The sequence below is a fragment of the Bifidobacterium sp. LH_450 genome, from assembly GCF_056356715.1.
Genome location: NZ_JBKEUU010000005.1, coordinates 115,343 through 173,013 on the forward strand (window position 1 = coordinate 115,343; position 57,671 = coordinate 173,013).

Consider the following 57,671-nt stretch of genomic DNA (forward strand, 5'->3'; position numbering starts at 1 on the left):
TTACGAAACGGCTGCAGCCCAGGGCGCCCGTCGATTGGAGCCGCTATGTCAGCAACCTTGTTCACGAACGCAACGATCGCCGCTTCCAGCGCCCCAGCCGGCCTGCGCACCGATCCGCAGGGCCGCTGCGAACTGCTGGTGGAAAACGGAAGATTCGCCGCCATCGGCACCGGCCTGCGCGAAACGATGCGGCTTGCGGACCGCACGGAACCGGTTGAGGAAGTCGACTTGGGCGGCCGCCTCGTCAGCGCCCCGTTCTGCGATACGCACCTGCACCTCGACTACGTATTCACCGCTCGCAAGCCGGGAGCCGTCAACGAAACGGGCACGCTGTTCGAAGGCATCCAGCGCTGGAGCGAAACGAAATCCGACCTGACGGTGGCGGAAGTCAAGCAGCGCGCCCGCAAGGCCGTGGCGAAGGAGCTGCGCCACGGCGTGCAGTTCATCCGCACCCACGCCGACGTGACCGACCCCAATCTCACGTCGCTCAGGGCGCTGCTGGAACTCAAGGAAGAGCTGCGCGATACGGTGACGCTGCAAATCGTTGCGTTCCCGCAGGAGGGGATGTATTCGTACGAAGGCGGCGCCGAACTCGTTGAAGAGGGGCTCAAGATGGGCGCCGATTGCGTTGGCGCGATTCCCCACTACGAGCGGTGCCGCGAATTCGGCGAGCGCTCCATGCACGAAACGGTGCGGCTCGCCACGCACTACGGGCGGCTGATCGACGTGCACTGCGACGAAACCGACGACCCGTCGTCGCGGCATCTGGAGCTGCTGGCGGCATTGGCGCATGCCGAAGGCATCGGTGCGATGACGACGGCGAGCCACACCTGTTCGCTCGGTTCGGCCGACAACAGCTATTTCTTCCACCTGCTCAAGCTGCTCAAGGCGGCGCAGGTCAACTTCGCCTGCGCGCCGACCGAGAACCTGTACCTGCAGGGGCGGCAGGATACCTACCCGAAGCGCCGCGGCATCACGCGCGTCAAGGAGCTCGACGAAGCCGGCGTCAACGTGTCGCTCGGGCAGGATTCGATGCAGGACCCGTGGTATCCGCTGGGCAACGGCAACATGATGATCATCCTCGACTATGCGCTGCACGTCGCGCAGATGATGAGCCTGCCGGAACTCGACACGGCGCTGCGGTTCCTGACTTCCAACGGCGCGCGGACGCTCAGCCTGCCGGAAGACGGCTACGGCATTGCCGTAGGGCGCCCGGCGAACTTCATCGTGCTGGACGCGGCGAGCGAATTCGAAGCCGTCTACGAACGCACCGACGTCGTACGGTCCGTGCGCAACGGCGCCACGCTCTTCGCCGCCCAAACCACCGTACAGTCCGACGTCCTGGCCCCGCTCTCCTCAGGCCTCACTCCCGCCGTCTAATCAGCGCCCTTGCAAGTGTACTTGCAATCCGAGCCTAAAAGAGCGAAAAATGAAAGTATACTTGCAGCTTTCGGTAAAAAGGGCGCGAAATGTAAGTTCACTTGCAATCCGTGGCCGAAACAGCGAGAATTGCAAGTATACTTGCAATCTCGTTCAGGCCGTCATCAGAGGAGGAAGCTGTGATCATTGAACGACCCGAAATGCTGTCCACGCTGATACGCCATCGCGATACCCCTGAAATCAAAGTGCTCGCCGGAGTGCGGCGATGCGGCAAAAGCACGCTGCTCAAAATCTACTCTGACCAACTGGAACAGTCAGGAGTGCCATCTTCCAATATCTTCCGCAAACGGCTTGATGATTTCGCTGTGCCATACGGCTATACTGCCGAAGACCTCTACAACGAACTGGCAGCGGCAATAAACAAGGCAGACGATTCATACAATTTCTATGTGCTTCTCGACGAAGTACAGGAAGTAGACGGGTGGGAGAGGGTCGTCCGCAAACTGCACACACGCGAACACACGGATGTCTATATCACGGGCTCCAATGCGAGCTTGCTCTCTAGCGAACTTTCCACGCTGTTAGCTGGACGCTATGTGGAGATTCCAGTGTTTCCGCTGTCATTCGCAGAAGTAGCGGCCTATCGGAGAAACATAGGCGATGTGAACAGTATCGATGATATGTTTCGCGACTACATGGAATTTGGAGGCATGCCCGCGCTTTACGCGGCCGGCAACCCCACTACAGAACGGATGGAGGAGATACTCTCCAGCGTTTATGACAGCGTGGTGGTGCGCGACATTGCTACACGTGGCGCTCTTCGCGACCCCGCCGCCTTAGAAAAGTTGTGCAAATACATGCTTGCGACGTCCGGCAATCTTGTCAATCCAACTAAAATCGCCGGCGCACTCAACCATGCCGGCAACACAGCCTCTCGTCCAACCATTGAAGCGTGGTTGAATGCCATGAAAAAGGCATTCATACTTTACGACGCCGATCAGGAACGGCTCCGCGGCAAAGCGCTCTTCAATCCGCTACGCAAATGGTATCCCGTCGATAACGGATTCCGGAATCTCGCGACAGGCAAGGCTACCTCCGATCTTGGCGCGCAGCTTGAAGGCATCGTTTTCATGGAGCTCAAGCGACGCGGCTATTCAGTAACTATAGGTGAGCTAGAAGGCTCCGAGATTGATTTCGTCGCCAGGAAGGGCGAAGAGAAGCAATACATCCAGGTGAGTCTCCACATGACCGACGACCGTGTATGCCAACGTGAACTTGCGCCCCTACGGCGTCTTACGGACGCTTTCCCGCGCCTTGTCATTACGCTGGACTGGTTTGGCACCGGAGCCATCGACAGCGGAATCAAAATCACCCACGCCACGGACTGGTTGCTGGAGCGCTAACGCCCACAGAGGATATCGGGGCGCACGGCGCTTGCGCGGCGGTAACCTGACGGTGATTGGCAACATACGAGCCGCACAAACGTTACGGGACGGAGGGTCTCATGGACGAAGATCTCAAGGAAACGAAGGCCGTGCGCCACGAGCTGCACGAACTCAAGGACATCAATCTGGTTGGCGCCGCAATCATCGACGACGGCAAGGTGCTGGTCGACCTGCGCGCCGACGGCGAGTCGATGGCCGGCTACTGGGAATTCCCCGGCGGCAAGGTGACCGAACACGAAAGCCTGCAGGACGCCCTGCACAAGAAGGTCGCCGAGAAGCTGGACTGCGGCGTCGAAATCGAAAGCGAGCTGTGCTCGAGCGAATACCAGCACGATTTCGGCATGGTGCACCTGACGACGTTCGTGTGCCACGTCACCTCCGGCACCCCGACAAAGACGGACCAGGCGGAAATCCGCTGGGTCCCGCTCGCCGAGCTGCCCGACCTCAACATGACGCCGGTAAGCGCCGACGCCGTCGACATCCTCTCGAAGATGACGACCGACTGACAGCGTACAACGTTCACTCAGGCGGGAGGGACTGGTTCCCTCCCGCTTTTGTTTGCGCGGCTGCGTCCCCGCTTCGGCGGCAAGCGCTAGCCTTGGAGGCATGACCGACACCGTGAGCAAGCAGAAACGCAGCGAAATCATGTCGGCAATCCGCGGCTCGAACACGAAGCCGGAGGTGTTCGTACGGCACCTGCTGTGGAGCGAAGGCTTCCGGTACCGCTTGAAATCGAAGGAATTCGGCCATCCCGACGTATTCCTGCACAAATACAACACGGCGGTGTTCGTACACGGCTGCTTCTGGCATCGCCACCCCGGCTGCAAGGTAGCGACGACGCCCAAAAGCAACGTGGAGTATTGGACCGGCAAATTCGCGCGCAACCAACAGCGCGATGCCGAGGTAAAGGAAACGCTGGCCGCACGCGGCGTCAAGGTACTGGTGGTGTGGGAATGCACGGTCCGCAAGGCGATGAGGAAAAGCGGCGACCCGCAGGCTTTGGCGGACGCGATGGCGGCGTTCATTCGCAGCGACGAACCGTTTCTCGAACTCTAGATTCCAGATTCCGAACGACAGCATCGTCGCTCGGGCATAAAAAATGCTTTCCACCTATCCCAAGTGGAAAGCAATTTCATTATGCATGCGTTGGCGCCGCTTTTCCCGCGGTTTTTACCGTCGGCGGATTTTTCCGGGTCTCACTAACGTTCATCGCCGATGAGGTGCCGGTAGAGTTCCGGATCCACCGGCCGCGCCAGCCGCAGCGTGGCAAGCACGACCTTTTCCCTGCCATCGCCCTTGTCGGACGGCTTGCTGGTTTCGTGGGCGTTGGCGATGGAGGCTACGCGTCCGATGTAGTAATACGTCTTGTCCTTTTCATTCGCCTCCGCTTCGCGCATGACGAAGATGGGGATGAAATGCTCCTGGCTCCATTCGGGGCCGTCGCACGGCAGCATCCATTGGAACTCGTTCGACGACAGCGACCGCCCGTTTTTGCTGTAATACAGCATTTCCTGCGGGTTGAGGAACCGGTCTTCATACTGGCTCGTGCCGTACTTCACGAAAATCGGCATCGTGCCGGTGGGGACGTCAAGCTTGTAGCCGCCGACATTGAGCGGCGGGATCTCCTTGGGCCATCCGCACAGGCGCTCGACTTCCAGCAGCGAATACTTGCGGTCATAGAGGAACGGGCCGTCAAGGCTGCGCGGGCCGTCCGTGGCTTCCTTAAGCAGCGCGTGGCTGTACATCATGCCTGTGTGCAGCGCATCGAAGAAGAACCCACGCAATGTGCCGTTGCTGCGAAGCATGCCGGCGAAGGCGTCGGCGAGGCGGTAGCGTTCCGTGTCTTCCGGCCCGTCGACGCGTTCTATCAGCGGCGTGCCGCCGAATCTCTTGAAATCGTTGGCGAAGAAGAAGCTGAAGTCGAGCACGCCCAACGCTGAATCAAACTGCGTGCTGGAAGTGTCGGCGCCCGGGAAATCGCGCAGGAGCGCAGCTTCCAGCTCAGCGCGAGACCGGCCTGCACAAACGGTTCCCTCCGCCCTGTCCGCGCTGATTCCTGCAGCCGTGCACAGCTCGCGCAGAATCTCCAGTTCCTGCGGCCGCAAGCCAGGCAACAGTATTTCCGTGGCGAACCGCAGGATGCCTTCTTCGGTATCGTTGACTGGTTCCAACCCCTCAAGGAACGTTTGCTGGCCGTCTTTCTTTGCATAGCGCTGCTCGCAGGAGCGGACGAAGTTCAGGTAGCAGCCGTCCTTTTTGGCGAGCGTAACCGGCAGCGACGGATCGTGGGCGTACATGTCGGCGAGCATCGGGACGCGGCCGAGCTCGTAGCGGACCTGTTCGTATTGCTCGCGCAGCCTCTTCATCTCCGACCAGTTGGCGGCGTCGAGTGATGCGAGGACGCGTTCCTTGGCGATGCGGTCGAAACTGATGGAGGAAAGCCCGATGGTTTTCCGCTGCAGATTCTTGCGCGCAATATCCCGGTCGCCGGTATTGCCGTATAGCGCCACCGGAATGAGGAAATTGTTCTGGTAGTTGCCGATGAAATCCAGTACCGTACAGCTGTCCTTGTCGGCGAATTTTCGCAGGCCTCGGCCCAATTGCTGTGTGAAAACGATGCTGGATTCGGTATTGCGCAGCATAATAATCTGGTTGATCGGCGGGATATCGATGCCTTCGTTGAACATGTCGACGGTGAACAGGTAATCGAGTTCGCCGCAGGTGAGCTGGCGAATCAGTTCGTTGCGCGTGGCTTCGCTGTCGCTGCCGGTGATGGCGGCGGTGCGGTATGGACGTTCGGCTTGCTGATTGAACTGACGGTTGAACAGCCGCGACAGCTCGCGCGCTTCGTCGACGCGGCTGCAGAATACCAGTCCGGTGACCGGCACATTGAATTCGCCGTACTCCTCGATTTTCTTGACGATATAGGCGACGCGCTCCTCGGACGCGAGATGCTGCATTTCGTAGCGCAGCTGGCGCCCAGAGGCGCAATTCGTGCCATCGGCCATGTCGAGGCGTTCGGGCGAGCCGTCGGCATCGTTTTCGGAGCCGAGGTATTCGCTGATGCCGTAGTAGTGGAACGGGCACAGCATGTCCTCGTCGAGCGCTTTCTGCAGCCGGATTTCATAGGCGACGTTGTAGTCGAACAGCTCGAAGATGTTGATGCCGTCGGTGCGCTCCGGCGTGGCCGTCATCCCCAGCATGAACCTGGCACCGCTGAAACGGTCGATGACCTTGCGGTACTGGCTGGCGCCGGCATGATGGACTTCGTCAAGCAGCACGTAGTCGAATTCGTCGGGCGCGAATCGGCTCAGCACGTCCGGCTGCGCGAGCGTCTGGACGGTGGCGAATACGTACTTGCGGTCGCCTTCCTTGCGGTTTCCGGTCAGCAGCCCCAGGTCGCTGTCAGGGCAGCCCAGCACCTTGCCGTACGATTCCTTTGCGCGCTGCAGGATCTGCTGCTGGTGCACGACGTACAGCATGCGGCGCGGATGGCATTGTTTCACGTCAAACGCCGACAGGTAGGTCTTGCCGGTTCCGGTCGCCGAAATGATGATGGCACGCCGCTTGCCTTCGGCGCGCAGGCCGCGCAGCGCGGCGAGCGCTTCGCGCTGCATGGCGTTTGGTTCGATGGGACGCTGCTGTTCGGCGGCGAGCAGCTCCTTGCGCGCTGGGGCGTACTTGCGGAAGTCCTCTTCGTATTGGCGGATCCATTCCTCGGTCAGCGGCGTGGAGTCGGCCAGCTGGGCGTCGAGTTCATGGCGCACTTCATCGACCAGGGCGCCGCTGTCCAGCGACGAGACGCGCAGATTCCATTCCCGCTGCTTCGTCAATGCCAGCGACGTCAGGTTCGAGCTGCCGACATACAGGTTGACATAGCGCTGGTCGCCGGCGGTACGGTGGCTGAATACGTACCCCTTCGGGTGGAACGGCTGGCCTCCGGCAGCGCTTGCCGTCGGCGCGGGGTCCTGCCATATACGTACATCGACGCCGGTCGTGCGTTGCAGATGCAGCAGCTGCCAGAAGGCGCGGGGGTCATTGAAATGGTTTTTCGTTGACGTGATGATATGGCTTGGCGCAGCGCCGGAATGGCTGGAATGGTCGCGGAAATCCTGCAGCAGCGACTGGACGGCGCCGGCTGAAACGAACGCAACGGACATATCGAAGGAATCGCTGCCCGCTATCTCCTCGGCAAGCGCATCGCCCATCGTCTGGCCACCGGGCTGGTTGGCGATTAACCGTGGCGAAAAGCGACCGGCTGCGTTTGCATTGTTTTCGACGAGCGACGAGAGGACGTCGGCGAGCAGCGAATCGCGTTCCGCGTCGTATGCATCGTTGCGGCCTGCGCTGAAGCTGCCGTCGTCGCCGTTGGCAGCGGCGCCATCGCCTTCTGCATTGACATCGCTGAAGTCCCCGCCGTCTTCGTATGCCATCTGCGCCCCCTTGCTGCGCGTTCCTCGCCTTGGTTGCGTCCAGGATAGCGCGGGCGTGCTGGCTGATCAAATGGCACGTGAAACATGCGAAAGACTACATGGCGCTGAGCCGTTCCACAGCTTCGCGATCAACGGGCGCCCAGCCAAGCTTCGGCAGTTCCTTCGGCGAAAGCCAGCGGAATTCCTCATGCTCCGTGCGCCGTGGCGTACCGCTGCACAGATGGCAGGCGAACGTCGTCAGCCCCACCGTGCCGAAGTCGTAATCGTAGACGCTGCTGGCAATCTGCTCGCCGACTTCCACCTCGCAGCGCAGTTCCTCTTCGATTTCGCGACGCAGCGCTTCTTCCGGTGTTTCCCCGGCCTCGATCTTGCCGCCTGGGAATTCCCAGCAGCCGGCCAGTGATTTGCCGGCGCCACGCTTGGCACACAGTATTTGCGGCGTTCCGTCGGCCGGATTGTGGCGGATGATTGCCGCTCCAACGACATCGATCACGAAACGCTCCTTCCTGCTTTGTGAGGCTCGTTGTCAGGGCTTCCGCGCGAACCTCGATTCCGTTCCTGCAGCCAGGGTAGTCCGCGCGCTTCCTTTTCGGCTGCGTTTTCCGGAGGCTGGGGTTGCTGAAGTGCCGACAAATTTGCCTACAGGAAAAAGATTTTGCGGGGCTTTGAAGGCGAGCCATAATGAAATTGCTTTCCACTTGGGATAGGTGGAAAGCATTTTTTATGCCTGTGCACGGAACGGCTGCCTGTCCACCGAGTTATCCACAGCTACGTTGCCATGACGGCGAGTAATCCACTTTTCCACAGATTTGCAGATTCCCGTTGAGAGACCAGGCAGCCGCCCCGTAGCTTGGATGCCATGAACGCAGTACCACATCCCACTACGCAGCATCGCCTCGCCAACCGCGTACAGCATCGCCGCAGCCAACGCCGGAACCCTGCCGTCGCGGCCGACATCGCGCAGGCGGCGATAGCGGCCTCCAACGCCATCCGGAGCAAAATCCGCGAAACCGCCGGCCGGTATCCTTTCGAACCCGTCTTTTGCCACGCTACAGCCGCCCGCTACTGGGGCTGCCCCGAACTGCCCACCGCGCCGGACAATCGCCTGCATGTCTGTTTCGCGGACAAAGAGTACAAGTACCGCAAGCAAGGCGCCTACAGCCACTATTGGGAGCATGAACAGCATGCCGTGCCAGTCGATTTCAGCGAAGCACGCATAAACGGTGCCACGCCGCAAGCGCCAGCGAACGCCGCCGTTGCCCGATCTGACGTCAACGGCACCGGCGATGCCGAGGATGCCGAGACCTGTGCAGATAGCGGCAATTCACATGATGACTACCGTCCGCAAATCGTCGCGCCGCAAGTCGCCTGGGCCCAGTGCAGCGCGCGCTGCACGGAGGAGGAGCTCCTGATGACGGCTCTCTGGCTCACTTCCCCGATGAATCCGCTGACGTCGCTCACCGTGCAGGAGCTCGCCGACTATATCGAGCAGATGCCGAAGTTCCTTGGCCGGAACAAGTGCCTCACGGTTCTCGACAATCTGCGACGCATTGCGGAGCCGGACGGCGAGCTTCCGCACACGCCGCTGGCAACCCGGCTGCTACGCCATGGCTTCGAGCTCCCCTGCTCGCCATACCTCATGGATATCGAACAGTACCGATACCGCATGGAGGCAGCCTACCCGGATTTGAAAATCGGCATCATCATGCCGATGCCTGACTCATGCACAGGGCGGGAATTCCCGTCGATGACCAGCCTGCGGCCGGAGGATCAGGGTCATGCCGCCTCGATACATGAAGCCCGCGAAATCAACCGCATGCTGCTGCTTGAGGGATGGCAGCTCATTGAGGACCGTGGCGGCACGGCACAGCTCGACTACGACCATGGACGGCTTGCGAAGTGCGTAGCGATGGCCATGGCCTTCGAGCAGGTCCGGAATGTCTCGTCCGACTGGGAGTACGTTCCAGGCGCCTATGCCGCCGGCAAGCGTCCCGACCTTCCCGCGGCGGAAAAGACGCTATGGGGCTGGTACACGCCAGCCGGGCCATCACGCCTATGCGCCCCTCCCCCGGCCGGCTGTAGCGATGACCCGTCGTTCGTCACCGCAGACGACTGGGAATGCAGCGGCCATTCGGAATACGACGGTTCCATCCAGGGCTTCCCGGACCAACCCGACGAGGACATGCCTGCGTTCTAGCGCCGCGCAGCCGTCCTACTGTTTCGTTCCAACGAGGAGCTCGGCCTCAACGGTGATCTCGCCGATGCTCTCCAACGCCAGCCCGTCCACTGCAACATTGAAAAAGAGCGGGGTCATGCGGGCAAAGGCGCCCACGTCTTCGGGCGGCATGGCACAGGTGCGGGAGACGGTGGCATGGCGAGCCTGCGCAAAGCGGCGCTCGAACGCCTCCACCACTTCCTCGTTGGAATATTCTTCATGGCGCAGCTGGCCTGCCTTGGCGGCCAGCTCGCGCAATTGCCTCACGTGCCCGTTGCCCGGCACCGCCTTGACAACGATGCCGCCGGGCTTAAGCACGCGTTCGAACTCCGCATAGTTGGCCGGGGAGAAGATATCGAGGATGCAGTCGACCGATTCGTCGCGCAACGGCAGCGCGCCCAGATTGCCGACGAACCATTTCACCCGCTTGCCCCGGTCCTCGCGGGCGGCGAGCTGCACCGAATCTTTGGAAATGTCGAACGCAAGCACCGTCGGAACGTCGCCTTCCGCAGCCGGCTGCGCCGCCAGCGCCGTGGCGAGCTCGCGCGAGTAGTAGCCTTCGCCGCAACCGACATCCAGATACGTCGCATCGGCAGGGCGCCCATCCATCGCCGCCTGCAGCACGGCGTCGCGAATATGGCCGTAATAGCCGGCGGAAAGGATCCGCTGGCGCGCTTCGAACGAATCTCGGTCATAGAAGGGAGATTTCTTCGCCGCGATGTCGAGATTCACGTACCCTTGCCGCGCGATGTCGAAGCAGTGGCGCCGCTCGCCGCCACACACCAGGCTACGGCCGTCCAGTTCCAGCGGCGCCCCGCAGTTCGGGCACGCGAACCAGCGCTGCGCGCCGGCAAACGATTCCCAAGCTCCCATGCGATACCTTCCTTAATGTACGAGAAAGACCATCACTATGATCAGCACGAAGCCGATGAGGTCGGCCGGAGTGAATACCGCGCCGGTCCACGCGACGGCGGTGATCGTCGCGACGACCGGCTCGATCGTCGCCAGCAGCGTCGCGCGCATCGAGCCGACGCGGGCGACGCCGGCCATGAACAGCCAGAACGCGAGGAACGCACCGACGACGATCGACACCGCCGTCAGCGCCCAGCCGCGCGCATCCATCGCCGGAACCTGCTCCCACGGGCGCACGAACGGCATGAGCAGCAGCCCGGAAATGAGGAACAGCACGCCGTTGACGACCAGCTCGCCATACTGCGCAATGAGCTTGACCGGCATGATTGCCAGGCAGGCGCAGGCGAACGCGTTCAGCAGGCCCCACACCAGCGCCTGCACCGGCATCGACAGCGTCGAGAAGTTGCCGCCGGTGGCCAACAGGAACACGCCGGCGAACGCCATCACGACGCCGACCAGCTCCACCCAGCTCGGGCGCCGCCGTCCGCGCACGCACACGTAGCCGAGCACCATCACCAGATTCACCGTCTGCAGCACCGTCGCCGTGCCGGCATTCGTCCAATGCACGCAGAACAGATAGCCGACCTGCTCGAGCGTGACGCAGCACAGCGCGCACACGATGTACCACGGGTACGACCGGACGTTGCCGACGGCCTCCTTCAGCGAGCGCGGGGCGATGACCGCCGCGCACAGCAGGAACAGCATGCCGGCAATCGTCTGCCGCACGCAGGCGAACCACAGCGGGCTGACGCCGTAGCCGTCCATGACAAGTTTGGACACGGACCCGTTGACGCCCCACAACACGCCGCCGGCCAGCGTCAGCGCGACGCCGAACAGCATGCGCCGCGGCGTCTGCTCGAACGACGGCTCGCGGTCGCGGCGCCGCTTGCCGAACGGCTTCTTCATCCGCTTGCCGGCCCGCTTGCCATCCCGCTTTCCAGCCTGCTCGCCGATCCGCGTTCCTTGCGGCGTCTCGCCCTGTCTCTTCTGCGGTTCGATGCGTTCGCCGGCCAATGCGCCGGCGGCGGTACGCACAGTGTCAGTGTCGCTCACGACAGCCCTTTCTCTCCAGTCTGCCGCGATTGTAGCGCGCGCAAGCTACGGGAGCACCGTCACCTTTTCGCTCGACTGCAGGTACCGCAGGATGCGCTTGAGGTACGGGGCGAACGTCGCGTTCGGCATCGAGAAGATTTCATGCACCGAATTGGGCACGCGGTCCATCTGGATGGTCTGCCCGTTCTCCTCCATGCGTTCCTGCAGCTTGTCCTGCGCGACGTTGAGCACCCACATGTCGCGCCCCGCCTGGAACATCAGCACCGGCGTCTGGATGCGCTGCACCATGTTCGGCTGCAGAATGGCATGCGACAGCCGCACCGCCTGGCGCACCCATTCGTTCGCGGCCGCCGTGTTCTGGTAATGCGGGTCGGCGATGCGCATGTCGAGGTACCACTGGCAGCGCGCCATCGACGCCCCGGCGTCCTTCTTGCCGATTTCCGGCTCGAAGTCGTGCATTCCCGGCGCCTTCTTCCCGGCGCGGCCGAGGTCGCATTCCAGCCCGCACAGCGTTGCCGCCAGCCAGTTCGGCACGCCGGTATCGGGGGCGATCATCGGGCTGGAGAGCACCGCCTTGTCGACCAGCTTCGGGTAGCGTTCCAGCAATGCCGCGCCGATGCCGCCGCCCATCGAGTGGGCGAACAGCGCCAGCTGCTTGCCGCGCGCCCACGGCCGCCCGATGCGCTGGATGAACGTCGCGTAGTCGGCGACGTAGCGGTGCCAGTCGTCGATATACACGATGTTCTTGTCGTCGACGTCGCGCGGCGAATAGCCGTGCCCGCGGTGTTCGAGAATGCACACGTTGAATCCAGCGAGCAGGAAATACCACGCGATTTCGGAATATTTCGCCGCGAATTCGGAAAAACCGTGGGAGATTACCACTGCTCCATGGAACCGCTGCGAGGCGCCGGGAACGCCGAGCTTGCGGAATTCCTCCACGTCGTAGCATACGTAGTGCAGCCGGCCAAGATCTTCCAGCGGCGGCAGCGCACGTCCGGAATAGATTTCGCGGGACGGCTCCATATACCCTTCGGTACGGCAGCTCTCCAGCGCCGGGAGCACCGTATCGTCGATTTCCTCCCGGAATTTCGCTTCATCAAGCATCGCGATTTCCATACGGCACCATAGTAATCAGCAGCGCCGCTTCCCGCGGGTTTTTTCCTTCGCATAAGATTCGCATGAGATTGGTATCCTCCGGCAACGGTAAGATTCTATAAGACCGAAAAGTGCGCGCCGAGTCCTTTCAGGAAGAGGGGCAAAGATGGCGTTTGTGCAAAAGGCGCCCGCTGGGATTGGCGCTCGTTGCCCCAAAGCGTAGGATGGGAAAGGATAGAAAGGTACCATTATGAGCGTTCTTGACCGTTTCGAGAAAAGCGTCGAAGGCGCGGTGAACGGTGTTTTTGCGAAGTTCGGTTCCAAAGACCTCCAGCCGGTCGACCTGTCGAGCGCGCTCGAGCGCGAAATCGACGCCGAGGCGATGCCGGTTGGCCGCGACCGCACCGTCGCACCGAATGAATACCGTTTCAAGCTCAGCACGCCCGATTTCGACCGCATCGACCAGTGGGGTTCGGAAGCGCTGGCCAACGAGCTCGCCGACAACCTCACCCAGTACGCGAAGAGCCAGCATTACGCGTTCGTCGGCCCCGTCGTCGTCATCTTCGAGGAAGACCTTGACCTGACGAAGGGCAACTTCAAGCTCACGTCCGAATCGGTGCAGGGCAACGCGGTCCCCGTCACCACCGACGCGCAGACGCAGGATTGCCCGATGCTCGAGGTGAACAACAGCCAGTACCTGCTCACGAAGGACAAGACGATCATCGGCCGCGGCTCCGGCTGCGACATCGTCATCGACGATCCGGGCATTTCCCGCAAGCACCTGGAAATCGACATCACCGACAACGGCGTCGTGGCCCGCGACCTGGGCTCGACGAACGGCACCTATGTCGAAGGCCACCAGGTTCCCGCCGCCACGCTGCTTGATGGCAACACCATCACGATCGGCCGCACGCGGATCCTGTACTGGGCCTCGTCGCAAGACCAGGAGTAATCCGCGAGGAGTTCTTTCCCCCTATGATTACCGAACTGACATTCGCCGCGCTCAAATACGCATTCCTGCTGCTGCTGTGGGTATTCGTATGGCTGGTGGTGCGCTCCCTGTACCGGGACGTCGAGGCATACAGCCCCCACAAGTCGCGCGCGCGGCGCAAGAAGGACCGCCAGGCACGCAAGACGGCGCAATCCCCCGCGCCCTCGGCGCGCCCGATGCGCTCGACGCAGCTTCCCCCGACCGGCTCGATGCCGGTGCAGGCGCGTACCGACGCGCCTTCGGGCCCTTCGCTGCTTGTCGTCATCGACGGCCCGCTTGCCGGCACGTCGGTTCCCCTCGACGCTTCCGCGACGATCACGCTCGGCCGCGCAGCGTCCAACTCGGTGGTGCTCGACGACGAATTCGTCTCGTCCCACCATGCACGCGTCTATCGTGACCCAACCACCGGCAACTGGGCCATCGAAGACCTTTCCAGCACCAACGGCACTATCGTGAACCAGCAACGCATCAACGCCCCGACGATGCTCGCGTCGCGCGTTCCCGTTCGCATCGGCGCCACCACCTTCGAACTGAGGTGACCATGGCCAGCAACGATAGCGAACCACTCTTCATGTACTCGACCACCGTGTCCGACGTCGGCACCGTGCGGTCGAACAACCAGGACTCCTCCTTCGCCGGCGAGCATCTCGTCGCCGTGTGCGACGGCATGGGCGGCCATGCGGGCGGCGACACCGCCTCGACGATCGCCGTGCGGTCGCTGGCCCACATCGAAACGGCCGGTTCCGACGGCAATGTCGAGCATGCCGCGCAGATCATGGAAACGTCGGTCATGGCCGCGCACGACGCCATCGTCGGCAAGGCCAAGCGCGAACGCAAGCTTGCCGGCATGGGCACGACGATCACGGCCATGTCGCTCGTATCCGGCTACTGGGTCATCGCCCACATCGGCGACTCGCGCGCCTACCTGCTGCGCGACGGCAAGCTGCAGCGGCTGACCACCGACCACAGCTACGTGCAGCACCTGATCGACACGAAGCGTATCAGCGAAGCCGAGGCGCGCAACCATCCGCAGCGCAATGTCGTCATGCGCGTGCTGGGCGATTTCGATATCGACGCCCATCCCGACATCGCCATCCGCAAGGCGAAGGCCGGCGACCGCCTGCTGCTGTGCTCCGACGGCCTGTGCGGCGTGCTCGGCATGGAGATGATCGAGGAGGCGATGCAGCGCTTCTCCAACCCGGAGGAATGCGCGCAGAAGCTCGTCGGCATGGCGCTCAAGGCCGGCAGCACCGATAACGTCACCGCCGTCATCGCCGACGCCACGCTCGCGCTCAACGCCAACGGCTTCGACCTGCCGCACCAGACTCCGCTGATCGGCGGCGCGGCCAGCTCGAACATGGCCGCCATTGCGGACATCGTCAACGAACCGGTCGCCAGCGCCCCGGCGCTGGTCGCCGCGAAGACGTCGCCGGCCGCCCGCGCGGCGGCGCTGGCGCAGAGCAAGCCCGCTCCCCCGCTGCCCCCGGACGGCGCCAACACCCAGCAGGTCGTGCAGCCTTCCGAAGTGCGCGAAAAGAACGGGGAACGCCCCGACCTCGATACCGGCGAGATTCCCGTCGTCAAGAAGAACGACGGGCGGCTGTCCGCGGATCCCAACGATCCGGAGGTGGCGAATGCCATCCACCACGAACAGCTCGAGGAAAGGAAGGCTGTCCGTACCCGTAAATTTCGAAACAGGGTCATCGGAACTGTGGTTGCCCTGGTTCTCGTCGCAGCCGCGTGCGTAGGCGCATGGGCCGCCTATGCGTGGAGCCAGACGCAGTACTACCTCGGCAATAGCGACGGCGTCGTGGCGATCTACCAGGGCGTGCCCACGAACATCTTCGGCGTCAAGCTCTCGCATACGGTGAAGGAAACGGACATCAAGACGGCCGAGCTGCCCGAACAGTGGCAGGACCGCCTGTCCACCGGCATTACGTTCGACACCTATCAGGAGGCTGAAAACCACGTCGACCTGATCCGTCTGCAATGGCAGGAGCTGCAGGACAGCAAGAAGCAGGACGACAAGGACAAGGACAAGGACAAGAAGGACGCCAGCGCATCATCGTCAGCAAGCGCGTCGCCGAGCGCCTCGGCGACGGCGTCATCGTCGTCGAGCACAAGCAGGTCGAGCTGATGGCCAGGCAGATCCGCTACCTCATGCTGCTGCTGCTGGCCATCGGCACCGCAGCCCTCGGCTTCTTCCAGATGTTCGCCCGCACGTCGGTCGGCCCGAGCTCGACGATGCTCGCGCTGCTGCTCGCCTGCGCGGCGCTGTTCATCGTGACCTGGGCCATCGTGGCCAAATGCCAGCCCTATGCGAACCAGGCGATCATCGTATGCATGTTCATGCTCACGGCCATCGGCATCCTGATGATCGCGCGCATCGACCGGGAGAACGACACGAACGTGGCCACGCGCCAGCTCATGTGGCTCGTGCTGGCCCTGGTGTGCTTCAACCTGTTCATCGTGTTCATGCACGACTACCGGGTGCTCAAACGCTTCTCGTATGTCAGCATGGTCATCGGCCTGGCGCTGCTGCTCTCGCCGATGGTGCCGGGCCTGGGCCGCGAAATCGGCGGCGCGCGCATCTGGATCGGCATCGGCTCCTACCAGCTGCAGCCGGGCGAATTCGCCAAGCTGTTCCTGGCGTTCTTCTTCGCGGCCTACCTGTTCAACCACCGCGACCAGCTGGCCGTCGGCGGCAAGAAGGTGCTCGGGCTGCGGCTGCCGCGCATCAAGGACCTCGGCCCGATTATCGTCGTCTGGCTCGCCTCCATGGGCGTGCTCGTCGTGCAGCACGACCTGGGCACCTCGCTGATGTTCTTCGCGATGTTCGTGGCGATGCTGTACGTGGCGACCGACCGACCCAGCTGGCTGATCATCGGCGCCCTGGCCTTCGCCGTCGGCTGCGTCGTGGCCGCGCACCTCTTCGCCCACGTCGGCTACCGCATCGAGGCGTGGCTCCATCCGTTCGACTCCGCCGTCTACAACCGCTATCCAGGCGGCTCGAGCCAGCTGGTCACCGGCCTGTTCGGCCTGGCGTCCGGCGGCCTGATCGGCACCGGCCTGGGCAACGGCTACCCGGCCATCACGCCGCTGGCCAACTCCGACTTCATCTTCGCCTCGACCGGCGAGGAGCTGGGCCTGGCCGGCGTCTTCGCCGTGCTGATGCTCTACCTGCTGATCATCGCCATCGGCCTGCTCGTGGCCATGAAGATCAAGGACGGCTTCGGCAAGCTGCTCGCCTCCGGCCTGGCGTTCACGATGGCGTTCCAGGTGTTCACCGTCGTCGGCGGCATCACGCTCGTCATTCCGCTCACCGGCCTGACGATGCCGTTCATGGCGGCCGGCGGCTCCTCGCTCATCGCCAACTACGCGCTCGTCGCGCTGCTCGTCGTCATCTCGAACTGCGCGAACAAGCCGGAAGCCGACATCACCAGCGAAACGTTCCAGATGCAGGCCATTTCGGCGCTGCAGAACAAGGCAGCCCATAAGCGCCAGCCGCGTTCCGTCGCCAGCGTGAAGGGAGGCGACCAGTGAACCGCAATCTGCGGCAGCTCTTCACCGCCGTGATCGTGCTGTTCGTGCTGCTCGGAATCTCGTCGTCGATCATCATGACGGTCCAGGCGAACCGGCTCGGCAACGATCCGCGCAACGTACGCTCACTGTACGAGCAGTACGATGCGCCGCGCGGCTCGATCCTGGCGTCCGACGGCACCGTCATCGCGAAATCCGAGCCTTCCGACGATGCGTTCGCCTACCAGCGTTCCTACTCCGACGGCGCCATGTACGCGCCGGTCACCGGCTATTTCTCGGTGACGCAGTCAGCTGACCGCGGCATCGAGGCGTCGCGCAACGAACTGCTCACCGGCGAATCCGACTCGATGTTCTGGCAGCGGCTCAAGGCGCTGTTCACCGGCACCGAGAACCAGGGGGCGACGATCGAGACGTCGATCGACCCGGCCATCCAGCAGGCCGCCTACGACCAGCTCAAGGACAAGGACGGCGCCGCCGTCGCCATCGAGCCGTCGACCGGCCGCATCCTGGCGATGGTGTCGACGCCGAGCTACGATCCGAACCAGCTGGCCAGCCACGATACCGGCAACGCGAGCGCCGCTTACAGCGAGCTCGCCAACGAGGACGCGAACCCGATGCTCAACCGCACGACCAGCGAGCTGTACCCGCCGGGAAGCACGTTCAAAACGGTCGTGCTCGCCACCGCGCTGGAGAAGGGCGACTATTCGCTCGACTCGCAGATTCCCGCCGGCGCTTCCTACACGCTGCCCGGCACCAATACGCAGCTGACGAACGCCGAAGCGGCCGGCAACGGCACCGACGGCAAGATTTCGCTGGAAGATGCCCTCGCCTATTCGTCGAACACCGCGTTCGCGCAGCTTGGCGTGGCGCTGGGCGACACCGCCATTTCCGACATGGCGCAGAAGCTGGGCTTCGACAAGTCGATTACCGTCGACGGCACCGATTCAACCGGCTCGCCGATGACGGCCGTCGCCTCGAAGTTCCCCACCGAAGTCAGCCAGGACAGGCTCGCGCTGGCGTCCATCGGGCAGGGGGACACGCTCGTCACGCCGCTGCAGAACGCCATGGTCGCGGCCGCGATCGCCAACGACGGCGTGCTGATGCAGCCTACGCTGGTGGACCGCGTGCGCTATTCGGACCTGTCGGTCATGCCGGATACGACGCCAAGCGTGATGAGCAAGGCGTTCAGCGCCGATACGGCCAACAGCATCACCACGGCGATGGAATCGGTAGTGACCAAGGAGAACGCGAATCTCGCCATCGACGGCGTCAAGGTGGCGGCGAAGACCGGCACCGCGCAGATTGGCTCGAACAATGAATCGATCGACGGCTGGGTCATCGGCTTCGCCCCCGCCGACGATCCGAAGATCGCCGTCGCGGTGGTGGTGCACGACGTCGATCTGTATGGCTCGTTCGCAGCGGGCCCGATTATGAAGGCAATGATGGAGGAGGCCCTGAAGGAATGAAGCTCATCGAAGGCCAGCTGATCCACCGGCGCTACCGGCTCGATTCCAGGCTTGCGCAGGGCGGCATGGGCGAAGTGTGGAAAGGCTACGACATCCAGCTGGGTCGTCCGGTGGCGATCAAGGCACTGCGCACCGATACGACGAACCAGGAATCCAAGCTGCGGCGGCTGCGGGCGGAGGCGCGCAATTCCGCCAACCTCGCGCACCCGAACATCGCCGCGCTCTTCGAGTACTACGAGCACGACGGCATCGGCTTCCTCATCATGGAGTACGTGCCCAGCAAGTCGCTTGCCGACCTGTTCCACGAGCTTGACGGACCGATGGACCCGATCGAGCTGCTGCCGATCCTGACGCAGACGGCGCGCGGCCTGTTCGTCGCGCATTCGCACGGCATCATCCACCGCGACGTCAAGCCGGCCAACATCATGGTGTCCGACAACGGCGAGGTGAAGATCACCGACTTCGGCGTCTCCTACTCCACGAACCAGGAGCAGATCACGCAGGACGGCATGGTCGTCGGCACGGCCCAGTACATCTCCCCGGAGCAGGCGCAGGGCCAGCAGGCCACGCCGCAATCCGACATCTACTCGCTCGGTGTCGTGGCCTACGAAGGCCTGTGCGGGCACCGCCCGTTCACCGGCGCCACGCCCGTCGACATCGCCGCCGCGCACGTCAACAACCCGGTCCCGCCGCTTCCGGCGTCGGTGGACGTGCAGCTGGCGCAGTTCGTCATGGCGATGCTGTCGAAGGACCCGCTTGACCGCCCCAGCGACGCGCTGACCGTCGCGAGGATCTTCACGCGCATCGAGCGGCGGCTGCTCGACCAGCAGGCCGAACAGGCCGAAACGGCCGTCATGACGTTCGGCAACCGCGTGCCGCGCCGCGTTTCCAGCGCGCCCCACCACGATCCGGCGACCCATGCCGCCGGCTACCGCTTTATCAACGAGACGATCATTGACCACGATCAGGATGACAGTCCCGCTCCATCCCGCCGCCTGACCGGCATGGCATTTGGAGGAAACGGAGGAACCCATCATGAGTAGCCCGATGCCCGCCAATCTGGACGGTGGACGCTATCAGCTCGGCCAGCTCATCGGCCGCGGCGGTATGGCTCAGGTCCATATCGCGCTGGACACGCGCCTGGGCCGCACCGTCGCCATCAAGATCATGCGTTCCGACTTCGCGAACGACGAGATCTTCCTCACCCGTTTCCAGCGCGAAGCGCATTCGGTTGCGCAGATGAACAACCCGAACATCGTCAACATCTACGACTCGGGCGAGGAGGTCGTGCGCCTCGAGAACGGCCAGACCGAGCGCCTGCCGTACCTGGTGATGGAGTACGTCAAGGGCCAGACGCTGCGCGACATCATCAAGGCGAACGGCCCGCTGAGCCAGCGCGACGCCGAGCACGTCATGGTCGGCCTGCTCAGTGCGCTGGAGTATTCGCACCGCATGGGGATCATCCACCGCGACATCAAGCCAGGCAACATCATGATCTCCGAGCAGGGCGTCGTCAAGGTCATGGACTTCGGCATCGCCCGCGCGCTCGACGATTCGGCGACGACGATGACGCAGTCGCAGGGCGTCGTCGGCACGGCCCAGTACCTCTCCCCCGAGCAGGCGCGCGGCGAGAGCGTCGACCTGCGTTCCGACATCTATTCGGCCGGCTGCGTGCTCTACGAAATGCTGACGGGGCGTCCGCCGTTCACCGGCGACTCCGCCGTCGCCATCGCCTTCCAGCACGTTTCCGAAGTGGCGACGCCTCCGAGCGCCGTCGTGCCCGGGCTGCCGAGCATCTGGGATTCGATCTGCGCGAAGGCGATGGCCAAGGACCGCCAGAACCGCTATGCCACGGCCACCGAATTCAAGAACGACATCCTGACGTTCATGAACGGCGGCGTGCCGGTGGCGGCGGCGTTCAACCCGCTGACGGACCTGACGAACATGAAGGCACGCAAGGAGGAGGAAGCCGGCACCACCACCGTTGCGTACGGCCAGACCGCCGCCGGCGGCTCAACGCAGACCTTCAACCCGGTGACCGGGCAGATCGAGACGGTGCCCAGCGGCGACAACCCCGCGATGTCGCGCACCGCGCGCGCCCAGGCGACGAAGAAAAAGAAGCGGCGCAACCACATCATCACGGCCTGCATCATCATCGGCGTGCTGCTCATCGCCGGCGTCATCGGCGTAACGCTTTGGCAGCAGGACAACGCCACGAAGATGGTCGTCGTGCCGACCTTCAACTCCACGACGACCGAAGACCGCGCACGCCAGCAGCTGGAAGCCGTGGGCCTGAAAATCTCGGTGAAGGAGGATACCGACTCCACCGAACCGGAAGGCACGTTCACCAAGCAGACCCCGGCCGGCGGCACGTCGGTGGAGGAAGGCAGCACCGTGTCGGTGTGGTTCTCCACCGGTCCGGCGACCGTGACGGTGCCGAACGTCGAGGGCTATTCGCAGGACGAGGCCCGCAGCACGCTGGAAGCCGCCGGTTTCCAGGTCTCGACGTCGGTGCAGACCGAGGATTCGGCGACGGTACCGAAGGACGACGTTACCCGCACCGATCCGGCTGCGAACTCCACGGCGTCCAAGGGCTCCACAATCCAGCTGTACGTGTCCAGCGGCATGACGAAGGTGCCGACCGGACTGGCCGGCCTGACGCAGGACGAGGCCAGAACGAAGCTTCAGGAAGCGGGCCTGCAGCCCACTGTCCAGACCGAGGCGTCCGACACGGTCGCGGAAGGCAACGTCATCCGCGTGTCGCCGTCCGAAGGCTCGACGGTGGCGCAGGGCTCCGACGCGACGATCTGGGTGTCCACCGGCCCCGAGCAGGTCACGGTGCCGAACATCACCGCCGGCAGCGACTACAAGACGGTCAAGAGCATCCTCGAAGCCTCCGGCTTCACCGTCACGACGGACGGGCCGACCGACGATGACGCCATCGTCACGTCGATTTCGCCCGAAGGCGGCAGCTCGGTGGACAAGGGCGCGACGATTACCGTCACGACGCAGAACGCATCGTCGAGCTCGAGCTCGCCCAGCTCCGGCTCGTCGAGCAACGAGCATTCGTCATCCTCGTCGTCCGGCAACGACAAGGACAGGGGCTGAACCCCCTGGGCAAAAGGAAGCGCCCCTCCTTCACGGCGAAGGAGGGGCGCTTCCTTTCATTGAGCGGCGGCATGCCGGCTCAGGACTGCTCGATGCGCGGCTGCAGCCCCTTGCTGCGCTCGACGGCGTTCTCCTGTCCGCACACGGCAAGCCAGTTGGCGAGCACGCGGTAGCCGTCCTGCGTCATGACCGATTCGGGGTGGAACTGCACGGCGAACATCGGCAGCTCGCGGTGGCGGATCGCCTGCACGATATGGTCGCCCTGCGTCCACGCCGTCACCTCGAGCTCGTCAGGCACCGAATCGGGCTCGACGGCCAGCGAATGGTAGCGGGTCGCCGTCATCGGGTTGGCGACGCCGGCGAAGATCTCGTCGTCGACGTGCTCGACCGGGCTCGTCTTGCCGTGCATGATCGTCGGGGCATGGCTGACGGTGGCGCCGAACACTTCGGCGAGTGCCTGCATGCCCAGGCAGATGCCGAACATCGGCTTGCGTTCGGCGGCGCAGCGGCGGATGACATCCTCGCTGACGCCGGACTCGGCCGGAGTGCCAGGCCCGGGCGAAATCAGCACGCCGTCGTAGCCGTCGAGCAGCCCGGGCGCGGCCGGGTCGATGGCGTCGTTGCGCACGACGTCGACGGTGGCGCCGAGCGTCTTGAGGTAGCCGACGACGGTATAGACGAACGAATCGTAGTTATCGATGACGAGAATGCGTGCGCTGAGCATCGGTCCGGTTCCTTCCACAGAAAGTCTTGCTCGGTCTACTGCGAGTCTACAGCGAGGCCGCTGCCTTTTGCGGCGCGCTGGCCGCGCCGCAGACGGCCCGCTTCCGGCGCCGCGGGGCAGCCGGGCGCCGGAAGCCGCAAGCCGCCGAATCTGGAATCTGAATCTAGTAGACGGTGTAGTTGCTCATTTCCCGCAGGAACGGCACGGTGCCGGCAAGCCACGGGAAGACCCACTGGAACATCGCCGCGCAGGCGAGCACGGCCAGCAGCGCCGTCAGCACCCAGCGGATGATGCCCGGGCCCGGCTGGTGGCGGACGAGCCAGCCGTAGAAGCCGGAGCCGAAGCCGGCGCCGTCCGCGCTCTCGCGGCGCCGGCGCAGCAGCGGCCATCCCCACGCGATGGCGGCGGCGATGAAGATGATGGCGTAGGCGACCGCCGTCCACAGCAGCAGCGGCTTCATCGAGCCCATCTGAACGAATACGGAGGTCTTCGTGTCGTTGCCGGCGAACGTCACCGTGCCGTCGGTGCCTTCCTGCGCGAGTTCCGCAGGGATGCCGTCGGACGCCTTCGCCCAGTATTCCAGCTCGCCGTAGCTGATCCAGCGGTGCGTCGGCGTCGAATACTTCGGTTCGCAGGTCGTCAGCGTGATCATCCGCTTCGTCGGCTCGGCGCCGGGGTCTTCCGGATTGGCGACGATGGCGGTGGAATCGTTGGCGAGGACGATTTTGTACGACGTGAACTTGTAGACGTACCAGTAGTCTTCGGTGCGCACGACGATGGCGTCGCCGGGCTCGAGCAGGTCGATGTCGCCCAGCGGCTGCCCGTAGCCGTTGCGATGGCCGGCGATGGCGAAGTTGCCGACGGCGCCGGGCATCTGCGTATCCGTATAGTGGCCGAGGCCCGCGAGATTGAGTTCCTTCAGCGACGTTCCCTGAACGAGATTGCGCTCCCAGCCGTCGCCGAACCGCGGAATGTAGACGAGGCCGATCAGTTCGCCGTCGGATGCCGTTTCCGGCTGCACCGGGGCGTCGCCTTCCTGCGGCTGCGCGATCTTGTCGCCGGTTTCGCCGGTGCCGACGCTGTCCGCCCACGACACGGACGTACGGGTATTGAGCTGCGCATGTTCCGACTCGACGCCGGTCCACCACTCCATCCAGGCGATGTACAGGCCGCAGACGGCGGCGAACGTCAGCAGCAGCTCGGCGAGCACGGTGACGACGGCGACGGCCGCGCTGCCACGGCGGCGGGCGTGTGATGCCATGTTCCCTTCCCTCTCTGGTCCGGCAAGGCGGCTGGAAGCGCCTTGCGCAACGGTTCTACGCTACTTCTTCGAGGAATCCTCCTCAAGTACCGTGGCGTATTTCAGCGGCTGCAGCAGCGCAGGCGTCTTCTCGAACGTCAGGTACTTCTCCTGGACGTCATAGCCGAGCCCGTACGCGTCGACGTACTGCTTGTAGATGGTGACGGCGTCGGAATTGTTCAGCGCGTTGATCATGCGGTCGACCGGGCCAATCGCCGAAATCGTGAACGGCGGCGAGTATTTCTTGCCCTGCAGCATCAGCACGGTCCCCGAGCAGATGACGGCCGAATTGGCCAGGACGCGCTGGTCCATGATCTCCATCGATTCGGCGCCGCCGGTCCACAGCGCGTTGACGACGGCCTCGACGTCCTGCTGGTGCACGACGTAGTTGTCGATGTCGGCGGAGGAACCGGAGGACCCGACGTTGTTCTTCCACAGCGACGAATCGTTGAGCGTCACGACGACGCCCTCCCCCTCGACGGCCGGAAGCATCGTGCTGGAACCGGATTCCTCGCTCTGCGTATCGTTCTGCTGTTCCTGCGTCATCTGCTGGCTGAGCTCGTCCACCTGGGCGCTCAGGTCGTTGACTTCCTCCTGCAGCTCGTTCACCTTCGCCACGCGCTGCTCGATGAGCTCCGCCGTATCCGAGGACACCGTCGCCGACTTGTTGACGCGGATGTTGGTGCTGACGAGGAAGCCAACGAGCGCGACGACAAGCAGCACCGAAACGCTGCCTACCAGCGATTTTTTCTGCCCGTGCCGGGGGGTGTGCTTGGCCATGTCGCCGCTCCAATTACGTATGTTTTGCAAACGTTACGCTGTATTTCGGAATTTTTGCCGCTTTTTCGTGCGAGAAGCACCCCGCTTTCGCACCTAGCCACTATGATACCTAGTAGCCTATTTAAGGAGAACTATACAAATGGCTGACGAAGAGCTGCACGAAACCGCCGCGGATGGCCAGAAGGACATGCAGTCCGAAGGCGCCGCCACCACTGCAACCGTTGTCACTGACGACGCGGTCGTAGAGGAAACCGTAACCGAGACCCCCGAGGACACCGGCGCGGCTGCCGATGACGGCGCAACCGGCGCCAAGGCCGACGCTGCTGCCGCCGACGAAGACGAGTCTTCCCAGGCCGCCGTCGACGAGAACGAGGCCGACGCCGCCAAGGGCGCCGAGAAGGCCTACGAAGCGGACGAAGAGGAATCCTCGGACGTGGACGACGACGAAGATGACGCGCTCGACATCCCGATGGATAAGGTCGAGGCGCTGCTCAACGCCGACGTCGACGAAGAGAACCTGACGCCGCAGATGCGCCGCATGATGCGCCGCCAGGACGAGAACACCCACCGCGTCGAGGAATCGATCAAGGGCACGAAGGCGAACCCGCGCTGGTTCGTCCCGCTGTTCTGCGCGCTGATGATCATCGGCCTGATCTGGGCGGTCGTGTTCTACCTCACCTACGACTTCCCGATTCCGGGCATCCACCAGTGGAACCTGCTCATTGCGTTCGCGTTCATCATGGTGGGCTTCATCATGACGATGTGGTGGCGCTGAGCCGCAACCGGCTGCCGCGCACCGCGCTATGACGCATGGAGGGCCTCACGGGCCCTCCTTTTGTTTTACCGTCCCGCGCTCGCCCCCGGGCCACGGCCCAGCCCCGCTTCACGTTGCTGGGCCGGGGACTGCCCCCCCTAGCTGCGTGCCGGGGGTGCCGGATGCGCCTTGTGCGCGCCGATGACGACATGGTTGCCGGCGGCATCGGTCGTGCCGAATACATACAGGTCGCCGCCGTCCTTCACGTTCAGGCGGCTGCGCAGCTGCGGCGCGGACAGCGGGAAGTTGCGCACGGCGACGTTGGCGCGCCCGACGCCGGAGAACTGGCGCCGCAGCGACTTCTTGTTGAGCGTGCCGACGGAATCTATGGTGAATGCGCGGCCCGGGAAGTCCAGCGGGCCATCGGCTACGAACAGATGGCTGTTGGGCGCAATCTGGCGCGCTCCGGTACGCTGTTCCAGCAGATCGAAGCAGCCGGCCTTCATCAGCGCGGCGTTCGGTTCGAACAGCGCCATCCCCGCCTCCAGCGCGGGCGACGACAGGCCGGCGCCGCGCGGGCTCGATGCGTCCGCCGTAAACGCGAACCGCTCGCCGTCGGCAATGGCGACGACCTGCGGTGACGTGGTAGCGTTGCGCGTCAGCAGCAGCACCAGTTCCTTGCATTCGCCGCCGGCGGCGATGATGCCGACGCACGCCGTCGCATCGCCGAAATCGGCCGCCGCCTTGCGCCAGTCAAGCATCGGCGACAGCTTGATCATCACCACCTGCGCCTTGGCGAGCAGTTCGTCACGCAATGCGAGCACGTTCGGCGTGCAGTCCTCGATTGCGTAGGTCCGTGCGCCGCTCGTTTCGCTGCGCCGCGCCGGATCGACATAGATCAGATCCACCGGTTCCATGGCGCGCAGCGTTTCCACGGCGTCGGCGTTGACGACTTGCGCACGCTCCAGCCCCAGCGCCGCGAAATTATGCCGCGCAATCTCGCACAGCCCCTCCTGCCGCTCGACGTACGTAGCCTGGCCGGCGCAACCCCGCGCCAGGAAAGAGAAATCGACGCCGAAGCCGCCGGTCAGGTCGACCATCGAACGCGGGCCCGAACCGGCGCCGATACGCTGGAACAATTCGACGGCAAGCTGCGTTTTGGCGGTGGCCGTGGCTTCGCTGGAGCACTGTTCCATCGCCAGATGGGGCGGGTAGACGATGCCGTCGGCGGCCGCCCACGACGGCAGCTTGCGCCGCGCAGCTTGCCGGCCGGCAATCTGGTCCAGCGCAAACGCAAGGTCGAGGCCGTCGTCGCGCCGTGCGTTCAGCGCCAGCTGCCGCACGTCGCCGTCGGCGTGCTCGTCAATGAACCGTTGCGTCTGAGGGGAAATCTCCATACCGCCATCCTATCCGCCCCTCTCTTCCTTACCGGCACCCCCGAGCGCTGCATCGCCTGTCTTCCCCCTCTCCACGTTTTCTCTTGCCCTTCCCCTCATGTCCGGATTACCTCATGCTTCCTTCCGTGCGGGCTGCCGGCGCTTGAGGCGGAAAACCTGACTTGTCTTATGCCGAAACAAGATTATGTCAGAAAAGAGCGCAGAGAGGATTCAGAAGGACGCATATTTAGGGGAAGAGAAAGGGTCGCTCGCCTATATCTCGTGGTGGATAACTCCTGCTCTTGTGGATGTGGATAACTAGTTATCCACATTGTCCACAGTTGAAAATCCAGTGATTTCGGGCCTTTGTGGAAAACCATGTGGATAACTTTGCCCTTCATCCCCCGCTTTTCCCCAAGTTATCCACAAAGTTTTCCACAGATTGTGGAAAACTACACCTGTGTAACTTCCCAGCCGCTATTTTTCAACGTTCCAGGCTGTATTCCGACGGCGCAGCCTCGCTGGCCGCAGGATGCCCGCTGGCAGCGCCATGTCGTCCGCTTCACAATCAAAAAAGGACGCCTGACATATCAGACGCCCTTTTTCCACGTAGAACCCGCAGCCGCATCCCTTTGCTTGCGACAGCGCGCTTTACTGATGTCGAGGAGGATCACCACGGCCAGCCGACGCCCTGCACGAGCGGATCGTAGGACAGGCACACCAGCGCGATGACGACGAGCACGGCGAATACCGCGCCGCCATAGATGCCGGTCCGCTCCAGCACCGGCAGCTTCCACAGCCGCTTGGGCCCGTCAATGACCAGCAGCGTCAGCAGGCCGCCGACGATGAAGCCGGCGACGTGCGCCTGCCATGCGATATTCGGCATGACCACCGGCATCAGGAAGTTGATGCCCATCCAGATCAGCATCGAGCGCAGGTCTTCGCCGACCTTGCGATACACCACCAGGACCGCCGCAAACAGCCCGAACAGCGCTCCAGACGCCCCGTAGGCGCCGCTGTACCAGCCGTCCGAGCCGCCGAGCGCAGCCCATGCCAGCATGCCGACGTTGCCGCCAATGGCCGACACGACGTAGAGGATCAGGTACGCCCAGTGTCCCATCATGCGCTCGAGGAACGGGCCGATGCACCACAGCGTGAGCATGTTGAACAGAATGTGCCACAGCGTGTTCGGCTGGTGCAGGAACGCCGCCGTCAGGAACGTCCACGGCCGCCACGGCGCCGTCATCGGCTGGAAGGCGCCGTTGTTGAGCAGCCACGAGTAGCCGGCCGGCCATACGTAGCGGAACACCACCTCCAGCAGCCATATGGCGACGCAGGCGACGATGATGATTTCGGTAATGACCGGGTCGCCCCCGCGCCAGCGCGCCTTGAACGCACGGCGCGAGAAGACCTGCCGCATTTTCGGCGAATCCGGAAACAGCGAAAAATGACTTGCCATGGCTTCCAGACTAACAAGCGGAACGTTCGCAATGGGGGAGCGTCCCGGAACCGCCACGCAACCGCCGCACCTCGCCGCGCCACCGCCCCGCTCCGGCTCCATTTGGTGAGACGGCGCGCGAGTGGCGGAATTCCGGGCGCCGCGACTTGCCGAAAGCACAATCGTGTCACCGCACCGCGAAAGTGGCTTTATGATGGTAAGCAGGGCTGTTTGGCAGAAGGGCCAGCGGCCAGTTCGCTCAAACCGAGCTCTATCGGAAAGGAGCCGTCATGAAGGACAACAAGTCTTCTAACGGTTGGAAGTTCTTCGCGCTGCTCTTCGGCGCGCTGCTGGCTGGCGTAGTCGGCCTGTACATCTACAAGCAGCAGAACCCGGATTACGATCCGTGGGAGGAGCCTTGGGAGAACAGCTCGTCCCCGGTCGACCTGAGCCTGTCGAAGGACAAGGACGAAGACGACGTCGACGACGTCAAGCCGGCTGCCGGCGACGCCGCCGCAGCCGCTCCGGAAGCTGCCTGAGTTCCGGCACGGTCTGTAGACTTCAAGCCCTCCGCTTCGCTGCGGAGGGCTTTTTCGTATCCAAGATTCTTCATGCGCCATTCCTCCTGCCGCTGCCGTCCGTTGCGCTAGGCACGATGCCGGAAAAGCAAATGCGCCCCTCCTTGGGAGAGGGGCGCACTGCGGCATCTCGGAGCGCCGCGCCGCAAAGTGGGCTAAAGGCGCGGCGGCGGGATACGGATTGGCTTGCTTACTTCAGCGGGCCGGTCATCCAGACGCGCTCGAGGTAGTCCTCGATCGAACGGTCGGAGCTGAAGTAGCCGGAGTTGGCCACGTTGAGCAGGGCCTTGCGGTTCCACTCGAGCTGATCGTCGTAGAGGGTCTCGATCTGGGACTGCACGTCGTGGTAGGCGGTGAAGTCGGCCAGCGTCATGAACCAGTCCTTGGTCAGCCAGTCGGAAACGAGCGGGGCATAGGTGTTGCGGTCGCCGTTGGAGAACGTGCCGCCGGCCACCATGTCGATCGCGGCCTTCAGGCGCGGATCGGACTCGTAGTACTTGGCCGGGCTGTAGCCGTTGGCGTACAGGGCTTCGACCTCGTCGACGGTCATGCCGAACAGGAAGAAGTTGTCGGCGCCGACGCGGGCGCGGATCTCGACGTTGGCGCCATCGAGGGTGCCGACGGTCAGCGCGCCGTTGAGGGCGAACTTCATGTTCGAGGTGCCCGAGGCTTCCTTGCCGGCCTGCGAGATCTGCTCGTCGAGTTCGGTGGCCGGGATCAGCGTCTGGGCGACTTCGATGTTGTAGTTCGGGCAGAACAGGATGTTCAGCTTGCCCTGGACGTCCGGATCGGAGTCGAGCACGCGGGCAACGTTGTTGATCAGCTCGATCGTCAGCTTCGCCATGTAGTAGCCCGGAGCGGACTTCGCGCCGAAGATGACGGTGCGGGCCGTCATGTCCTCGGCCTTGACCTTGCCGGACTTGATGTCGGCGTAGTCGGCGATGAGCTCGAGGATCTTCAGCGACTGGCGCTTGTACTCGTGCAGGCGCTTGATCATCGTGTTGTACATCGTGTTCGGGTCGACGTCAACGCCGTAGTGGTTCTTGGCGAAGTTGGAGAAGCGGACCTTGTTGGCCTTCTTCACTTCGGCGAACTTCTTGACGAATTCGTCGTCCTGGGCGAGCGGGACCAGGCCTTCGAGCATTTCGAGGTCGGAGAGCCACTTGTCGGTGCCCAGGCCCTCGGTGATGAGGTCGGACAGGCCCGGGTTCGCCAGCTTGATGAAGCGGCGCGGCGTGACGCCGTTGGTCACGTTCGTGAACTTCTTGTCGTAGAGGTCCGAGAAGTCGCGCAGCGTGACGTCCTTGAGCAGCTGGGAGTGCAGCTCGGCGACGCCGTTGACGTGCTCGCCAGTGTAGGAGGCGAGGTAGGCCATGCGCACCTGCGGATCGTTGCCTTCGGTAACGATGCGCATGCGGTTGATCTTGTCCTCGTCCTTCGTCAGGCCCTTGAGCTCTTCAACGAACTGGTCGTTGATCTTCTCGATGATCTCCATGTGGCGCGGCAGCAGCTTCTTGATGAGCTTGGCCGGCCAGACTTCCAGGGCTTCCGGAAGCAGCGTGTGGCAGGTGTAGTTGAACGCCTTCTGGGTAACGCCCCAGGCGGTATCCCAGTCGTAGCCGTATTCGTCGATCATGATGCGCATGAGTTCCGGAATGGCGATGACCGGGTGGGTGTCGTTGAGCTGGAACACGATCTTGTCGGCGAACGTCGTCAAATCCGGATTCTCGGCGCCCTTGTAGAACACGCGGATGGCGTCATGCAGCGAGGCCGACGCGAAGAAGTACTGCTGCTCGAGGCGCAGTTCCTTGCCCTGCGGCGTGGAGTCTTCCGGGTACAGAATCTTGGAGATGTTCTCGGCCTTGACCTGCGGCTTGACGGCATCGACGTACTCGGACTTGTTGAAGGTCAGCAGATCGAATTCATCCCAGGCCTTGGCCTGCCACAGGCGCAGCGTGTTGACGTTGCCCGAGGCATAGCCCGGAACCATGTAGTCGACCGGGATGGCGCGCACGGACCAGTCCGGCTGCCACACGCGCTGGCCGTCCTCTTCGACGACCTTGCCGCCGAAGTTGACGCGCTGGTCGCGCTGGTAGTCGATGTGGCCCCACGGCTCTTCGTTGGCCAGCCAGTAATCCGGGTGCTCGACCTGCTTGCCGTCCTCGTCGAACTCCTGGCGGAAGATGCCGTACTTGTACTGGATGCCGTAGCCGAAGGCCGGCACGCCCAGGGACGCGAGCGAATCGATGAAGCAGGCGGCGAGACGGCCGAGGCCGCCGTTGCCCAGGCCCGGCTCGTATTCGGCGTCGATGACGGCCTGCGGATCGAAGCCCAGGTCCTTGACGGCTTCGTCGAACTGCTCGGTCAGGCCGGCGTTGAGCAGCGCGTTCTCGAGCTGCTTGCCCATCAGGAACTCGGCGGACAGGTAGCCAACGGCCTTCGTGTTGCCGTCGACCATCTTCTGCTGGGTTTCCATCCAGGAATCCATCAGGTGGCGGCGCACGGCGCTGGCAGCAGCGACGTAGACGTCAGCCGAAGTGGCCTGCTCAGGGGTGACTCCCTGGGTGTACTTGAGTTGTTCACGAAGCTCGTCAGCGAAGTCCTTTGCGGTGAGCGGGGACTTCGGTGCGGTTAATTCGGTCATAACCTAAAACTCCCTTAGACGGTTGTTGTTATGGAACGCCGATGCTTGGGGCGGAGAATAGATAGGGCCCCTTTGCATGTTCACAAACCAATGCGCAGTACCGTTTGCATACGTTCTCAGAGTAAATCGTACCATATTTGCCCGACGCGCCAACCAGTATTTTGCAAACGTAATCATGAACGCTTCCGCCACCTCGCAACCCGCCGCATGAGCGGCGTTACAGCGTTGCCGTGCTATAACGTTTTACCTCCCAACCATTATCGACGGCCCTATCCACAATAGAGGCATGGCAGCGATTCGTGAACAGGATTTAGCGGCAGGGGAGATTGCCTTCTTCAGCTGGCGCGAGCAGGCGCTGGGCGAAGTGGCGCAGCTGGCGGCCGCCAGCGGTTCCGGCGATGGAGCCGCCGCCAACGCAACCGGCAGCGAACCGTTCGGCATTCCCGCACAGCTGCGGCTGCAGATCGCGCCGAATCTCGACCGCAAGACGATGGCGATGGCCGTGCGTTACTCGCTGCACGCGCTGGAAAAGCGGGCGCCGGGCCCGGGCGTCGAGGTGCGCGTCGCGCCGTTCGCCGCCGTAAAGATTCTCGAAGGCCCCGCTTCGGACCCGCATAATCTCACGCCGCCCGACGTCATCGAACTCGACCCGCCGGTCTGGCTGCGGCTGGCGACCGGCGTCACCACCTGGGCGGAGGAAAAGGAAGCCGGCCACATCGCCGCGGTGGGGGAGCGCGACGACCTGACCCCGCTCCTGCCGCTCATCGCGCCGAACGACGAGGCGTAGCACCGCCCGTCGGATACGAGAAAGCCGGGCGACGGAACCTTCCGCACCCGGCCGGTGTAGTAACTAGTTGCTTGCCGCATACTATTCTATAGTATTGATGTGCTATTAAATGGTATACTTGAGCGCATGAAGTTGTCTCAGTATGCGAAGAACGAGGGACTTACGTACCGCGGTGCGTATCGCCGGTGGAAGCATGGGCAGATTCCCGGCGCATACTTGGACGATTCGGGTCATGTGGTTGTCCCGGACCCGAAGGTGGAGAACCTGAAGAACGCGGCGGTGTATGCGCGCGTGTCCTCGAACAAACAGAAAAAGGATTTGGAACGTCAGGCGGACCGCATGGTCTCTTTCGCCAACGCTGCCGGATACCGGGTGGTCAAGGTCGTCAAGGAAGTCGGTTCGGGCGTCAATGACCATCGCGTCAAGCTCACCCGTTTGCTTGAATCGGATGAATGGGGCACGCTCGTTGTGGAGCATAAGGACCGGCTGAGCCGTGTGGGGTTCGAGTGGTTTCGCGTGCTGTTGGCACGGCAGGGCAAGAGCGTGGTCGTGGCGAACGAGGCGCAGGACGACACGTCGGATTTGATGGCGGATTTCACCAGCATCATCTATTCGTTCGCGACCCGCCTGTACGGGCTGCATGGCGCGAAGAGCCGGGCGAACGCCACGGTCAGGGCGTTCAAAACCGCCGCGACCGGCAATGACGACGATAGCGACGAGCCGGAAGCGGGTGCGTGATGAAACGGACCTATGCCCACCAGCTGTACGACGTGAACCGCGGCAAGGAAGAGCAGCTCCTTGCTCTGTTCGCTCCGTTCCATCGCGCGCTTGGCGCGGTGCAGGCGGTGGTGCGCCGACAGGTCCTCGAAGGCCATCCCATTCCCCGCTATCCCGCCCTTCCAGACAAGAAGACGGTTGGGGGATTGTCGGCACGGCAGATGAAAAGCGCGGGCAACATGGTGCGCTCCTCCTACCTGTCGTGGCAGGCATTGCTGGAAGACAAGGTACGCGAGACCATCACCAGCTCGACGCTGGACAAGCCAACAAAAACCATGCTGTACCGGCTCAACAAGCACCACCAGTGGTTCGCGCCGGAAGCGACGCTCCTGTGGAGGGTGGACGGCAAGACCGGGGAGCTGAAACCGGCCGCACGGCGCGGCGAGAACACCGTGGAGCTGCCCGTGCCCGGCTCCGTGCTGAAGCTGTTGCGGCGCATCGTCAAGCACTGCATGAAAACGTGTTCCATGCCCGACTTGCGGCACGTCAACACGCTCGTCCTGGATTCCATTGTCGCCAAGCCCGAACGCCCGGAAACGGGAAACGGCAGTATCGGCTGGTGGGTGAAGTTTGCCACGCTTACGCGTGGCAAGCCTGTCACCATTCCCTTGACACGCAACCCGTATTTCGAGGACACGTACACAAGGTTCAAGCAGTCGGGTGGCGGCATGTGCGGTGTCGTCCAGCTCACGCGAAGGGGACGGCATATTGGGAAAATCAGCCTCGTGCTCGACAAGCCCGATGCCGCTCCTCACGGCAATGGGAAGACTTTGGGCATTGACTACGGCATGGCCGACGCCTTGCTTGCCACGTCGGACGGCGGCCTGCTCGGCCATGCCATGCTCGACCGCATCAGACGATACGATGCGGAACTGACCGGCAGGGCCGCATGGTGCCAGCGCCGCCACATCAAACCGTCCAAGGACCGGCAGTACCGCAGGTTGCAGCACCGCATCCGCGCGTTCGTCGCCAACGAGATAGGACGGCAGCTCAACCGCATCGCCAGCCGTGACGGTCAGGCGAAGGTCCGTGAACTCGTGGTCGAGAAGCTCGATTTCCGCTACAGGGGCATGAGTCCGGCAATGAACCGGCTCATCACCCGGACCGGACGCGCCGTGTTCAGGCAACGGTTGGAGAACCTCACGGAACGCGACGGCATCACCATCACCGAAGTGCCATCCCAGTACACGTCACGGGAATGCTCCGGCTGCGGATATACCAGCAAGAAGAACCGGAAAACCCGTTCACGATTCGTCTGCCGCTTCTGCGGCAAGACCATGCACGCCGACATCAACGCGGCCCGTGTCATCCAGTCAAGACGTTCTTGGCATCAGCCGGATAACACGGGCCCCATGTCGCGCACCAACACCCTTCGACTCCTCGACAGGCGGTGGCGGCAACGCTGGCACCTGCCGGAAGAAGAAGCGGTCCCGGACGTTGCAGGCGCTCCGGGCGACCCCAAACCCGCACCCAGCGGGACGCATGAGGCCGGAACCAGTATCACATGCCATCAAATGACATAAAACTGGCTACTGTACGCAATCTATTCCAGATTCACTCGCTGGCAGCGTCGTCGCCAGCCGCCTTCGCGTCGCCGTGCTTCCAGGAACCCGGCATCGGCATCGGAATCGGCTTGTGCGGCTTCGCGGCGGCGGTGTGCCCCGCCGTTTCGGCGCTCGTCGCCTTCGCGGCGGCCTCGGCGGCCCACTTTGCGTAGTCGTCGAGATCGTCGTCGGCGCCCGTTTCAGCTGCGTCGTACTCGTCGTAGTCTTCGGTGCCGGCGTTCTCGGCATCGGCGAACGGATCGAAGGAGCCGGTACCCGGCTCGGTGGCGCCAAGTTCCTTAGCGAGCTCGTCATAATCCGTGTCAGTGGTGAGGTACTTGAGCTTTCTGGCGATTTTCTGCTGTTTGGCTTTCTGGCGTCCGCGGCCCATCTGACCCCCTGCAAACTTCCTTAGAATCGATTCATCACATAAGAGAGTACCACTTCGCCGCAACCGTTTCGTTGTCTGCTCAGATTTCTACGATGAAACCACTGTTTTTCAGGTTTTTCACTGGCTATTTCAAAGGGTGATGTCATGAGCGAAGAGAAGGAACAGCGCGTTACCGCTGTGGGCAACGAAGTGAGCGCGAGCTTCCTTGCCGCCCAGAAACGATCCGACGAAACGCTGGCGGCGCTGAACGCCGACCCGTCGAAGTTCACGATGCTCACCGGCGACCGCCCGACCGGCCGCCTGCATCTGGGCCACTACTTCGGCACGATCCTCGAGCGCGTCAAGATGCAGAACAAGGGCGTGCATACGAACATCATCATCGCCGACTACCAGGTCATCACCGACCGCGACACCACCGAGCACATCGAGGACAACGTGCTCAACCTGGTCATCGAGTACCTGGCCGCCGGCATCGACCCCGACAAGACGATGATCTTCACCCATTCGGCGGTCCCTGCGGAGAACCAGCTGATGCTGCCGTTCCTGTCGCTGGTCACCGAAGCGGAGCTGCACCGCAACCCCACCGTCAAGGCGGAAATGGAAGCGTCCGGCCACGCGCTGACCGGCCTGCTGCTGACGTACCCGATCCACCAGGCCTGCGACATCCTGTTCTGCAAGGGCAACGTCGTGCCGGTCGGCAAGGACCAGCTGCCGCACATCGAGATCACGCGCACGATTGCGCGCCGCTTCAACGAGCGTTACTCGCCGGACGCGCCGATCTTCCCGGAACCGGCGGCGATCCTGTCCGACGCCCCGGAGATTCCGGGCCTCGACGGCCGCAAGATGAGCAAGTCGTACGGCAACTCGATCATGCTCGGCGCCACCGCCGAGGAAACGGCGAAGCTGATCAAGAAGAGCCGCACCGATTCGGACCGCAACATCACGTTCGACCCGGTCAACCGCCCGGAGGTCTCGGCGCTGCTGACGACGGCCGGCCTGGCTACCGGCCGCGACCCGTCCGAAATCGCGGCGGAGATCGGCAATGGCGGCGGCGGCGCGCTCAAGGCGTACGTCACCGAGTCGGTCAACGAGTTCCTCGCGCCGCACCGCGAACGCCGCGCCGAACTCGCCAAGGACATGGACTACATCCGCGACGTGCTGCATGAAGGCAACCGCCGCGCGAACGCCATCGCCAACGAAACGCTCGACCAGGTCCGCGACGCGATGGGCATGCGCTACTAAACAGGGTTTTCCGCCTGCACAACAGGAAAAGGGACCGCCAATGGCGGTCCCTTTTCCGTACCCGGCTTGCGTCAGCTGGCGTTGCGCTGCGCTGCGGCTTCCTACACGTCGTAGCGCCAGGACTTGTCGGTGAGCACGCGCGCCATGACCAGGCCGATCGGCAGGCAGATGATGATCATGAAGGCGCGGAACGCCCAGTCCATCGCCGTGATGGTGTCGAGGTTGCCTAGGTGGAACATCGCCTGGTACATATACAGCCCCGGCACCATGATGACGATTGACGGCACCGTCAGGCAGATGCGCGGATAGCCCAGGTGCGGGGGCAGCAGCCCGTGGCGCACCGACGACCGCCATGCGGTGGCCAGCAGCCCGGCCAGGAGGGCGCCGATGAACGCGCCGGCTTCCGGGGCCAGCCCGGCGTCGATGAGCTCGAGGCGCAGCGTGTCGGTGATCATGCCGATGACGGCCGCCACCAGGCACATGCGCTGCGGCGAGTTGAACAGCACCGAGAAGCCCCACACGCCGACGAACGCGAACAGCGCCCGCAGCCCGCAGTTGACCCACGGGTTGAGCTGCAGCGGCTCGAAGCCCTGCGGATTGAGCCGCACCGTCGCCGCCACCATCCATCCGGCGAGCGTGGCGATCAATATGATGCACAGCACGTAGCAGATGCGCTGCACGCCCGACGGGAAGTCCAGCTTGGCCATGTCCATGCCGCCGGTGATGAGCGGGAAGCCGGGGATGACGAACAAAATCGCCCCGATATAGGCGGTATCGTGCTGCAGCGCCACCGGGTCGAACAGCCCGATGAATCTCAAGACCCCGACGCAGATGAACGCCGCAATGGCGACGGCGACGAACGTCACGAAGAACTGGTTGAGGTGCCGCCCGAGCATCTTGCGGCGCACGTACTGGCCCACGCCGGCGCCGAAGAACGCGCCGACCATGTCGTACGGGCCGCCGCCGAGCAGGAACACGAACGCCGCGCAGGCGCAGGCCGCGGCGAGCGCCGAGAACGCGGGGGAGTAGAGCGGCGAGCGGCGTTCGAGCAGGTCGAGGCGCTTATGCGCCTGCGCCACCGTCAGGCCGCGCTCGCGGTCGACGCGCATCGAGGGGTCCATGCGGTCGTTGAGCCGCGCAATCAGCCGCCGGTGCCGTTCCTCGCGCAGCCGTTCGCGCCGGCCGCGCGCCCGCGCCTTGCGTTCCACATGGCTTTCGGCCGGCAGCACCGGCGCCTGGTCGTCGGCGCCCTCGTCGCCTTCGCGCGCCTCGAGCTCCGCGTCCGCAAGCTGCTGGGCCGCGCCGGCGGCCGCCAGCCAGTCGGCCGTTTCCAGCGTCGGCTCCTCGTCGGCTTCGCCGGCCTCGGCGCGCTTGCGTTCCTCGCGCAGCTGCCTGGATACGTCTGCGGACACCTGCGACGCGTCGCGTTCATCGAGCCGCGTCATCAGCTCAGCCGAGACTTCGGCGCGCGTATGGTAGGTCGCCCCGGTGCCCAGGTTCACGCTGAACCAGTCCGCGAAATGCTCGAGCAGCCAAATCCGTTCGGTGTTGACGCCGGTGGTGGGCAGGTTGACGACTTCGGTGATGCGGTGCTTGCCGTCGGTGCAGGTCGCCTGGATGTCGGTGAGGTTCACGTCCGCGCGCACATGCACGCCGAGCGGGTAGGCGATGCGGTGCATCATCTCGCGCACGCGGAAGCTTCCGGTTCCCGCGCCGAGGTCGAGCATGCCGACGCGCACGATGACGCTGGCCTTCGCCGCGATGCCGGCTTCGGTGATCGGACGGTCCCAGTCGCGCTCGATGTCTTCCATATCGAGGGGGATCGAGTGGGAATGGAATTTGCCGACTCTCGTTGCGTTCTGCTGGTTGGAGGGTTCTCTTCCTAGACTCACGGTTTCATTCTTACCTGCGGGAGTGGTCACGTTCCGGCCCGCGCCCGCAGCCGCGTTGTTCGCTGGAACCGGAATATGAGATTCGTCACATGCTAAAACGTTTTAGCTTGCGTCAATGGTCACTATGTGACCCAAATCGTGGCCGTGTAACGAAAGTGTCGATTACGGGGGCATACAATGACGCTGAAACTGAACCGGACTAGGGCTGTGGGCTCGCAACGGGCAGCCAACACAACTGCGGAGGAGCCGCAGATGGCTGCCAGACCGAGCAACCCAACGTACGGAGAAGGAGGTCTGAGTGACTGAACTGACAACAGAAAATCTTCTGGAAACAGAAGAACCGCAGATCAACCCCGCCGACCAGACGATCGTTTCCTCTGGCCACGGGCATAAGGGGCCCGAGGAGCAGGAGCTCCCCGAATCCCTGCAAGCCGACATGGATCTATGCCTTTCCATCCTGCGCGACGTTCTTCGCGAATACGACGAAGACCTGCTCAAATCGTTCGATACGGTGCGTGAATACGTAGTGGATGCGTCCGCGGAACGCTACTCCGGCATTCTGTCCGACACCCATCCGGAACGCAACGATCTCGATCTGGCAGTCAAGACGATCGACGCAATGAACCTGCACGATGCGCAGCTGCTGGCGCGCGCCTTCGCCACGTACTTCCACCTCGCCAATCTGTGCGAGGAGAACTACCGCGTTTCGGTGCTGCACCAGCGCGAAGCCGCCGTCGACGGCAGCGAGGCAATCGATCCTGCCAACGAAATGACGAAGGCCTACCACCAGCTCATCAACGAGATGGGCCCGGCCAAGGCGAAGGAGCTGCTCAACCAGCTTGAGTTCCACCCCGTCTTCACCGCCCACCCGACGGAAGCGCGCCGCAAGGCGGTGGAAGGCAAGATTCGCCGCATCTCCCAGCTGCTGAGCGCCAACAAGATGCTCGGCGGTTCCGACAAGAAGGAAAACGAACGGCGCCTGTATAACGAAATCGACGCGCTGTTCCGCACCTCCCCGATCGCGTTGAAGAAGCCCACCCCGGTGGAGGAAGCCGACACGATCCTCGATATTTTCGACAACACGCTGTTCAAGACGATTCCGCAGGTCTACCGCCGCTTCGACGACTGGATCCTCGGCGACAAGGCCGGCCTCGTCGAACCGGTGTGCCCGGCGTTCTTCAAGCCCGGCTCCTGGATCGGCTCCGACCGCGACGGCAACCCGAACGTCACCGCGAAGGTGAGCCGCCAGGTCGCCCGCAAGTTCAGCGACCATGTCCTCGCCGCCCTCGAGGAGGCGACGCGCAACGTTGGCCGCAACATGACGATGGAATCGGAAACGACGCCGCCGAGCGACGAGCTCAAGGCGCTGTGGAACCACCAGAAGGAAGTGTCGGAGCGCCTGACCAGCAAGGCATCGCTGATTTCCACGAAGGAAATGCACCGCGCCGTGCTGCTCGTCATGGCCGACCGCCTGCACGAAACGATCAACCGCGACACCGACCTCATGTACCATTCCTGCGATGACTACATCGAGGACCTGCGCACCGTGCAGCGTTCGCTCGCCGCGGCCGGCGCCAACCGCGCCGCCTACGGCCCGCTGCAGGACCTGATCTGGCAGGCGGAGACGTTCGGCTTCCACATGGTCGAAATGGAGTTCCGCCAGCACTCGGTCGTGCATGCCCGCGCGCTCGACGACATCCGCGAGCATGGCCTGCACGGCGAGCGTGGCCCGCTGCAGCCGATGACGCACGAAGTGCTGGACACGTTCCGCGCGCTCGGCGCCATCCAGAAGCGCCAGGGCCAGCGTGCCGCACGCCGCTACATCATTTCGTTCACGAAGAGCGCGCGCAACGTGCGCGACGTGTACGAGCTGAACCGCCTCGCCTTCGCCAAGCCCGAAGATGCGCCGGTCATCGACGTCATCCCGCTGTTCGAGCAGCTCGAAGACCTCGAGAACTCGGTGGACGTGCTCAACGACATGCTCAAGATCCCCGAGGTGCAGCAGCGCCTCAAGGAAACCGGCCGCAAGATGGAAGTCATGCTCGGCTACTCCGATTCGTCGAAGGACGCCGGCCCGACGACCGCTACGCTGGCGCTGCATTCCGCTCAGGAGCGCATCGCCAAGTGGGCCGAGGAGAACGACATCGAGCTGACGCTGTTCCATGGCCGCGGCGGCGCCGTCGGCCGCGGCGGCGGCCCGGCGAACCGCGCGGTGCTCGCGCAGCCGGCCGGATCGGTCAAGTGCCGTTTCAAGCTCACCGAGCAGGGCGAGGTCATCTTCGCCCGCTATGGCAACCCGGTGCTGGCCATCCGCCACGTCGAGTCGGTGGCGGCCGCCACGCTGCTCCAGTCCGCTCCGAGCGTTGAGGACATCAACACGAAGATGACGGAGAAGTACGCCGACCTGGCTGACAAGCTCAACACGGTGTCGCATGAGCGTTACCTCGACCTGCTCAATACGCCCGACTTCGCGCCGTGGTTCTCCACCGTCACGCCGTTGACCGAGGTCGGCCTGCTGCCGATCGGCTCCCGCCCGGCCAAGCGAGGCCTGGGCGCCAAGTCGCTCGACGATCTGCGCACGATTCCGTGGATCTTCTCCTGGGCGCAGGCGCGCATCAACCTCGCCGCATGGTACGGCCTGGGCACCGCGTGCGAAGAGTACGGCGACCTCGAAACGCTGCGCAAGGCGTACGAGGAGTGGCCGCTGTTCTCGACGTTCATCGACAACATCGAAATGTCGCTGGCCAAGACGGACGAGCGCATCGCCAAGATGTACCTCGCCCTCGGCGACCGCGACGACCTGCGCGACAAGGTGCTTGAGGAGATGGAGCTCACCCGTAGCTGGATCCTCAAGATCGTCGGCGACGAGTGGCCGCTGCAGCACCGCCACGTGCTCGGCCAGGCCATCCGCGTGCGTTCCCCGTACGTCGACGCGCTGTCGGTCACCCAGGTGCTTGCGCTGCGTTCGCTGCGCAAGAAGGTGGACAAGGAAGAGCTGAGCGAAAGCCAGCAGGCCGGGTTCATCTACCTGATCCTGTGCACCGTTTCGGGCGTCGCGGCAGGCCTGCAGAACACGGGCTGATCCGCAACCCTAACGATTAAGAGGCTCCCCGGAAGCATTGAAGTGGTTCCGGGAGCCTCTTCATAAAGCAGCTTCTGTTCCCCGCACAAGCAGGGAGGACTTGATGTTCTCCTTCGAGCGTAATGCCCATACAGAGGCACCAAGGCGAGGCATAATGAAATTGCTTTCCACTTGTGATAGGTGGAAAGCATTTTTATTATCCGGGCGCGCAGCCAATCATTCGATCATGTCTTGGTAGGAAACGAGTGTGAGGGCGGGGTCGAGCTGGGCTTGCTGGGTCAGTTCGTCGGTGAATCCTGCCTTGGAGAACAGCATGTAGTGCCGCTGTTGGGCGGCGACAAGCTGGGACCGCTGGACGAGCGTGCGGTATTCGGCTACGCCAACCGGCGCATTGTGCCATTTGCATTCGCAGTAGAGGGTGTGCGGGTCGGTGTCGCCTTCGGGAATTCCCTCTTCGAGCGTGAAGCCGGAAGCGATGATGTCGATTTCCTCCTGCCGGTGGGTGGCAGGGTCGGTTCCCCACCATCGTCCGGTTTTGGTGATGATGAACGGAAGAGGGGAATCAGGGCCATTATGGTTCATGAGCCACTGGGTGCACATGGTTTCGAAGACCGGCCCCATGAATCGTGGCATGCCCTTCATGACCATCTGCGTGGCGATCTGGCTGTTGCCGGACTGGATGAGCGGCAGCGTGCGGGGAACGAACCGGTACCAGAACCGGAAGTACGAGTCCCGGATACGGTAGACGGGCCGTTTTGAATTGGGTTTGCCGAACGGCGTCTCTCGCTGGACTATGCCCAGATCCTCAAGATTGTTGAGGTAGGAGAGCGTGAGAGTGGGGGAGAGCTGGGACTTCTCGGCTATTTCGTTGACCCTGGTCGCGCCGTCGGCAATCGTCTGGAGGACGTTGCTGTATTCAGCGGGCTTGCGCAGTTCCTGCTGCAGGAGCCGGTCGGTTTCATCCATGAGATAGGCGCCCGGCGTCAGAATGCGCGTGGCAAGATTGGTTTCCAGGTCGAGATCCGGGTCGAACTGCAGCAGGTATTGCGGAATGCCGTTGCTGATGGCATAGGCCTGCGCCGCCTCCTCGGCGCTCATGTTGGGAACGAACCGAGCGGATTGGGCATAATCGAATGGCTCAATCTTGAGCGACGCTGTACGCCGTCCGTACAGCGGACTCTGGTAGCCGAGGACCTGATGCTCCATGAAGCTCATGCTCGAACCACACAGGATGATCATGAGCTTGCTGTCCTGCTGATGATGGTCGATTAAATGCTGCAGCGCGCTGGATGCCGACGGATCGGCGGCGGCAAGGTAGGGATACTCGTCAATGACGAGCACGGTACGCTGGTCCTGCGCCATATCGAAGACGCGGGCCAATGCGGAAGCGAAGGACGGGAATACCGGCCACTCGTCTTCGCCCATGCCCAGGGCCAGTCCGATGGCGGCGCTGAAAGTCTCGAGGTTCTTGTCGATGCTTGTTTCCATCGCCGGAAACATGACGTGGGGCTTGCCCCGAAGGAATTCGGTGATGAGCGACGTTTTGCCGACGCGGCGTCGTCCGTAAATGACAACGCATTCGAACTGGCCGGAGTCGTAACGGTCCTGCAACACCTGCAGTTCACTGTTTCTGCCGATGAACATGGCACAGCTCCTTCCCTCGGCCGAGCAATATTCAAGTGTACTTTAATAAAGTGTACTTGAATATTACGTACGCTGCCTTACCGGCGGCCGTTACCTATTCCAAGCGGCTTGCAAAGCCGCCCCGCAGAAAATCTCTCCCTGCGCGTAATGCCCATACAGAGGCGCCCAGGCGAGGCATAATGAAATTGCTTTCCACTTGTGATAGGTGGAAAGCATTTTTATTATCTGCGCCAGTAGGCGGACGAATCACCCTAAGCGCGATTCAGGCCAATCCAGAATCCACTGACGCGGAAGGCGCCGCCGGAAGGCCTCTACGCATCCACCAGGCGCTCAATGTGGCCGATGGATGCAGGATCGAACGTGAAGAGATCATAATCGGACTGCAGATTCAGCCAGAACGCCGGCGTAGCGCCAAGTGCGAGCGCCAGGCGATTGGCCATCGCCACGCTGATGCGGCGCTTGCCACGCACCACTTCGCCAACGGCCGTTTCGCTGACTCCAATCGCCTTGGCGAGACGGTAGTTGCTGATTCCCAGCGGCTCCAGAAACTCCTCGCGCAAAATCTCCCCCGGCGTTGAGAGATCTTCCCTCGAAGAGCGCCGCTTCTTCGCATCTCTGCATCCCATAGCCTGATACTAACGCAAGACGTTAGCATCATCAAACAGGAGCGTCAGGGAACCCTCGCAGCTCGCTACTTCAGGGTATGGCTTGAGGGAACTCAACAACAATGTTCAAGTACACTTTATTAAAGTACACTTGAACATTCTGCACATCGCTTCACCTATCCCAATGACTTCAATAATGCAGAATCTCTCCCTGCGCGTAATGCCCATACAGAGACGTCAAGGCGAGGCATAATGAAATTGCTTTCCACTTGTGATAGGTGGAAAGCATTTTTATTATCTGCGCTCGTTCGGAACCAACGGAACCGAAGGAGGCAATCTGAATCTTGGTTAATCGAGAGGGATCCAGAAACGCTTGATGCGGGAGGTGCCGTCGGAAACGACGTTTTCCAGCTGGCCGCCGTTGGCGACGATCGCGCGCTCGCTGCCGACGTTGCCGTCGTGGCAGGTGACCAGCAGTTTCGCCATCCCCATGCCGGCCGCTTTCTCCTTCGCAACGGACAGCATCTGCTTGGCGTAGCCGCGGCGTCGGTAGGCGGGGAGGACAGCGTAGCCGACATGGCCGCCGAACGAACGCAGGAAGTCGTTCAGATCATGGCGCATGTCCAGGAAGCCTACGAGCGCGCCGTCCTCGCGCACGGCGAGCCAGGTGGTCGCCGGAACGTAGCCATCACCATACGCACGGCGGCCACGGCCTTCGAAATCCAGCCACTCATCGTACGAAGCGCAGTCTTCCAAGCCGGCCAGGCCGTCGGCGACACCCTCGGCAACGAACGTTTCGCGCGCAGCCATCACCGCCTCCGCGTAGCGTTCGTCAGGCAAGACCAAGTCGATTCGCTCCGTAGGTTCGGATTGTTCCATTGTCATCTCCCATCCTGAATCGTTCCGGCGGCCAACTGTCGGCGGAAGTTGGCGCACCACCATACGCCCACGCCGCCGACAAGGAGAGCGAATGCATCAGCGTTCGATGCGGATGGCGGTCCAGCTCACTGGCGGAAGCCGTCCTCGTCGGCCGTCGGATGGCCTGGCTCGTAGATGCCGGTATATACGCAACGTCCCAGATGCTCGACAAACGATCCGAAAACCCAGTCGTTCACCGGCGCGATTTCGAACGCGTCGTCGATGACGAGGGTTGCAGCGTGATGCGTAGTTCTGTAGGTTCTGCCATCGTGGTCCTCCGTACTCCCGTGCTGGTGCGGCGCTTGCAAACGGAACCGTGCACCAGGATGTCCGGAATCTACGCTGATAAGGGTTGTGCACGGTTCCAATCTTCACAATACGGAGATTTCATGGTGTCGTCAGCTTTTCAATGTTTAGACAAAATATGCGATTTCCTGCTAGAAGAAGTGACTCACCCGCAGTCAGAGCCGCAGAGAATGGCCACTGCAGTACAAGCTGCAGCGGCCATCCCCAGAGTTTTCGATCGGGCTTTCCTCTAGAAACGCAGGAACACCTCCATCTGTGTGACGCCCCGGTTAGCGTGGGCATAGTATGGCACGAGTCGCAGCATCGTAGCAACATCCCCGCAAGAATCGTCGCAATCAGAATCATTCCCACCACCCATGCCTGCGACGCCATCGTCAACAGCAATGTACAACGGTGAGTCCGGCCCATCCTCAGGTTCGCGAACAGCCGGCACATCGATGATGAAGACACCGCCAAGCAAGTCAGGACGTTCCTGAATCACCACGTTGCGCAGCCCGACCTGCGGTGCGAGTCGATAGTTCCACAAATCGCCGGGATTATCAATCTGCTCGGCGCAGTAGACGAGCGGCCCACGCATGACGGCAACTTTCCCGGCGTCGGACGCGACATGCGAGTTCGCCCGAACCTTCCTGATTGACATGTCAAGGTCGAGCGTCAACTTGAGATTCGATCCGCGCCGCACCGTGAAATAGACAAAGCCCTGCTCTGGACGCGCGTTCACATGGCTGCGGTCGACCGTGAACGAGAAGTTACGGCTCGACCATGACGGCACGCGGACACCAAATCGAACCTGCGCTAGCGACGAATCGGGTGGCAACGCCACATCAAACTCGATGTGGCCGCTCCATGGATAATTCGACGTCTGTCGCACCGTTAATCCGGAGTCGAATTGCGCCTCGTTTGCCACGAACTGGTGTGCGAGCACCGTTGCTCCACCGTCAAGTTCGGTGTACAGATAGCGGTCAATGGAGGCGATTAGCCGAGCGATATTAGCCGGGCAGCATGCACAGCCAAACCAGTCAACACGTTCAGCAAGCACATGATGCCGATCGGGATTATCCGTACCTTCCGGCGTAATTTCAAGTCCATTGACGTAGTAGTACTGCCGCCCATCGAGTGAAATACCAGCGAGAGCCCCATTGAACAACTCACGTTCGATGATGTCAGCATACTGTGCGTCCGGATCAGCGGAGAGCAGCTCGCGTCCGGCCATCGCCACCGCCACCGACGCACAGGTCTCGCCATACATCGTCGTATTCGGCAGGTCATAGTCATAGGTGAATGATTCACCTACATGCGTCGACCCCACGGCCCCCGTCACATACATCCTTTTCGCAACGATGTTCCTCCACAGCCGCTTCGCGGCTTTAAGCAACCCATCATCGCCAGTCAGGTTGGCGACCGAGGCCATTCCGGTCAATAGGTAGCCGACGCGCACGGCGTGCCCATCTGCCGTCGTCTGTTCACGCACCGGCTTCGCAGCCTGCAAATACGTTGGGGGAAAACGATCAAGCCCTTCGAAGATCCCGTCGCCGTCGACCTCCTCAAATTCACGACGATAGAAGTCTGGATCGGCGCCACGCACGTCAAGCAAATAAGATGCCAAGTCAAGATAGCGACGCTCACCCGTGGCACGGTACAGCTTGGCTAGCGCTAGCTCGATTTCTGGATGCCCGTCAGCGCCGTGAATCTTACCGTCCTCCGGCCCGAAGTGCCGGTCAAGGCAGTCTGCCATCTTGCAAGCAACATCGAGCACCAGCATATTGCCGGTGACGCCATGGTAGGCAACGGCGGCCTCAATGAAATGGCCCATAACATACATCTCATGGCTCTGACCGATTAGCGAGAATCGTTCACGGTGTTCCCATTCGCCGGAGCGGATTTGGTATGGCGTATCCAGATACCCGTCGTCATCCTGAGCACGGGCAATCAGCTCGATAAGATTGTCGCACAACTCTTCCAGTTCGCTGTCAGGATGGTAGGCGAGCACATACGCCGCCTCCTCAAGCCATTTATATACGTCGGAATCCTGAAATACCATGCCATGGAATTCGCCATCGCGTTCTCCTGCGGCGATTCTAAGATTCTCGATAGCATGGCTCCGGCTCTCCACGCTCTGGTTGCCAGCCGGATCATCCGGCACGGCTATGTCGATCTCGTCGTTGATGACTTGCCACTGGTATGGGACGACATCCTCGGCAATCTGCTGCCGGCGCTCGGACCAGAACGGCGACGTAACGGTAACATACATCATGATTACGGCTCCTTCGTCGCAATGACGGCCATCGCCTAGAACGACGGCCGTCATGACTCAGTTTGGTTGCAATGCTTAGTGGAGATCAGGACTTGACCGACCCGGCCGTAAGACCGCCAACCCAGTACCGCTGCAGGAACAGGAACGCGAGCACCATCGGGATAATCGAGATGAACGAGCCGCTTGTCACGAGGTTCCACACCTGCTCGGAGGCAGCACCAGCCTGCGACTGGGACTGCCACTGCGTCAGACCAACAGTAATCGGGAACAGCTTGCTGTTGGTCAGCACGACCTGGGGCAGGAAGAAGTTGTTCCATGCGCCGACGGTCGACAGAAGATAAACGGTCGTGATGGCGGGCGTCATAATCGGCAAGGAAACCTTGAAGAAGGTGCGCAGCTCGCCAGCACCGTCAACGTGCGCTGCCTCGATCATTTCATCTGGCAACGATTCCTGACAATAGATGCGCATCAGGTAGACACCCATCGGATTAAGCAGCGTCGGCAGCAGGACGGCCCACATCGTGTTGACCATGCCGATTTTGCTCATCAGCAGGAAAATCGGGATGACCAGCGCAGTCGATGGAATCATCAGCGCGCCGAGCACGAGGTTGAAGAATGCTTTCTTGCCACGGAACTGGAACTTCGCAAAGCCATAACCGGCGCACACCGAGATGACGGTGGAGGCAAAACCACCAAGCAATGCATAGATGAACGAGTTGAGAATCCAGCGCCAGTAGATGCCATTCTGGTACGTGCTCAGCTGCTTGATGTTGTCCCACAATGCAAACTTGTCCGCGAACCACAGCGATCCGTGTTCGCCGAAGAACAGCCCATTATTCGTCTTCGTCGAAGCGACGATGAGCCACCAGACCGGCAGCAGGAAGTAAAGCATAGCGAGGATAAGGACGACTATCGTGAAGATGTGCTTGTTGCCGCGGATCTTGCTCTCCCGAGCCTTCTTGGAGCTGCGAGTGGCGCGACGTCCGTCGGATCGCGAAGCATTGAATGTTGCCATAGACATGGGTCAGTCCTCCAATCCAGACTGCTTCTTCGTGAAGTGCATGAAGATAACGCTGAAAATGACGACGATGAAACCGAGGGCGAATGAAATCGTCGCCGCGTAATTGGGTTGGTTATAGCTGAACGCGAGCGCTTGCGCGTACATGTTCGGCGTGTATTGCGAGTCGATGACGGTCGGCGCCTGATTGCGCAGAACGGTCGGCTCGGTATAGAACTGCAACGTGCCAATCAATGAGAAGATCGTGACCATGACAATCGAGCTCGAACACATCGGTACCTTAATGCTCGTTGCGATGCGTAGTTCAGACGCACCGTCGATGCGTGCCGATTCATACAGTTCGCTCGGGACCGACTGGAGCGCCGAGTACAGGATGACCATGTAATAGCCAGTCCACTGCCAAGTAACAACGTTGACAAGGGCACCGAAGATACCGTTCGTTGACAGAAAGTCGGGCGCCTGCAAGCCGAACAGCTCAAAGATCGATGTGAATGGGCCCATGTTTTTCGAATACATAAAACCCCACATCAGCGCGCCGATGACGCCTGGGATGGCATACGGCAGGAAGATGATTAGGCGAGAGACTGACGCGAACTTGTTCTTGAATGCGTCGAGCAGCAACGCAAAGATCAGCGCAAGGCCAAGCTGGAGCGGCACCATGACGACGGTATAGAGAAGCACTCTTCCGAGGCCGCTGAGAAACAGCGTATCGGTAAAAGCCCTCGCATAGTTAGCTAGACCTGTAAATTTTGTGCCGAACACATTCGACGTGTACAGCGACATGATGAATGCATAGACGAGCGGGATGACGAGGAACAGCACAAAGACGATGCCGAACGGAATGGTGAACACCCATCCCCACAGGTTGCCGCGACGTGCGGCCATGCTCGTTCCCCCGACTTGTGCGTTGTTCTTCTTGAACTTTGCCATGGGAAACCTCCGGAAAGGAAAACGGGAACCGGCAGCGGTCCGAGCGACAGGCGCTCGGACCGGTTGGTCAGCGGCATCTGGCTGGAAGCCGGTGCCGGTGCCGGTTTCCACTGCCGGGCGAGGGGTTTTTATTCGACGGTGTAGCCTTGCTGCTGTGCGTAGGAGTTGAGCGTCTTGTCGAGGTCGGAGAGCGCTGTGCCAACCTCGGTGTTGTCTTGGAAGACACTCTTGAGCATCTTGGCCTGCTCGTCATAGGCATAGGTCTGGAACGGCAAGAAGGAATAGCCTTGATAGCCTTCAGCGACCGGAATCGTAATCTCATTGGCCTTCTGGCCACCGAGGAACGCAACTTTCTCATCCTTGAAGTAGTCGGAGTCCAACATGCTGGTCCACGCCGGGAACAGGCCACCTGTCGTTACGCCAATCTTCTGGGCGGCCTCGGACGAGAACAGCTCGCGGGCGACAGTGTAGGCCGCCTCGGTGTCCTTGGCTTGATCGGTGACGGCCCACGCGGAACCGCCCTGGTTTACATCGGGGGTCGAGTCGTCCCAGACAGGTGCCTTGTAGATGCGGAAACCGGAATCGGTGTCACCGTCGTCAGAGCTGGCAGCCAGGTAGCCGGTCTGCCAAGAGGCCTGCACCCATGTCGCGTACTTGCCGCCAAGGATGTTCGTCGTCCAGTCGGTTGTGTTGGCGTCCGTCGTGTCCACGAGACCTTCATCGACAAGGTTCTTCCAGTACTTGAGGACCTTCTGAGCTCCCTCGGACTCGTAGTTGACCTTGACCTTCGTCGGATCGGAGGCAGAATATGTATAGACGTCCGTACCGGTCTGCGCGAAGAACGCAATCAGCATCGCAGTGCTGTTGAGAGGGAAGTCAGTCAGATAGCCGTCATAGCCTGCGGCCTTGAGCTTCTTGCCTGCCTCTGCGAACTCGTCCCACGTCGTCGGCACGTCAACGCCGTACTGCTTGAAGATGTCCTCGCGGACATACATGACGAACGGGCCAAGGTCGACCGGAACACCGTAGACCTTGTCATCGGTGCCGAGCTGGACGCTCTTCCAGGAACCGGCGGTGTAGTCGTCCTTATAGTCATTGAAGCCGAACTGGGACAGATCAACGAGATGCTGCTGATTGCCGGTCATGAACTGGGGCATGGCTTCGTACTCGAGCTGGATGACATCTGGTGCGCCGGTGCCGGCCTTGATGGCATTCTGGAACTTCGTATACTCTCCGCCGCCCTGGCCGCCATTGTTCCAGCAGACCTGCAGGTCGTCATGGTTTTCGTTGAAGTCGTCGACGACCTCCTGAATGCCCGGATACCAAGCCCAGACAGTAACCTTCTGAACGCCGTCCTTCTTGATTGTGTTCGTGCATGACGCATTGTCGTTCGCTGTCTTATCAGTGTTGACGCTGGCAGCGCTGCTTTCGCCCGAACCGCCGCCTCCGCAGGCGGCCATCGATACTGCCATTACGCCGGCCGCCACCGCGGCCAGCAGCTTCGTTGCTTTGTTCATGAGAGGTCCTCCTTTGGATTTCTCATCGGTGTTGTTGGTTTCTTGATGATGGAAAGAAAGAATTGGGAAAGGTCGCTTCTAGCGCTCAATCTGGATGGCGGTCCAGCTGATTGGCGGCAGCGAAACATGGATGCCGTTGCCATCGCAACGGACCGAATCGTTCGGCTGTGCCGTCACATGGTCTTGGTCGTCGCGGGTGTTCTTCGCCCACGGATCGTCATCGTGGACCGTCGTCGCCGTGACCGACGGTGCGGAGATGACGGAAGGAAGCCTGACATCGAAGTCGATGGTCTCCTCAAGGGAGCGGTTGACGACGAAAACGTTAATCGAGCCGTCTGTGCCGAGAACGGCGACCGAATCAACGAGCGGCACTTCGCCGTAGCGGTCCGTCGCCATTGTCCCGCTATCCAGCTTCGGTTCAAGGACAGTGCCACCCTTCGCAAGTTTTGCGGTAATCGCGAACGGGTAGAACGTCGTCTGGCGCCACGCAGGGCCGCCTTCCTCGGTCATGATCGGGGCAATGACGTTGACGAGCTGCGCCAGACATGCGGAATGGACGGTGTCGGCGTTCTTGAGCAGCGTAATCAGCAGGTCGCCAACGACGACGGCATCAGCAGCTGAATAGACATCCTCGAGCAGGTGTGGGGCGACCGGCCAGTTGCTGATGCCTTCCGGATTCTTACTCGGCTCATCATCCATGTACCAGACGTTCCATTCGTCGAACGAAATGAACACGTCATGGTCGCTCTTGAGGCGCGCCTTCGTAGCCCGAATGAACGACGCCACCTCCTGGATGAAGCGTTCCATGTCGACGCCCGATGCGAGGAAGCTGGCCATGTCGTGCTCGCCATCGGCATTACGCCGGGGCCAGTAGTACGAATGGCAGGAGACGAAGTCGATGTTTTCGTATGTTTTCTCAAGGACCGTCTGCTCCCAGCTGCCGAACGTCGTCATGTCATGCGCGGCGGAGCCACAAGCAACGAGCTCGAGGTTAGGGTCAATCCTTCTCATGCCGAGTGCCACGGAATTCGCGAGGGTTCCGTACTCCTCCGCGGTCTTGTGGCCGGTTTGCCAGTCGCCGTCCATCTCGTTGCCGAGGCACCACATTCGAATATTGAAGGGCTCATCTGCCCCATTGGCGCGGCGCCACTCACTCAGAGCCGTGCCACTGGGAACATTGGCATATTCCAGCAAGTCAAGCGCTTCCGACAGCCCGCGCGTACCAAGATTGACGGCCTCCATCAGTTCGTTATCGCCGGTCTTCCGGAGCCATTTCGCCATCTCATGCAGACCGAATTGATTCGTCTCAGTCGAATGCCAGGCGAGATCAAGGCGCCGTGGGCGATCCTCCTTAGGCCCTACGCCATCTTCCCACCTATAGCCGGAGACGAAGTTGCCGCCTGGATAGCGCACTGTTGTCACGCCGAGTTCCCGGACGAGATCGATGACGTCCTGGCGGAAGCCGTCTTCGTCAGCCGTTGGATGGCCTGGCTCGTAGATGCCGGTATATACGCAACGTCCCAGATGCTCAACAAACGATCCAAAGACACGGTCGTTCACCGGCGCAATTTTGAACGCATCGTCGACGACGAGCGTCGCGGAGCGGTTAAAGGATTCTGCCATCGGGGAGCCTCCATTTCCTGCAGCATGGCATATTCTTGCTGATTTTTTTAAATGACTTTCTCTAAAATATTTTCCTTCATTGGAATCAGAGAATGAGTATTGAATATCTTTTATTGTTTTGTTTTGATGATATAAAAGCTTTTTATGACCGTATTTCCCTACACCGTTTCATCGACGACGAGACGGCCATCAGGAGGAAGCACCTCACACGTCGCCGGCGTCCAACGCGTGTCCTGCAGTGGCGTACCAAAGTCCGGCATGCCATCTTCCTTCCATCGAACACGGCCGACACAGGCATGACGATTGGGATCGAACAGCGGGTCACCGAGAATCTCGACGTAGTTCCGGCAATGATAGACGAGCAAGTCGTTGCCGTCCGCGTCGACGGTGAACGAGTTATGCCCAGGCCCAAACTGGCGGACCGATTCATCGGAAACGAATACCGGCTCCGGCAGCTTCGTCCAGACGCTCGAGTCGAGCAAATCCGTCGGATTGCCATCGGCATCTACCAGCGGCGCCTTCAGCATGCCCATCGCATATTCAGGACCAGTTCCGGACGCCGAGAACGTCACGAACACGGTACCGCCGTGCATGAGGACCGCCGGCCCTTCCTCAACAGTGAAGCGAATGCATTCCCAGTCGTATTCCGGCGACGAAAGGCGAATAGCCGGGGTATCGAGAGTCCAAGGATTGACCATGCGGGCAATATAGAGATTCGAGTTGCCGGCAATCGCAAGGTCCTGCTGCGCCCAAATCAAATACTGGCAGCCGTCAGCAGCAACGAACGTCGTAGCGTCAAGCGCGAACGTCTCCATGCCGGTATTCACCTGGCCACGCTCAACCCAGGTGCCGGTGATCGGATCGTCATCATCACAGGTCAGGCAGAAGATGCGATGCTGGAACGTATGGGTATCTAGCGCGAGCTCTGTAGTAGGGGCAGCCGCGAAGTAGACAATCCACTGCCCACCAATCCGATGAATTTCCGGCGCCCAAATCAGCTGGCTCATCGGACCACTCTCACGGCGACGCCAGATCGTATGCTCTTCGGCCAACTGCAGATCCGCAAGCCGATTGGCGCGGCGCAGCACAATGCGGTCGTAAGTTGGGTAAGAGCCAGTGAACAGGTAGCCAGCATCGGTATGCAGCACGAACGGATCCGCGCGCTGCAAGACGATCGGGTTAGGCAGAAGCATCGTCGCCTCCTCTCATCCAGTGCCGTGACGCCCATTGTCACGGCATTCAATGGAACCATCTGAAGCGATGTCCAAAATCTACTGTGACAAGGACTGTGCACGGTTCCAGTTCTCATGATACGACATCATGCATCATCGGCGTGTCGCCAACGAGCAACACGCTGTGTTTAGGCAGTAAAATCAAGGGTTTCACCGTCACGGCGAAGCCAATATGCAATTTGGGTTTTCTAAAGTGAACTGAAACCGATTTCAGTCACTGCATGAAACGAATACGCATATTTTCACGTGAAACAGATATTGTCTTATTGACTCACGAACGCCGGAGAACACAAAGCCTACATCGAACATCTAGCGCGTGGTCTGCCGCACGATGAGTTCGCACGGCAGAGTGACACCGAACGGCTGACTGCCATTGATCAACTGCATCAGCTGATCAACCAGATGCCGCGCGATGCCATCGAATGGCTGCCGGATCGTCGTCAATGGAGGATCAGCCATCGATGCAATGGTCGAATCGTCGAATCCTACGACTTGAACATCATTGGGTACCGTGAGACCATGCGCACGGATTGTCTGCAATGCCCCAACGGCCATCGCATCTGAAGCGCAGAAAACGGCATCAAGATCAGGATGGTCATGCAGCAACTGCTCCATCTGTTCACGCCCGCTCTCCAGCGAGTAGTCGCCATGAGCAATGCGATTGTCAGCGTCGGCGCCCAGCACGGAAAGGAACGCCTGCATGCGTTCGCGGGCGCCGGGAGGGCCATAGGGTCCGGAAATCATTGTGACATAGTGCGCCCCACGCTCGAGCAGGTATTCAACGGCCCGCTTCGCGCCGCCGAAGTCCTCAACGTGTACATAGCCGACCGGAATCGTCTCATCATTGGGCTGTTCGGCAACGACGGTCGGAATGCCAGCATTGACGAGATCAGCAATCATCTCGCTCGAATCCTGATGCCAGGCGACCTGGATGACGCCGTCAACATGGCCGGCCTGCAAATAAGCAAGATTGCGGCGTTGTTCGTCCTTGTCATTCGTCGCCATCAGCAGGAACGAAACGCCGCGCTGCCCGAGCTCATCGGCTAGCGCGCGCAGCAATGTCGCGAAATTAGGATCCTCGAACAGTAGATGCTGCGGCTCGCCGAGCAACAGCGCGACCGATCCGGCACGTCCCGTTACGAGCGCCCGCGCATGCGTGTTCGCGACATAATGCGTCTGCTCGATTGCATCCTTGATCTTTGCGGCAGCTTCATCGCTGACCCAGCGGTGCCCATTGAGATAACGGGAAACGGTAGCACGGGAAACGCCGGCAATTCGCGCCACATCCTTGATAGTCGGCTTGCTACCCTGATTCACGTCATATCCTTACTCAAGAAAATCCTGCCCTTGGCCAGTTCTGACCAGTCTAATGCACCGAATCCTAAAAGGTCGTATGCCCCCTACGCCGATGGGACACAAAATCTCACATAAGACCCCTCAGGGTCTCGGAAGTATCATGGGGGCAGGAAACCCAGCAGAAGGAGCGGCAATGGTCGGTATGCGCGACGTGGCGAAGAAAGCGGGCGTGTCGGTAAGCAGCGTCTCGCTGGTCATCAACGGCACCGGGTACGTGTCCGACGACATGCGCAGCCGCGTCGAAGCCGCGGGCGGCCAGCCAGCGCCGCGTTACGGCCTCTATTGCTCCGGTTCAAGGCAGCCCAATGCATAGGGGAGCGGAATGCGTTCCTGTTCGATGCGGCGAATGCCGCGCGGCCCGCAGCAGACTTCCCGGTACGCTTCGTATTCCGCTTCCGTCAGCGAAAGATTCTCCTTCGGCGCCCGCGGCTTGATTGCGCTGCCTTCCGGCGATAGCTGCGTCAAAACGTCGCCGAACGCATCCAGCGTCGCCATATCCATGCAGATCGACCGGCAGGCGACGCCGGCTTTGCGCAGATCGCTGAGGATTTCGAAGCCGTCGGCATCGAGGTCGCCCCAATACACGACATCGAGAGAGGCGCCGCTGCCGCCATTGCCACCATCGCTGCCGCGCAGCCACGGCATGGCGTCCGGCGCTTCCTTGACAGCACGGCCGGAGCCGAACAGCGTCACCGTGCGTTCCAGCGCCGGCAGCGCGAGATAGGTGTCCTTATTTTCCGTGATTATCACACGTGAAACATCCATTTCTGGAGCTTCGCTCGGCAGCCACGCCGTCGCCATGCGCTCGGCCCATCCCGCAGCAGCCGGAGCGAGGTAGCGGAACCGCACTTCCGCAGGACGTTCCTCCAGCGGCAGCGACGCAATGCCAAGCAGCACACAGATTGCCTTGCGACGCCGGGAACGCTCACCGTCCAGCCATTTCGCGCTGAACCCGGGCAGCGGCACCATGCGCGCCGTCAAGTGGGTAGGCCGCTCGCGGTCGCCGCCCGCGCCGCCGTTATCGCTAAGGTACCCGCGGAACCACGCAGCCGCCTTCACGACGAGGTCGAAGCCGGCGTCCGGCTCGTCGCGCAGCGACTTCACGACGCCCATCGCAACGGAAGGTTCCACGCCGAACTCATCGCACAGCCGGCCGCACCGTTCCAGCGCTGTGCGACGACGCTGCGCCGTTTTACGTGAAACAATCTTCAACGCCACCGCTTCCGACGGTATCGTTACACGTGAAACAAACCGTTGCGTTACCGGGCCGACGCGACGGTTCCCGTACGCAATCTCCAATCCATGCTCCGCAGCCCACCGCTCGGTCTGCGCATCCTGCCGCAGCAGTTGCGTCGGTTCCTCGCGCAGCTCCTGCGCCGCCGGAACCCCAATCGCCACCGCGAACGGCCACGCGCCGTCCACGTCGAAGCAGTGGCGTTCCATCCGCGCATCCGCCGCCGCGCGAATCTCCTCCGGGCCTTTCATCTCGCTGTTTTCCGAACCGTCACGATTGCTGGAGGTCGGCGCTGTGCAGCGTGGTGACGCCGGTCGCCGGGTCCTTGCGGGCGACGACGACCTTCGAAGCGCAGCGCATGATGTCGCCGGTCTTCGACTCCGGCGCCGACACGATCACCTGGAAGCCGAGCCCCGGCAGCGCGCTCAGCGCACGCCGCGTGTACTGGCCGTCCGCCTTGATCAGCGCTTCGTCGAGGAAGACGGTGGCGTACGACGGCTCGGTGGCGTTGTCATTCGCCAGCAGGTACATCAGCGCCGCGCCGTAGGCGAACGACGTCAGTTCCTGCAAGTAGCCGCCGGAACCGCCGCCGGTCGACGCGATGCGTTCGACGGTGCCATCTGCGGCCGTCACTTCCGCGGAGAACCGCGAGCGGCGCCGCGCGTCCAGGTAGCTTTCGCCGCGCCCGTTCGCCGCATGCTCGGGGAAGCACGACTCGATCATCTCTACCAGCGCGCCGCACGCCGCGAACAGCCGCTTGCAGTCGTCGATCTGCGGTTCGGCAACGTGCGACCATTCCGCCAGCTGTTCCAGATTGCGCCGCAGCCGCGCCATGAACGCCGTCGCCGGCGCCTCGATATTCGCCACGATCGACAGGCGCCCCTTGCGCGCGCCGAACGGGTGTGGCGCGAGCAGCCGGTTGATCTTGCCGATCTGCTCGGCAATCTGGTTGCGGTCTTCGGTCAGCGCGCTGTGCAACTGCTGGAGGTCCTTATGGATTTTCTCCATCGAATTGAAGTATTCGCGGTCGGCGGCTTCGCGGATGACGTTGGCGCGCAGCTCGCGCAGGTCGTCGGCGTACGACTGGTAGTCGTCCACCCGCGTACCCACCGGGCTGTCCGGCGACAGGTACTCGCGCCGGTACGCTTCCATATGCGTTTCGCACACGCGCTGCAGCTTGGTGGCGTCGCCGTCCAGCTGCTTGATTCGCTCCGCCACCGTCTGCGCCGCCTGCTCGCCGAGCCGTTCCATGACGCGTCCGGCGTCGATCGGCCTGGCATGGCTGCCTTGCGCCGAAAACGCTTCCTCGAGCGACAGCAGCGCCGCGGCGCGGGGCTGCGCCGTCTGAGATTGCGCCCCGAAGAACTCCGCATACCCCTGCTCCAGCACGTCCCGGCATTCGCCGCGCAGCGCACCGTCGCCTCCCGACGCGCCTGACGTTCCCGACGCTCCAGGCACCGGCGCGGCACGACGCATCTGCGCCGCGTCCAGCCACGTCCGGGCGGCTTCCTGCGCAATCTGCGCGCGCCGGCTTTCTTCCAGCGCCGTCGCCTGCGCCTGCCGCGCCCGCTTGAGCTGCCCTTCGCATTCGTCGCGCTGGGCGATGAGCCGCTCGAGTTCCGGATTGGAACGGATGTCGTCAATCGTCGCCTGCAGCTGCGCCACCTGCTCGCGCGCGGATTCGACATCGACCTCCGGCCACGAGGCGCGTGCCACGAGCTCGGCAAGCGTCTTCTTCGCGTCAAGCCGCTTGAGTTCGCCGTCGGCCTGCGCCGTCTGCGCGGCGACGTCGGCATGCCGCGCCGTCAACGCGTCGATTTCCTCGCGCAGCTGCGCCAGGTACGACTCGTTGACGAACCCGATGATCGCGCTCATGCCCTTCGTGCCGTGCCGCCCGCGGTCGGCGTCCTTGATCTGCCCGTCGCGCTGCACCTGCCGCACCGACCGGTCAGCGTCGTCGATCGCGTCGACGCAGCGCGCGTCGTTGCGTCCGTCGCTGATCCTCGCCGCGAGCCAGCCAGCGAACGGCGACTCCTCGTTGATGACGATCCGTTCCGACAGCCAGCCTTCGCTGGAACCGTCCGCGG

44 protein-coding genes and 1 pseudogene (1 of these 45 cut by a window edge) are annotated in these 57,671 nt (G+C 62.2%); 20 read left to right on the plus strand and 25 right to left on the minus strand.

The window, feature by feature from the left end:
• Window positions 1-45: 45 nt before the first annotated feature.
• From AC1AXT_RS07480 to AC1AXT_RS07495, 4 genes are all read left to right on the plus strand, one after another.
• Window positions 46-1,380, plus strand: coding sequence for an amidohydrolase family protein (locus AC1AXT_RS07480; RefSeq protein WP_476541018.1), 1,335 nt, complete (start codon window positions 46-48; stop codon window positions 1,378-1,380).
• A gap of 179 nt (window positions 1,381-1,559) precedes the next feature.
• On the plus strand, window positions 1,560-2,783 hold the full coding sequence (locus tag AC1AXT_RS07485) for an ATP-binding protein (protein WP_476541020.1): 1,224 nt from the start codon (window positions 1,560-1,562) through the stop codon (window positions 2,781-2,783).
• Window positions 2,784-2,884: 101 nt separating this feature from the next.
• Window positions 2,885-3,331: a (deoxy)nucleoside triphosphate pyrophosphohydrolase gene (locus AC1AXT_RS07490; RefSeq protein WP_476541021.1), complete on the plus strand. Its 447-nt coding sequence runs from the start codon at window positions 2,885-2,887 to the stop codon at window positions 3,329-3,331.
• 100 nt (window positions 3,332-3,431) lie between these two features.
• Window positions 3,432-3,881, plus strand: coding sequence for a very short patch repair endonuclease (locus AC1AXT_RS07495; RefSeq protein WP_476541023.1), 450 nt, complete (start codon window positions 3,432-3,434; stop codon window positions 3,879-3,881).
• Window positions 3,882-4,024: 143 nt separating this feature from the next.
• On the opposite strand, the gene AC1AXT_RS07500 is transcribed toward AC1AXT_RS07495, so the two are convergent.
• The gene (locus AC1AXT_RS07500) at window positions 4,025-7,258 is read right to left on the minus strand and encodes a DUF3427 domain-containing protein (protein ID WP_476541025.1); all 3,234 of its coding nucleotides are present in this window, start codon (window positions 7,256-7,258) and stop codon (window positions 4,025-4,027) included.
• Window positions 7,259-7,352: 94 nt separating this feature from the next.
• A complete protein-coding gene (locus AC1AXT_RS07505; protein WP_476541026.1) occupies window positions 7,353-7,751 on the minus strand; it encodes a (deoxy)nucleoside triphosphate pyrophosphohydrolase in 399 nt (132 codons plus the stop codon).
• Window positions 7,752-8,117: 366 nt separating this feature from the next.
• Here AC1AXT_RS07505 and AC1AXT_RS07510 point away from each other — a divergent pair, with 366 nt between their 5' ends.
• Window positions 8,118-9,455, plus strand: coding sequence for a hypothetical protein (locus tag AC1AXT_RS07510; RefSeq protein WP_476552968.1), 1,338 nt, complete (start codon window positions 8,118-8,120; stop codon window positions 9,453-9,455).
• A 15-nt stretch (window positions 9,456-9,470) separates the two neighbouring features.
• On the opposite strand, the gene AC1AXT_RS07515 is transcribed toward AC1AXT_RS07510, so the two are convergent.
• The 3 genes from AC1AXT_RS07515 to AC1AXT_RS07525 all read right to left on the minus strand — a co-directional run bounded on the left by AC1AXT_RS07515 (window position 9,471) and on the right by AC1AXT_RS07525 (window position 12,554).
• The gene (locus tag AC1AXT_RS07515; RefSeq protein ID WP_476541029.1) at window positions 9,471-10,346 is read right to left on the minus strand and encodes a methyltransferase domain-containing protein; all 876 of its coding nucleotides are present in this window, start codon (window positions 10,344-10,346) and stop codon (window positions 9,471-9,473) included.
• Between the two features lie 12 nt (window positions 10,347-10,358).
• Entirely contained in the window at window positions 10,359-11,291 is a 933-nt protein-coding gene (locus AC1AXT_RS07520) for a DMT family transporter (RefSeq protein ID WP_476541195.1), read from the minus strand.
• Window positions 11,292-11,483: 192 nt separating this feature from the next.
• Window positions 11,484-12,554, minus strand: a complete 1,071-nt coding sequence (locus tag AC1AXT_RS07525; RefSeq protein ID WP_476541031.1) for an alpha/beta fold hydrolase — start codon at window positions 12,552-12,554, stop codon at window positions 11,484-11,486.
• Between the two features lie 229 nt (window positions 12,555-12,783).
• Between AC1AXT_RS07525 and AC1AXT_RS07530 the strand changes: the two genes are divergently transcribed.
• The 7 genes from AC1AXT_RS07530 to pknB are packed head-to-tail and all read left to right on the plus strand — an operon-like array spanning window position 12,784 to window position 21,638.
• On the plus strand, window positions 12,784-13,485 hold the full coding sequence (locus tag AC1AXT_RS07530) for an FhaA domain-containing protein (protein ID WP_476541032.1): 702 nt from the start codon (window positions 12,784-12,786) through the stop codon (window positions 13,483-13,485).
• A 23-nt stretch (window positions 13,486-13,508) separates the two neighbouring features.
• Window positions 13,509-14,063: an FHA domain-containing protein FhaB/FipA gene (locus tag AC1AXT_RS07535; protein WP_476541034.1), complete on the plus strand. Its 555-nt coding sequence runs from the start codon at window positions 13,509-13,511 to the stop codon at window positions 14,061-14,063.
• A gap of 32 nt (window positions 14,064-14,095) precedes the next feature.
• On the plus strand, window positions 14,096-15,661 hold the full coding sequence (locus AC1AXT_RS07540) for a PP2C family protein-serine/threonine phosphatase (RefSeq protein ID WP_476541197.1): 1,566 nt from the start codon (window positions 14,096-14,098) through the stop codon (window positions 15,659-15,661).
• Complete coding sequence (locus AC1AXT_RS07545; protein ID WP_476541198.1) at window positions 15,661-17,067, plus strand: FtsW/RodA/SpoVE family cell cycle protein; 1,407 nt, start codon at window positions 15,661-15,663, stop codon at window positions 17,065-17,067. Before AC1AXT_RS07540 ends, AC1AXT_RS07545 begins: the two co-directional genes overlap by 1 nt.
• Window positions 17,064-18,530 (plus strand): peptidoglycan D,D-transpeptidase FtsI family protein, encoded by a 1,467-nt coding sequence (locus AC1AXT_RS07550; RefSeq protein WP_476541036.1) that lies wholly within the window; start codon window positions 17,064-17,066, stop codon window positions 18,528-18,530. The genes AC1AXT_RS07545 and AC1AXT_RS07550 overlap by 4 nt, the downstream gene beginning before the upstream one ends.
• A complete protein-coding gene (locus tag AC1AXT_RS07555) occupies window positions 18,527-19,573 on the plus strand; it encodes a serine/threonine-protein kinase (protein ID WP_476541038.1) in 1,047 nt (348 codons plus the stop codon). The genes AC1AXT_RS07550 and AC1AXT_RS07555 overlap by 4 nt, the downstream gene beginning before the upstream one ends.
• Window positions 19,566-21,638: a Stk1 family PASTA domain-containing Ser/Thr kinase gene (gene pknB / locus AC1AXT_RS07560; RefSeq protein ID WP_476541040.1), complete on the plus strand. Its 2,073-nt coding sequence runs from the start codon at window positions 19,566-19,568 to the stop codon at window positions 21,636-21,638. The genes AC1AXT_RS07555 and pknB overlap by 8 nt, the downstream gene beginning before the upstream one ends.
• 79 nt (window positions 21,639-21,717) lie before the next feature.
• Here the strand turns inward: pknB and AC1AXT_RS07565 are convergent, their stop codons facing one another.
• From AC1AXT_RS07565 to AC1AXT_RS07575, 3 genes are all read right to left on the minus strand, one after another.
• Complete coding sequence (locus tag AC1AXT_RS07565) at window positions 21,718-22,362, minus strand: anthranilate synthase component II (RefSeq protein ID WP_476541042.1); 645 nt, start codon at window positions 22,360-22,362, stop codon at window positions 21,718-21,720.
• 163 nt (window positions 22,363-22,525) lie between these two features.
• Complete coding sequence (locus tag AC1AXT_RS07570; RefSeq protein WP_476541044.1) at window positions 22,526-23,623, minus strand: class E sortase; 1,098 nt, start codon at window positions 23,621-23,623, stop codon at window positions 22,526-22,528.
• Window positions 23,624-23,683: 60 nt separating this feature from the next.
• Complete coding sequence (locus tag AC1AXT_RS07575; protein WP_476541045.1) at window positions 23,684-24,442, minus strand: DUF881 domain-containing protein; 759 nt, start codon at window positions 24,440-24,442, stop codon at window positions 23,684-23,686.
• A gap of 139 nt (window positions 24,443-24,581) precedes the next feature.
• Here AC1AXT_RS07575 and crgA point away from each other — a divergent pair, with 139 nt between their 5' ends.
• Entirely contained in the window at window positions 24,582-25,217 is a 636-nt protein-coding gene (gene crgA, locus AC1AXT_RS07580; RefSeq protein WP_476541047.1) for a cell division protein CrgA, read from the plus strand.
• A 137-nt stretch (window positions 25,218-25,354) separates the two neighbouring features.
• Here crgA and AC1AXT_RS07585 read toward each other — a convergent pair whose 3' ends face one another.
• Together AC1AXT_RS07585 and AC1AXT_RS07590 are read right to left on the minus strand one after the other, a co-directional pair.
• Window positions 25,355-26,593 (minus strand): class I SAM-dependent methyltransferase, encoded by a 1,239-nt coding sequence (locus tag AC1AXT_RS07585; RefSeq protein ID WP_476541049.1) that lies wholly within the window; start codon window positions 26,591-26,593, stop codon window positions 25,355-25,357.
• Between the two features lie 649 nt (window positions 26,594-27,242).
• A complete protein-coding gene (locus AC1AXT_RS07590) occupies window positions 27,243-28,031 on the minus strand; it encodes a rhomboid family intramembrane serine protease (RefSeq protein WP_476541051.1) in 789 nt (262 codons plus the stop codon).
• Window positions 28,032-28,300: 269 nt separating this feature from the next.
• Here AC1AXT_RS07590 and AC1AXT_RS07595 point away from each other — a divergent pair, with 269 nt between their 5' ends.
• Window positions 28,301-28,549 (plus strand): hypothetical protein, encoded by a 249-nt coding sequence (locus AC1AXT_RS07595; RefSeq protein ID WP_476541052.1) that lies wholly within the window; start codon window positions 28,301-28,303, stop codon window positions 28,547-28,549.
• Window positions 28,550-28,778: 229 nt separating this feature from the next.
• Here the strand turns inward: AC1AXT_RS07595 and AC1AXT_RS07600 are convergent, their stop codons facing one another.
• Window positions 28,779-31,232 (minus strand): glycogen/starch/alpha-glucan phosphorylase, encoded by a 2,454-nt coding sequence (locus AC1AXT_RS07600; RefSeq protein ID WP_476541054.1) that lies wholly within the window; start codon window positions 31,230-31,232, stop codon window positions 28,779-28,781.
• Between the two features lie 286 nt (window positions 31,233-31,518).
• Here AC1AXT_RS07600 and AC1AXT_RS07605 point away from each other — a divergent pair, with 286 nt between their 5' ends.
• The 3 genes from AC1AXT_RS07605 to AC1AXT_RS07615 all read left to right on the plus strand — a co-directional run bounded on the left by AC1AXT_RS07605 (window position 31,519) and on the right by AC1AXT_RS07615 (window position 34,319).
• Window positions 31,519-32,019: a sterol carrier family protein gene (locus tag AC1AXT_RS07605; RefSeq protein WP_476541056.1), complete on the plus strand. Its 501-nt coding sequence runs from the start codon at window positions 31,519-31,521 to the stop codon at window positions 32,017-32,019.
• A gap of 132 nt (window positions 32,020-32,151) precedes the next feature.
• Window positions 32,152-32,757 carry an IS607 family transposase gene (locus AC1AXT_RS07610; RefSeq protein WP_476562618.1) on the plus strand — a complete coding sequence of 202 codons (606 nt, stop codon included), beginning with the start codon at window positions 32,152-32,154 and terminating at the stop codon, window positions 32,755-32,757.
• Window positions 32,757-34,319 (plus strand): zinc ribbon domain-containing protein, encoded by a 1,563-nt coding sequence (locus tag AC1AXT_RS07615; protein ID WP_476541059.1) that lies wholly within the window; start codon window positions 32,757-32,759, stop codon window positions 34,317-34,319. The genes AC1AXT_RS07610 and AC1AXT_RS07615 overlap by 1 nt, the downstream gene beginning before the upstream one ends.
• 31 nt (window positions 34,320-34,350) lie before the next feature.
• On the opposite strand, the gene AC1AXT_RS07620 is transcribed toward AC1AXT_RS07615, so the two are convergent.
• Entirely contained in the window at window positions 34,351-34,731 is a 381-nt protein-coding gene (locus AC1AXT_RS07620; RefSeq protein WP_476541060.1) for a DUF3073 domain-containing protein, read from the minus strand.
• A gap of 144 nt (window positions 34,732-34,875) precedes the next feature.
• Between AC1AXT_RS07620 and trpS the strand changes: the two genes are divergently transcribed.
• Entirely contained in the window at window positions 34,876-35,973 is a 1,098-nt protein-coding gene (gene trpS, locus AC1AXT_RS07625; RefSeq protein WP_476541061.1) for a tryptophan--tRNA ligase, read from the plus strand.
• Between the two features lie 101 nt (window positions 35,974-36,074).
• On the opposite strand, the gene AC1AXT_RS07630 is transcribed toward trpS, so the two are convergent.
• Window positions 36,075-37,784 carry a threonine/serine exporter family protein gene (locus tag AC1AXT_RS07630; protein ID WP_476541200.1) on the minus strand — a complete coding sequence of 570 codons (1,710 nt, stop codon included), beginning with the start codon at window positions 37,782-37,784 and terminating at the stop codon, window positions 36,075-36,077.
• A gap of 406 nt (window positions 37,785-38,190) precedes the next feature.
• Between AC1AXT_RS07630 and AC1AXT_RS07635 the strand changes: the two genes are divergently transcribed.
• Window positions 38,191-40,947: a phosphoenolpyruvate carboxylase gene (locus AC1AXT_RS07635; RefSeq protein WP_476541201.1), complete on the plus strand. Its 2,757-nt coding sequence runs from the start codon at window positions 38,191-38,193 to the stop codon at window positions 40,945-40,947.
• Window positions 40,948-41,163: 216 nt separating this feature from the next.
• Here the strand turns inward: AC1AXT_RS07635 and AC1AXT_RS07640 are convergent, their stop codons facing one another.
• The 10 genes from AC1AXT_RS07640 to AC1AXT_RS07685 form a co-directional block, all read right to left on the minus strand.
• Window positions 41,164-42,591, minus strand: a complete 1,428-nt coding sequence (locus AC1AXT_RS07640) for an ATP-binding protein (protein WP_476541063.1) — start codon at window positions 42,589-42,591, stop codon at window positions 41,164-41,166.
• Between the two features lie 311 nt (window positions 42,592-42,902).
• Window positions 42,903-43,217: a HigA family addiction module antitoxin gene (locus tag AC1AXT_RS07645; RefSeq protein WP_476541064.1), complete on the minus strand. Its 315-nt coding sequence runs from the start codon at window positions 43,215-43,217 to the stop codon at window positions 42,903-42,905.
• 327 nt (window positions 43,218-43,544) lie between these two features.
• Window positions 43,545-44,075: a GNAT family N-acetyltransferase gene (locus tag AC1AXT_RS07650; protein ID WP_476562697.1), complete on the minus strand. Its 531-nt coding sequence runs from the start codon at window positions 44,073-44,075 to the stop codon at window positions 43,545-43,547.
• Window positions 44,076-44,649: 574 nt separating this feature from the next.
• Complete coding sequence (locus tag AC1AXT_RS07655; protein ID WP_476541203.1) at window positions 44,650-46,671, minus strand: glycoside hydrolase family 127 protein; 2,022 nt, start codon at window positions 46,669-46,671, stop codon at window positions 44,650-44,652.
• Between the two features lie 88 nt (window positions 46,672-46,759).
• Entirely contained in the window at window positions 46,760-47,695 is a 936-nt protein-coding gene (locus AC1AXT_RS07660) for a carbohydrate ABC transporter permease (protein WP_476541067.1), read from the minus strand.
• 3 nt (window positions 47,696-47,698) lie between these two features.
• Window positions 47,699-48,733: a carbohydrate ABC transporter permease gene (locus tag AC1AXT_RS07665; RefSeq protein ID WP_476541069.1), complete on the minus strand. Its 1,035-nt coding sequence runs from the start codon at window positions 48,731-48,733 to the stop codon at window positions 47,699-47,701.
• A 17-nt stretch (window positions 48,734-48,750) separates the two neighbouring features.
• Window positions 48,751-50,139, minus strand: a complete 1,389-nt coding sequence (locus AC1AXT_RS07670; RefSeq protein WP_476541071.1) for an ABC transporter substrate-binding protein — start codon at window positions 50,137-50,139, stop codon at window positions 48,751-48,753.
• A 78-nt stretch (window positions 50,140-50,217) separates the two neighbouring features.
• Window positions 50,218-51,762: an arabinosylfuranosidase ArfA gene (arfA, locus tag AC1AXT_RS07675; protein WP_476541073.1), complete on the minus strand. Its 1,545-nt coding sequence runs from the start codon at window positions 51,760-51,762 to the stop codon at window positions 50,218-50,220.
• Window positions 51,763-51,920: 158 nt separating this feature from the next.
• Window positions 51,921-52,955 (minus strand): glycoside hydrolase family 43 protein, encoded by a 1,035-nt coding sequence (locus tag AC1AXT_RS07680; RefSeq protein ID WP_476541074.1) that lies wholly within the window; start codon window positions 52,953-52,955, stop codon window positions 51,921-51,923.
• A 348-nt stretch (window positions 52,956-53,303) separates the two neighbouring features.
• Window positions 53,304-54,311: a LacI family DNA-binding transcriptional regulator gene (locus AC1AXT_RS07685; protein ID WP_476541076.1), complete on the minus strand. Its 1,008-nt coding sequence runs from the start codon at window positions 54,309-54,311 to the stop codon at window positions 53,304-53,306.
• A gap of 172 nt (window positions 54,312-54,483) precedes the next feature.
• Here AC1AXT_RS07685 and AC1AXT_RS07690 point away from each other — a divergent pair.
• Window positions 54,484-54,600, plus strand: a pseudogene (locus AC1AXT_RS07690) (LacI family DNA-binding transcriptional regulator); the annotation flags it as partial.
• Window positions 54,601-54,629: 29 nt separating this feature from the next.
• Here the strand turns inward: AC1AXT_RS07690 and AC1AXT_RS07695 are convergent.
• Window positions 54,630-55,835 carry a Wadjet anti-phage system protein JetD domain-containing protein gene (locus AC1AXT_RS07695; protein WP_476541078.1) on the minus strand — a complete coding sequence of 402 codons (1,206 nt, stop codon included), beginning with the start codon at window positions 55,833-55,835 and terminating at the stop codon, window positions 54,630-54,632.
• 19 nt (window positions 55,836-55,854) lie between these two features.
• Window positions 55,855-57,671, minus strand: the 3' portion of a protein-coding gene (locus AC1AXT_RS07700) for an ATP-binding protein (protein WP_476541079.1). 1,696 nt of this gene lie beyond the right edge of the window; only the last 1,817 of its 3,513 coding nucleotides appear in the window; its start codon lies off the right edge, out of view; its stop codon occupies window positions 55,855-55,857.

Bases quoted from the DNA above. Each gene is read 5' to 3' on its own strand.
- AC1AXT_RS07535 (WP_476541034.1), top strand. From the start codon at position 13,509: ATGATTACCGAACTGACATTCGCCGCGCTCAAATACGCATTCCTGCTG.
- AC1AXT_RS07490 (WP_476541021.1), top strand. From the start codon at position 2,885: ATGGACGAAGATCTCAAGGAAACGAAGGCCGTGCGCCACGAGCTGCAC.
- AC1AXT_RS07640 (WP_476541063.1), bottom strand. From the start codon at position 42,591: ATGTTCATCGGCAGAAACAGTGAACTGCAGGTGTTGCAGGACCGTTAC.
- AC1AXT_RS07650 (WP_476562697.1), bottom strand. From the start codon at position 44,075: ATGGAACAATCCGAACCTACGGAGCGAATCGACTTGGTCTTGCCTGAC.
- AC1AXT_RS07530 (WP_476541032.1), top strand. From the start codon at position 12,784: ATGAGCGTTCTTGACCGTTTCGAGAAAAGCGTCGAAGGCGCGGTGAAC.
- AC1AXT_RS07500 (WP_476541025.1), bottom strand. From the start codon at position 7,258: ATGGCATACGAAGACGGCGGGGACTTCAGCGATGTCAATGCAGAAGGC.
- AC1AXT_RS07615 (WP_476541059.1), top strand. From the start codon at position 32,757: ATGAAACGGACCTATGCCCACCAGCTGTACGACGTGAACCGCGGCAAG.
- pknB (WP_476541040.1), top strand. From the start codon at position 19,566: ATGAGTAGCCCGATGCCCGCCAATCTGGACGGTGGACGCTATCAGCTC.
- AC1AXT_RS07520 (WP_476541195.1), bottom strand. From the start codon at position 11,291: ATGAAGAAGCCGTTCGGCAAGCGGCGCCGCGACCGCGAGCCGTCGTTC.
- AC1AXT_RS07495 (WP_476541023.1), top strand. From the start codon at position 3,432: ATGACCGACACCGTGAGCAAGCAGAAACGCAGCGAAATCATGTCGGCA.
- AC1AXT_RS07480 (WP_476541018.1), top strand. From the start codon at position 46: ATGTCAGCAACCTTGTTCACGAACGCAACGATCGCCGCTTCCAGCGCC.
- AC1AXT_RS07680 (WP_476541074.1), bottom strand. From the start codon at position 52,955: ATGCTTCTGCCTAACCCGATCGTCTTGCAGCGCGCGGATCCGTTCGTG.
- arfA (WP_476541073.1), bottom strand. From the start codon at position 51,762: ATGGCAGAATCCTTTAACCGCTCCGCGACGCTCGTCGTCGACGATGCG.
- AC1AXT_RS07605 (WP_476541056.1), top strand. From the start codon at position 31,519: ATGGCAGCGATTCGTGAACAGGATTTAGCGGCAGGGGAGATTGCCTTC.
- trpS (WP_476541061.1), top strand. From the start codon at position 34,876: ATGAGCGAAGAGAAGGAACAGCGCGTTACCGCTGTGGGCAACGAAGTG.
- AC1AXT_RS07515 (WP_476541029.1), bottom strand. From the start codon at position 10,346: ATGGGAGCTTGGGAATCGTTTGCCGGCGCGCAGCGCTGGTTCGCGTGC.
- AC1AXT_RS07575 (WP_476541045.1), bottom strand. From the start codon at position 24,442: ATGGCCAAGCACACCCCCCGGCACGGGCAGAAAAAATCGCTGGTAGGC.
- AC1AXT_RS07525 (WP_476541031.1), bottom strand. From the start codon at position 12,554: ATGGAAATCGCGATGCTTGATGAAGCGAAATTCCGGGAGGAAATCGAC.
- AC1AXT_RS07620 (WP_476541060.1), bottom strand. From the start codon at position 34,731: ATGGGCCGCGGACGCCAGAAAGCCAAACAGCAGAAAATCGCCAGAAAG.
- AC1AXT_RS07670 (WP_476541071.1), bottom strand. From the start codon at position 50,139: ATGAACAAAGCAACGAAGCTGCTGGCCGCGGTGGCGGCCGGCGTAATG.
- AC1AXT_RS07555 (WP_476541038.1), top strand. From the start codon at position 18,527: ATGAAGCTCATCGAAGGCCAGCTGATCCACCGGCGCTACCGGCTCGAT.
- AC1AXT_RS07540 (WP_476541197.1), top strand. From the start codon at position 14,096: ATGTACTCGACCACCGTGTCCGACGTCGGCACCGTGCGGTCGAACAAC.
- AC1AXT_RS07655 (WP_476541203.1), bottom strand. From the start codon at position 46,671: ATGTATGTTACCGTTACGTCGCCGTTCTGGTCCGAGCGCCGGCAGCAG.
- AC1AXT_RS07630 (WP_476541200.1), bottom strand. From the start codon at position 37,784: ATGGAAGACATCGAGCGCGACTGGGACCGTCCGATCACCGAAGCCGGC.
- crgA (WP_476541047.1), top strand. From the start codon at position 24,582: ATGGCTGACGAAGAGCTGCACGAAACCGCCGCGGATGGCCAGAAGGAC.
- AC1AXT_RS07570 (WP_476541044.1), bottom strand. From the start codon at position 23,623: ATGGCATCACACGCCCGCCGCCGTGGCAGCGCGGCCGTCGCCGTCGTC.
- AC1AXT_RS07565 (WP_476541042.1), bottom strand. From the start codon at position 22,362: ATGCTCAGCGCACGCATTCTCGTCATCGATAACTACGATTCGTTCGTC.
- AC1AXT_RS07645 (WP_476541064.1), bottom strand. From the start codon at position 43,217: ATGGGATGCAGAGATGCGAAGAAGCGGCGCTCTTCGAGGGAAGATCTC.
- AC1AXT_RS07590 (WP_476541051.1), bottom strand. From the start codon at position 28,031: ATGGCAAGTCATTTTTCGCTGTTTCCGGATTCGCCGAAAATGCGGCAG.
- AC1AXT_RS07545 (WP_476541198.1), top strand. From the start codon at position 15,661: ATGGCCAGGCAGATCCGCTACCTCATGCTGCTGCTGCTGGCCATCGGC.
- AC1AXT_RS07600 (WP_476541054.1), bottom strand. From the start codon at position 31,232: ATGACCGAATTAACCGCACCGAAGTCCCCGCTCACCGCAAAGGACTTC.
- AC1AXT_RS07585 (WP_476541049.1), bottom strand. From the start codon at position 26,593: ATGGAGATTTCCCCTCAGACGCAACGGTTCATTGACGAGCACGCCGAC.
- AC1AXT_RS07660 (WP_476541067.1), bottom strand. From the start codon at position 47,695: ATGTCTATGGCAACATTCAATGCTTCGCGATCCGACGGACGTCGCGCC.
- AC1AXT_RS07595 (WP_476541052.1), top strand. From the start codon at position 28,301: ATGAAGGACAACAAGTCTTCTAACGGTTGGAAGTTCTTCGCGCTGCTC.
- AC1AXT_RS07510 (WP_476552968.1), top strand. From the start codon at position 8,118: ATGAACGCAGTACCACATCCCACTACGCAGCATCGCCTCGCCAACCGC.
- AC1AXT_RS07695 (WP_476541078.1), bottom strand. From the start codon at position 55,835: ATGAAAGGCCCGGAGGAGATTCGCGCGGCGGCGGATGCGCGGATGGAA.